This is a genomic window from Rothia mucilaginosa (assembly GCF_901875305.1).
In the GTDB taxonomy this organism is placed as follows: domain Bacteria; phylum Actinomycetota; class Actinomycetes; order Actinomycetales; family Micrococcaceae; genus Rothia.
Genome location: NZ_CABFLY010000003.1, coordinates 1 through 57,671, shown reverse-complemented (window position 1 = coordinate 57,671; position 57,671 = coordinate 1). Strand labels below are relative to the sequence as shown.

General features: G+C 59.0%; 46 protein-coding genes, 2 tRNA genes, 1 rRNA gene, 1 pseudogene and 1 riboswitch. Of the genes and pseudogenes, 22 read left to right on the top strand and 28 right to left on the bottom strand.

Translation table 11 applies throughout. The features are described from left to right. Positions 1–36: 36 nt before the first annotated feature. Complete coding sequence (locus tag JX292_RS04410) at positions 37–873, top strand: aldo/keto reductase (RefSeq protein WP_204861923.1); 837 nt, start codon at positions 37–39, stop codon at positions 871–873. 202 nt (positions 874–1,075) lie between these two features. On the opposite strand, the gene JX292_RS04405 is transcribed toward JX292_RS04410, so the two are convergent. Next, entirely contained in the window at positions 1,076–3,559 is a 2,484-nt protein-coding gene (locus JX292_RS04405; protein ID WP_204861921.1) for a helix-hairpin-helix domain-containing protein, read from the bottom strand. A gap of 350 nt (positions 3,560–3,909) precedes the next feature. On the opposite strand from JX292_RS04405, the gene JX292_RS04400 reads away from it, so the two are divergent. Then, a complete protein-coding gene (locus JX292_RS04400) occupies positions 3,910–5,430 on the top strand; it encodes a dehydrogenase (protein WP_204861920.1) in 1,521 nt (506 codons plus the stop codon). A 130-nt stretch (positions 5,431–5,560) separates the two neighbouring features. On the opposite strand, the gene JX292_RS04395 is transcribed toward JX292_RS04400, so the two are convergent. Beyond that, positions 5,561–7,075: an amino acid permease gene (locus tag JX292_RS04395; RefSeq protein ID WP_430538709.1), complete on the bottom strand. Its 1,515-nt coding sequence runs from the start codon at positions 7,073–7,075 to the stop codon at positions 5,561–5,563. A gap of 378 nt (positions 7,076–7,453) precedes the next feature. After that, positions 7,454–8,923, bottom strand: coding sequence for an amino acid permease (locus JX292_RS04390; protein ID WP_204861915.1), 1,470 nt, complete (start codon positions 8,921–8,923; stop codon positions 7,454–7,456). A gap of 478 nt (positions 8,924–9,401) precedes the next feature. Here JX292_RS04390 and JX292_RS04385 point away from each other — a divergent pair, with 478 nt between their 5' ends. Continuing rightward, on the top strand, positions 9,402–9,800 hold the full coding sequence (locus JX292_RS04385; RefSeq protein ID WP_204861913.1) for a hypothetical protein: 399 nt from the start codon (positions 9,402–9,404) through the stop codon (positions 9,798–9,800). A 170-nt stretch (positions 9,801–9,970) separates the two neighbouring features. Next, positions 9,971–10,777 (top strand): tRNA (guanosine(46)-N7)-methyltransferase TrmB, encoded by an 807-nt coding sequence (trmB, locus tag JX292_RS04380; RefSeq protein ID WP_204861911.1) that lies wholly within the window; start codon positions 9,971–9,973, stop codon positions 10,775–10,777. Positions 10,778–11,030: 253 nt separating this feature from the next. Here the strand turns inward: trmB and JX292_RS04375 are convergent, their stop codons facing one another. The 4 genes from JX292_RS04375 to dnaK form a co-directional block, all read right to left on the bottom strand. Then, the gene (locus tag JX292_RS04375; RefSeq protein WP_204861909.1) at positions 11,031–11,501 is read right to left on the bottom strand and encodes a heat shock protein transcriptional repressor HspR; all 471 of its coding nucleotides are present in this window, start codon (positions 11,499–11,501) and stop codon (positions 11,031–11,033) included. A 3-nt stretch (positions 11,502–11,504) separates the two neighbouring features. Next, positions 11,505–12,500, bottom strand: coding sequence for a DnaJ domain-containing protein (locus tag JX292_RS04370; RefSeq protein WP_204861907.1), 996 nt, complete (start codon positions 12,498–12,500; stop codon positions 11,505–11,507). Between the two features lie 324 nt (positions 12,501–12,824). Beyond that, positions 12,825–13,403 (bottom strand): nucleotide exchange factor GrpE, encoded by a 579-nt coding sequence (locus JX292_RS04365; RefSeq protein WP_204861902.1) that lies wholly within the window; start codon positions 13,401–13,403, stop codon positions 12,825–12,827. Between the two features lie 2 nt (positions 13,404–13,405). After that, a complete protein-coding gene (gene dnaK, locus JX292_RS04360) occupies positions 13,406–15,238 on the bottom strand; it encodes a molecular chaperone DnaK (RefSeq protein ID WP_204861901.1) in 1,833 nt (610 codons plus the stop codon). 757 nt (positions 15,239–15,995) lie between these two features. Between dnaK and JX292_RS04355 the strand changes: the two genes are divergently transcribed. The 7 genes from JX292_RS04355 to JX292_RS04325 all read left to right on the top strand — a co-directional run bounded on the left by JX292_RS04355 (position 15,996) and on the right by JX292_RS04325 (position 26,060). Next, positions 15,996–17,606, top strand: a complete 1,611-nt coding sequence (locus JX292_RS04355; RefSeq protein WP_204861886.1) for a hypothetical protein — start codon at positions 15,996–15,998, stop codon at positions 17,604–17,606. Positions 17,607–17,765: 159 nt separating this feature from the next. Beyond that, the gene (locus tag JX292_RS04350; RefSeq protein WP_204861884.1) at positions 17,766–19,415 is read left to right on the top strand and encodes a pentapeptide repeat-containing protein; all 1,650 of its coding nucleotides are present in this window, start codon (positions 17,766–17,768) and stop codon (positions 19,413–19,415) included. Positions 19,416–19,586: 171 nt separating this feature from the next. After that, on the top strand, positions 19,587–21,359 hold the full coding sequence (locus JX292_RS04345; protein ID WP_204861881.1) for a pentapeptide repeat-containing protein: 1,773 nt from the start codon (positions 19,587–19,589) through the stop codon (positions 21,357–21,359). Positions 21,360–21,520: 161 nt separating this feature from the next. After that, a complete protein-coding gene (locus JX292_RS04340; RefSeq protein WP_204861879.1) occupies positions 21,521–23,206 on the top strand; it encodes a pentapeptide repeat-containing protein in 1,686 nt (561 codons plus the stop codon). 193 nt (positions 23,207–23,399) lie between these two features. Continuing rightward, complete coding sequence (locus tag JX292_RS04335; RefSeq protein ID WP_239653634.1) at positions 23,400–23,879, top strand: low molecular weight protein-tyrosine-phosphatase; 480 nt, start codon at positions 23,400–23,402, stop codon at positions 23,877–23,879. Then, positions 23,876–24,544, top strand: a complete 669-nt coding sequence (locus JX292_RS04330) for a hypothetical protein (protein WP_204861875.1) — start codon at positions 23,876–23,878, stop codon at positions 24,542–24,544. Before JX292_RS04335 ends, JX292_RS04330 begins: the two co-directional genes overlap by 4 nt. Before the next feature lie 613 nt (positions 24,545–25,157). After that, positions 25,158–26,060, top strand: coding sequence for an aminotransferase class IV (locus JX292_RS04325; RefSeq protein ID WP_204861873.1), 903 nt, complete (start codon positions 25,158–25,160; stop codon positions 26,058–26,060). Positions 26,061–26,549: 489 nt separating this feature from the next. Here the strand turns inward: JX292_RS04325 and JX292_RS04320 are convergent, their stop codons facing one another. From JX292_RS04320 to JX292_RS04310, 3 genes are all read right to left on the bottom strand, one after another. Beyond that, positions 26,550–27,347: an energy-coupling factor transporter transmembrane component T family protein gene (locus tag JX292_RS04320; RefSeq protein ID WP_204861863.1), complete on the bottom strand. Its 798-nt coding sequence runs from the start codon at positions 27,345–27,347 to the stop codon at positions 26,550–26,552. Further along, positions 27,344–28,966 carry an ABC transporter ATP-binding protein gene (locus JX292_RS04315; RefSeq protein ID WP_204861860.1) on the bottom strand — a complete coding sequence of 541 codons (1,623 nt, stop codon included), beginning with the start codon at positions 28,964–28,966 and terminating at the stop codon, positions 27,344–27,346. The genes JX292_RS04320 and JX292_RS04315 overlap by 4 nt, the downstream gene beginning before the upstream one ends. A 75-nt stretch (positions 28,967–29,041) precedes the next feature. Next, positions 29,042–29,662, bottom strand: a complete 621-nt coding sequence (locus JX292_RS04310; protein WP_204861844.1) for an ECF transporter S component — start codon at positions 29,660–29,662, stop codon at positions 29,042–29,044. Between the two features lie 56 nt (positions 29,663–29,718). Then, positions 29,719–29,819: riboswitch (TPP riboswitch) on the bottom strand. 262 nt (positions 29,820–30,081) lie between these two features. Here JX292_RS04310 and JX292_RS04305 point away from each other — a divergent pair. Both JX292_RS04305 and JX292_RS04300 read left to right on the top strand, forming a co-directional pair. Then, entirely contained in the window at positions 30,082–30,315 is a 234-nt protein-coding gene (locus JX292_RS04305; protein WP_204861842.1) for a DUF4235 domain-containing protein, read from the top strand. A gap of 156 nt (positions 30,316–30,471) precedes the next feature. Next, on the top strand, positions 30,472–31,878 hold the full coding sequence (locus JX292_RS04300; RefSeq protein WP_204861832.1) for an MFS transporter: 1,407 nt from the start codon (positions 30,472–30,474) through the stop codon (positions 31,876–31,878). Positions 31,879–31,997: 119 nt separating this feature from the next. On the opposite strand, the gene JX292_RS04295 is transcribed toward JX292_RS04300, so the two are convergent. Beyond that, positions 31,998–33,338 (bottom strand): septin family protein, encoded by a 1,341-nt coding sequence (locus JX292_RS04295; RefSeq protein ID WP_204861830.1) that lies wholly within the window; start codon positions 33,336–33,338, stop codon positions 31,998–32,000. 137 nt (positions 33,339–33,475) lie between these two features. Further along, positions 33,476–34,063, bottom strand: coding sequence for a dCTP deaminase (dcd, locus tag JX292_RS04290; protein WP_204861828.1), 588 nt, complete (start codon positions 34,061–34,063; stop codon positions 33,476–33,478). A gap of 144 nt (positions 34,064–34,207) precedes the next feature. On the opposite strand from dcd, the gene JX292_RS04285 reads away from it, so the two are divergent. The 8 genes from JX292_RS04285 to JX292_RS04250 all read left to right on the top strand — a co-directional run bounded on the left by JX292_RS04285 (position 34,208) and on the right by JX292_RS04250 (position 41,092). Beyond that, positions 34,208–34,281: transfer RNA gene (locus tag JX292_RS04285), tRNA-Gly, on the top strand. 609 nt (positions 34,282–34,890) lie between these two features. Next, the gene (locus JX292_RS04280; protein WP_239653633.1) at positions 34,891–35,514 is read left to right on the top strand and encodes a thiamine phosphate synthase; all 624 of its coding nucleotides are present in this window, start codon (positions 34,891–34,893) and stop codon (positions 35,512–35,514) included. Between the two features lie 2 nt (positions 35,515–35,516). Beyond that, complete coding sequence (gene thiO / locus JX292_RS04275; protein WP_204861826.1) at positions 35,517–36,605, top strand: glycine oxidase ThiO; 1,089 nt, start codon at positions 35,517–35,519, stop codon at positions 36,603–36,605. A 50-nt stretch (positions 36,606–36,655) separates the two neighbouring features. Then, on the top strand, positions 36,656–36,853 hold the full coding sequence (gene thiS / locus JX292_RS04270; protein ID WP_204861823.1) for a sulfur carrier protein ThiS: 198 nt from the start codon (positions 36,656–36,658) through the stop codon (positions 36,851–36,853). A 97-nt stretch (positions 36,854–36,950) separates the two neighbouring features. Then, on the top strand, positions 36,951–37,721 hold the full coding sequence (locus JX292_RS04265) for a thiazole synthase (protein ID WP_204861821.1): 771 nt from the start codon (positions 36,951–36,953) through the stop codon (positions 37,719–37,721). Continuing rightward, complete coding sequence (locus JX292_RS04260) at positions 37,712–38,770, top strand: ThiF family adenylyltransferase (RefSeq protein WP_204861818.1); 1,059 nt, start codon at positions 37,712–37,714, stop codon at positions 38,768–38,770. Before JX292_RS04265 ends, JX292_RS04260 begins: the two co-directional genes overlap by 10 nt. A gap of 361 nt (positions 38,771–39,131) precedes the next feature. Beyond that, positions 39,132–40,244, top strand: coding sequence for a MauE/DoxX family redox-associated membrane protein (locus JX292_RS04255; protein ID WP_204861814.1), 1,113 nt, complete (start codon positions 39,132–39,134; stop codon positions 40,242–40,244). Between the two features lie 182 nt (positions 40,245–40,426). Beyond that, on the top strand, positions 40,427–41,092 hold the full coding sequence (locus JX292_RS04250; RefSeq protein WP_204861813.1) for a class I SAM-dependent methyltransferase: 666 nt from the start codon (positions 40,427–40,429) through the stop codon (positions 41,090–41,092). 102 nt (positions 41,093–41,194) lie between these two features. On the opposite strand, the gene JX292_RS04245 is transcribed toward JX292_RS04250, so the two are convergent. Beyond that, complete coding sequence (locus tag JX292_RS04245; protein ID WP_204861812.1) at positions 41,195–41,896, bottom strand: hypothetical protein; 702 nt, start codon at positions 41,894–41,896, stop codon at positions 41,195–41,197. 64 nt (positions 41,897–41,960) lie between these two features. Between JX292_RS04245 and JX292_RS04240 the strand changes: the two genes are divergently transcribed. Next, positions 41,961–42,938 (top strand): hypothetical protein, encoded by a 978-nt coding sequence (locus JX292_RS04240; RefSeq protein ID WP_204861811.1) that lies wholly within the window; start codon positions 41,961–41,963, stop codon positions 42,936–42,938. 231 nt (positions 42,939–43,169) lie between these two features. Here JX292_RS04240 and JX292_RS04235 read toward each other — a convergent pair whose 3' ends face one another. The 15 genes and pseudogenes from JX292_RS04235 to rrf all read right to left on the bottom strand — a co-directional run. Further along, complete coding sequence (locus JX292_RS04235; RefSeq protein WP_204861810.1) at positions 43,170–45,140, bottom strand: NHL domain-containing thioredoxin family protein; 1,971 nt, start codon at positions 45,138–45,140, stop codon at positions 43,170–43,172. A gap of 292 nt (positions 45,141–45,432) precedes the next feature. Next, complete coding sequence (locus JX292_RS04230; protein WP_204861809.1) at positions 45,433–46,149, bottom strand: hypothetical protein; 717 nt, start codon at positions 46,147–46,149, stop codon at positions 45,433–45,435. 347 nt (positions 46,150–46,496) lie between these two features. Further along, entirely contained in the window at positions 46,497–47,240 is a 744-nt protein-coding gene (locus JX292_RS04225) for a transcriptional regulator (RefSeq protein WP_204861807.1), read from the bottom strand. A 267-nt stretch (positions 47,241–47,507) separates the two neighbouring features. Next, a complete protein-coding gene (locus JX292_RS04220; protein ID WP_204861805.1) occupies positions 47,508–48,236 on the bottom strand; it encodes a transcriptional regulator in 729 nt (242 codons plus the stop codon). Positions 48,237–48,925: 689 nt separating this feature from the next. After that, positions 48,926–49,210, bottom strand: coding sequence for an HU family DNA-binding protein (locus tag JX292_RS04215; protein ID WP_049334027.1), 285 nt, complete (start codon positions 49,208–49,210; stop codon positions 48,926–48,928). A 94-nt stretch (positions 49,211–49,304) separates the two neighbouring features. After that, a complete protein-coding gene (gene rpsN, locus JX292_RS04210) occupies positions 49,305–49,610 on the bottom strand; it encodes a 30S ribosomal protein S14 (RefSeq protein ID WP_005506731.1) in 306 nt (101 codons plus the stop codon). A 2-nt stretch (positions 49,611–49,612) separates the two neighbouring features. Continuing rightward, complete coding sequence (gene rpmG / locus JX292_RS04205) at positions 49,613–49,783, bottom strand: 50S ribosomal protein L33 (protein ID WP_004005967.1); 171 nt, start codon at positions 49,781–49,783, stop codon at positions 49,613–49,615. A gap of 3 nt (positions 49,784–49,786) precedes the next feature. Beyond that, entirely contained in the window at positions 49,787–50,023 is a 237-nt protein-coding gene (gene rpmB, locus JX292_RS04200; protein WP_204861803.1) for a 50S ribosomal protein L28, read from the bottom strand. Positions 50,024–50,648: 625 nt separating this feature from the next. Further along, positions 50,649–51,455 (bottom strand): SGNH/GDSL hydrolase family protein, encoded by an 807-nt coding sequence (locus JX292_RS04195; protein ID WP_204861801.1) that lies wholly within the window; start codon positions 51,453–51,455, stop codon positions 50,649–50,651. A gap of 177 nt (positions 51,456–51,632) precedes the next feature. After that, a pseudogene (locus JX292_RS04190) lies at positions 51,633–52,446 on the bottom strand (ABC transporter ATP-binding protein). Between the two features lie 188 nt (positions 52,447–52,634). After that, on the bottom strand, positions 52,635–54,833 hold the full coding sequence (locus tag JX292_RS04185) for an acyltransferase family protein (RefSeq protein WP_204861799.1): 2,199 nt from the start codon (positions 54,831–54,833) through the stop codon (positions 52,635–52,637). A 126-nt stretch (positions 54,834–54,959) separates the two neighbouring features. Then, positions 54,960–55,033, bottom strand: a tRNA-Thr gene (locus JX292_RS04180). A 201-nt stretch (positions 55,034–55,234) separates the two neighbouring features. Then, positions 55,235–56,113, bottom strand: coding sequence for a DsbA family protein (locus JX292_RS04175; RefSeq protein WP_204861797.1), 879 nt, complete (start codon positions 56,111–56,113; stop codon positions 55,235–55,237). A 422-nt stretch (positions 56,114–56,535) separates the two neighbouring features. Beyond that, a complete protein-coding gene (locus JX292_RS04170) occupies positions 56,536–57,279 on the bottom strand; it encodes a DUF6891 domain-containing protein (RefSeq protein ID WP_204861795.1) in 744 nt (247 codons plus the stop codon). Between the two features lie 307 nt (positions 57,280–57,586). Continuing rightward, a 5S ribosomal RNA gene (rrf, locus tag JX292_RS09130) occupies positions 57,587–57,671 on the bottom strand; the annotation flags it as partial.

The window sequence follows — 57,671 nt, the reverse complement described above, 5'->3', positions numbered from 1 at the left end:
TCCCCGCAGAAATCAACGAGAAATCGAAGGAGCACCATGAGCTACAACGTACCGAACGTAACGTTCAATGACGGTCGAACTATCCCGCAGCTGGGCTACGGTGTGTGGCAGGTTGAGGATGAGGTCGCCGAGAAGGTTGTGGGCACCGCCCTGCAGATCGGCTACCGCCACGTTGACACCGCCGCCATCTACGGCAACGAGGCGGGTGTGGGCCGCGCCATCGCCACCTCCGATGTGGCTCGCGAGGATATCTTCCTCACCACCAAGCTGTGGAACTCTGACCAGGGCTACGAGAATGCCGTCGAGGCGTTCGACGCTTCCCTGAAGAAGCTGGGCACCGACTACGTTGACCTGTACCTGATTCACTGGGCTAAGCCGCAGCAGGGCCTGTACCTGGATTCTTGGCGCGCGCTGATTGAGCTGCAGAAGCAGGGTAAGGTCCGCTCCATTGGTGTTTCGAACTTCCCCGAGGAGCAGCTGCGCGAGATCATCGAGGAGACCGGCGTGGTTCCGGCTATCCACCAGATTGAGCTGCACCCCTACTTCTCACAGGAGGCGTTGCGCGCCGTGCACGCCGAGTACGGCATCGTGACCGAGGCGTGGAGCCCGCTGGGCAACGGCAGCGACCTGCTACAGAACCCCGTGCTGGCTGAGATTGCGGAGCGCCACGGCGCAACCCCCGCGCAGGTCGTGCTGGCGTGGCACCTGGCTAAGGGCACCGTGGCGATTCCGAAGTCCGTGACCCCCTCGCGCATTGAGGAGAACCTGGCCTCGGTGAACGTGACGCTGACCGCCGAGGACATTGCGGCTGTGGATGCTTTGTCCACCCCCGAGGGTCGCATTGGTCCTGACCCGGCGAATATTGACTTCTAAGGTGTAGCCGGGGCGTATAGCTCGAAACACACCTCAATAAAGCCCCGACAGGCACGGATGATGTTTGTCGGGGCTTTTGCGCGCCCTTACGACGCGGCTTTTCGGGCTTTGGGAGACCGGCTTTAGCGAACGCTCATTCTCGGATTGGCTGGCCTTCCGGCGAGCGCTCGGCAACTAGCTTTCACCCGTCAGTTTTTGCCGGCTAGCTCTCGTCCTCCACCAGCAGGGAGAGGGAGATGCGGCGGCGCGCCGAGTCAACCTCCACCACGCGCACCTGCACGATGTCGCCGCTGCGCACAATGTCATGCGGGTTTGCCACGTAGCCGCGGCTCATCTGCGAGATGTGCACGAGACCGTCCTGGTGCACGCCAATATCCACGAACGCGCCGAATGCCGCCACATTCGAGACGGTACCCTCGAGCACCATGCCGGGGCGCACGTCCTCAAAACGCGAGACGGATTCGGAGAAGCGTGCGGTGCGGAAGCTACCGCGCGGGTCCAGGCCGGGGCGGCACAGCTCGGTGAAGATGTCCTGCACCGTGTACACGCCGGCGGTTCCCTCCTCCGCGCCGTCCTGTCCGCCGTTCTGCACGTAGTCGGCGGGGTTTAACCCGGCGAGCGGGTCGCTACCGTCCGAGGTGCCCAGGGCGCCGGCAACCCAGTGGGCGCCGTTGCGGGCCTGCGCATCGGCAATAATGCGGCGCGCGAGCGGGTAGGCCTCCGGGTGCACCGCGGAGGCGTCCAGCGGCTCCTCGCCGCCGCGGATGCGGATGAACCCCGCCGCCTGGCGGAAGGTCTTCGCGCCCAGTCGCGGCACGTCCAGCAACTGCTGACGGTTCGTGAAGGGGCCGTGCTCGGTGCGGTAGTCGACGATGCGTTCGGCGGTCGCGGTCCCCACACCCGCCACGTGCGCGAGCAGCGGCACGGAGGCGCTGTTGAGGTTCACGCCCACGGCGTTCACACAGTCTTCGACGGTGTCGTTGAGGGCGCGGCGCAGGGCGGCCGGCGGCACGTCGTGCTGGTACTGGCCCACGCCGATGGACTGCGGGTCGATCTTGACGAGCTCGGCGAGCGGGTCCTGCAGGCGGCGCGCGATGGAGACGGCGCCGCGCACGGTCACGTCGTAGTCGGGCAGCTCGGCGGCGGCCAGGGCCGAGGCGGAGTAAACGGATGCGCCTGCCTCCGAAACGGTCACCTTCTGGGGTGCTTCTACGCCTTCCTCGCGCAGGGCGCGAATCAGTTCGCTGGCGAGCTTGTCGGTTTCGCGGCTTGCGGTGCCGTTACCGATGGCGATGAGCTCCACGCGCTCCTCGCGGCAGGCGGCGGCGAGTTCGCTCAGCGCCTCCGCCCACTGATTGCGCGGGGCGTGCGGGTAGACGGTGCCGGTGCGCAGGGGCTCACCCATTTCGTCGACGACGGCGTACTTCACGCCGTGGCGCAGGCCGGGGTCCAGGCTGAGGGTGCGGCGGTGCCCGGCGGGCGCGGCGAGCAGAATATCGCGCAGGTTGGAGGCGAACACCTCGGTGGCGTTCTGCGCGGCGGTATCGAGCAGGCGGTGGCGGATGCGTTCGGCAAGCCGTGGGCGCAGGTGGCTGCGCCAGGCGGTGCGCACGGTGGCGGCAAGCCAGCCAAGCACGCGGTCTTCGTTGTCGACGGTGTTGAGCACCTGCACGGGGATGCGTAGTGCGGCGGCGACTTCACGCTCGTATGCAGAACGTACGTTCTCGTAGTTTTCGGCGGCGGCTTCTGCCTCGGCGCGAGCGGCACCGCGCAGACGGCTAAGCGCCACGGGGGCGGGTGCCACATCCACCTTCAGGCGCACCACGCCGGCATCCTTGGCGCGGTGCAGGGCCAGCACGCGGTGCGCCGGGATAGAGCGAATACGGTCCGAGAAGGCGAAATAGTCGGAGAACTTCGCGCCGGGACTTTCCTGACCGGCAATCACGCGGGACTCAATCACACCGCCCTCACGCAGGCGGGTCAAGAGCTTCTCACCGAGCACCGGGTCGGTGAGGGCACGGTCGATCAGAATCGCGCGGGCACCCTCAAGGGCCTCCTCGGCCGTGCGGATGGGTAGTGTCTCCTCTCCGTCCGCGCGGGCCTCGGCAATCTCCTCGTCGGTGGTGATGTAGGCGGCGGCGATGGCGTACGCATCGGCGAGGGGCACCTCCAGCAAATCCTCGACGAGGGAGTCGAGCCCAGCGGCGCGCGCCAGCTGCGCGCGGGTTACGCGCTCGCTGCGGTACGGGGCGTAGAGGGCGTTCACGTCTGCCACGGTGGCGGCGTTCATGAGCGAGGAACGCAGTTGCAGCAGGGTGAGCGGGTCGATGAGTCCTTCGTCGGCGCGCGCGGTGAGCGCCTCAAGCACGCGGGTACGGCGCTCCTCGAGGGCGCGTAGCTGGCTCAGGCGGGTCTGGATGGCGCGCAGCTGGGTGTCGGTGAGCGCGCCCGTCGCTTCTTTGCGGTAGCGGGCGATGAAGGGTACGGAGTTGTCGGCGTCGAGCAGTGCCACGGCGGCGCGGATGCGGTGCGGGGCGATGCCGAGCTCTGCGGCAAGTACCGCGACGAGGTGCGAGGAAGGGGCCTGCCCGTCACGGTCCTGTCGGCTACGGTTCGGTTCGGGGTGCGACTCGTTGGCGGATGCGCCGCGCGGCGCGATACTGCTCGGGAGGGGGTGTTCGCTCATCCTTCCAGTTTCGCATATTTCGCCGACTCTCCGGGAGCCGAGTCAGCGGAGGTTGCTGCAGAGCCCACTCACATGCAGAGATGGGGCTGTTCTGCATCTTTTGGGGGCATCGTGCCGCTGTCCGTGTCATCTTTTGGTTAGTTGAGTGATTATTGGCCCCGCCGCTTGAACACGTACATACCGTTCACTTATTTTTGAAATAAAAGGATACATTTTTTAAAATTTTTCTCGCTTTTATGCAGATTGGGGGCGGTATCACCGCCCGCACGACCTATTCTGCCCGCAGAAATATAGGGTGCGACGGCACGGTACGACGATGCGCCGCCCGCCTGCAGAAGAAAGAGGGATTCATGCGCGAACATACCGCGCTAGCCGACGCCCCCGAGGGCTACTTAGATTTTCACAACGAGTACGCGGAGCTCATCGCCGAACTTGCCGCCCTGGGGCTAACCCCCACCCAGGTTTTCCGCCACCTCAGCTTTCTATACCCGCGCATCAACAAGACGCACCTCGACTACGCTCTGAACTCCGGAATCTGGCAGTTCGGCCCGGTCACCGCCGCCGCCCCGAATTACATGGTGCTCGCGTGCGGCCTCTGGTACGCCTTCGCGGAGGCCTACGACCTGGCTCCCGAGCCAGAGTACTCGGCCCTCTTTCTCGAATGTGACATAATCCATGACCTGCCCCCGGCGCTAGAGGCCCGCCGATTCACCGGCGAAGACATAGCTCTTATCCTGGCAAAAATTGGCGCGGCCCTGAAGTACCTCGCCGAACACCCCTATGCCCAGTTGGAAGAGGAAACCTACGCGCAGACCCTCGAAGAGTTGACGCAACGCGGCACCGAAGACAACAGGCTATACGCGTTACTGGCCACCAGCATGCAAGGCGACTCCGCCTGGCCTGCCCCCGCACAGACTCTAAGCGACCAGCTCGGTGACGGCGGCTGGTCCCTTGCCATGCTCCGCACCGGCATCTGCCCAACGGAAGCACTGGAACAGGGCTGGCATATTGATGCCGCCGCTGTCCCTAAGGATTTTGCTGCCAAGACCCTGAGCCTGTTCCTCAGCTATTGCGCCCGATACGACCGCGAGCCGACAGTTCTGAATTACGGTTACTGGTCGACCATCCCCACGCTCATGGGCGAGGTTCCGCTCCTGGGCTCGGTGCGCGCTAAGTACGGATCCTGGCAGGTGGCCTTGCACCGCGGCCGCGCTCAGATTGCCCGCGAACTACTCCTGTGGACGAGGGAGGAGGCTAAAGCTACCGCGGCCGAGCTAGACACCACTAGGGACGTAGAACTTCTCGACGCTGAACTAGACGCCACCGAAGAATCACCCACAAACGCTGTAGAAGACCCCTCGGAGGACACCCCCGCAGAGCCAACGCGACTCAGCGCCCGCGAACTCACCGAACACGGCATCGGCGTGGTACAAACCGCCCACACCGACCTGGCCGCATACCACCGCGCCCAGTGGGAGCAGGCGGTAGAGGTCTTCGGCGAGCGCCTAGCGCAGCTACCCTGGAGCCGCCGCCTAGGCACCTACTACTTCTTCGACGGCCCAACCCTCGAAGAGGCCGACCCAACCCCCGTGGTGACGGTCTTCCGCTCCCCCACCGGCTTCCTCTGCGAACTTGAAACCACCACCGAGGCGCTCCCCGCCTTCAACCCCGAGTTTCTGCAACAGCACGGCTGGAGGCGACCGGTACCGGCGCATCCTCGCTGGAACCTGCACGTGCTCGACCCGCTGGAGGCCGCCTCCGCCGTCGTTGAGGCGATGCGTTGCGGCTGCGGCTGCGAACGCTGGGATTTCTACCGCACCGATGACACCGAGGAGCCGCTGACGGAAGAGGCGGAAGCCGCCTCCCTCTAAAAGGCCGCCTTCTCTGCGCCCCGAGGATTCCCTAAATCAGGGATCCTACAGATGACAAAAGCCCGCGTCCTCCACCCCCCCAAGGAGTAGGAGACGCGGGCTTTACGCCTGCGCGGGTAGCCAGTAAGGCCTAGCGTGCCGAGAAGATTTCGGACGCCTCCACAATCGCAATCTGTGCGGTGCGGGTCGAAATCGCCTGTTCTCGGCGAGCATCAGCGCGGCGCTTGAAGAACCAGCCAATACCAAGAATCGCGAACCAGACCGGCATGGCGAGCAGACCCAAGAGGGTTTCTTCGTCCATGGTCAGAACACCAATGGTGAAGGCGAAGAATGCCAGCGTCAACCATGCCGAGAACAGACCACCGGGGAGGCGGAAGTGCGACTTCTCGTGGCGTGCCGGGAACTTCTTGCGGTACATCAGGTAGCTGACCATAATCATGGTCCACGCAAAAATCACCAGAACCGCCGCCACGGTGGTGACCAGGTTGAAGGCGCGGGAGATGGAGTCACCGGCGTAGAGCAGCACGAGGGATGACAATAGCATCACCGCGGAGAGGAACAGGGCGTTACGCGGCACACCAGCCTTGGAAACCTTGCCCAGGAACGCGGGGGCGCTACGTTCGCGGGCCAGGCCAAAGGCCATGCGCGAGGTCGAGAAAATACCGGAGTTCGCCGAGGAGGTTGCGCTGGTAATCACCACGAAGTTGATGATGTGCGCGGCGATACCCAAGCCCGCCAGGGTGAACATGGCCACGAAGGGGCTCTTATCGGGGCTGACGAGGCGCCAGGGGGTAACCATCAGGATGGTGACGAGCGCACCCACGTAGAAGACCATAATACGTACCGGCACGGCGTTGATTGCCCTGGGCAGGGTCTTTTCGGGGTCCTGGGTTTCTGCGGCGGTGGTACCGACCAGCTCGGAGCCCATGAACGCGAAGACGGCAATCTGGAATGCGCCGAGGAAGCCGATGAAGTGGTTCGGGAACATGCCGCCGTCATTCCAGAGGTTTGCGACGGATGCCTGCGCGCCGCTGGGTGAGGTGAAGCCGATAGCGACCATGGCGCCACCAACAATAATCAGGGCAACGATGGCGACGATCTTAATCATGGAGAACCAGAATTCGATTTCGCCGAAGTTCTTCACGGACACCAGGTTCAGGGTCAGCAGAACGCCGATGACGGCGAGGGCCGGTATCCAGGCTTGCAGGTCGGGCCACCACAGACGCAGGTAGCCGACGATTGCGATGATGTCCGCAACGGCGGTCACCACCCACATGAACCAGTACGACCATCCGAGGAAGAAACCGGCCATAGGGCCGCACAGGTCGGTGGTGAAGTCCGAGAAGGACTTGTAGTGCAGGTTCGACAGCAGGATTTCACCCATGGCACGCAGTACCAGGAAGATGACGGCGCCGATGAGCAGGTACACAAAAATGACGGAGGGACCAGCCACGGAGATGGCTCGGCCGGATCCCATGAAAAGGCCGGTGCCGATGGCACCGCCGATGGCGATGAGCTGAATATGTCGGTTGCTCAGACCGCGGTGCAGGCGCTCCGCCTGTTCGGGAACTTCGGGGGTGACGGCGGCTTGGTTGTGCTCGGTCACGACGTCCTCTTTTCTGCGGATAGGCCCCGTAGCGTACATGGTGCACGGCGAATGTGAAACTTTTGCGGTATCCGACAGTCTTCGCGTATAGATATGCAACCATTGTTCATGCGGGGTAGCCCCGGCTTTCGGGGCGAACGATGCGCTCAACCCTGATTTGCACCGCATTCGGGGTGAGTTCGAACATCACCCAATGCGACGACCTCTGGGAGCTTTCACATCTATTTGGATAGATATTCTACACGCTTTGAATGAAGAATGACATATTTTTCGCCTCTTGGTGTGTCGCAAATCTATCGCGCAAGTCACCATATCGCCTTTGTTGGGGGCCAATAAACGCAGAAAAACCTTGCCCCCGCATCCAGAATGAATACGGGGGCAAGGCGTAAAGACAGCGATGAGATGCGGCGACGCAGACTACTTCTGAGCGGCTCCTTCAGACGCCTCGGCGCGAGCGCGCTTCGCCGCATGGTGGCGAGTCAGAATCTCATAGCCAATACCCAAAGCGATGAACCAGACGGGGCTCAGCGCCAGACCAATACCGGTATCCGGGTACAGACTCAGGGCGTACAGCATGACAGCAAAGAAGACCAGGCCAAACCAGCTCATACCGATACCCCAGGGCATCTTGTACTGGGATGCTGCGTGGCGCTCGGGGAACTTCTTGCGGTACACCAGGTACGAAACAAGAATCATGCTCCAGGTGAAGATACCCATAATCGAGGCCACGGAGGTCACCACGGTGAACGCCTCCATAATGCCGTTGCCCGCATACAGCATGACCAGGCTGAACAGTAGCAGCACGGTGGTCAGGTACAGAGCGTTGGCGGGCACACCGTTCTTGGTGAGCTTACCCAAAGCGGAGGGGGCCGCACCGTCATGCGCCAGACCGTACACCATGCGAGAGGTCGAGAAAATACCAGAGTTCGCCGAGGACGCCGCAGAGGTCAGCACCACGAAGTTCACCAGCGACGCGGCAATACCAATACCCGCCAGGGAGAACATGCCAACGAAGGGGCTCATCGACTTATCCAGCTTATCCCAGGGGGTCACGGCCAGGATGGTCAGCAGCGGCACAGCATAGAAGAGCGCAATGCGGAAGGGCACAGCGTTAATAGCCTTGGGCAGGGTGCGCTCGGGGTGCTTGGTTTCAGCCACAGCCGTACCAACGAGCTCGGCGCCCACGAAGGCGAAGAGTGCAATCTGGAAGGAACCTAGGAAGCCGGTCACACCCTGGGTAAAGATACCGCTACCGGAGGGGCCGGGGTGATCCCACAGGTGCCGCAGAGATGCGGTGGTGCCATCGGGGCTGGTGAAGCTGAATGCCACCATGAGTGCACCAACAATAATGAGTGCGACAATGGCGACGATCTTAATGACGGCAAACCAGAATTCGATTTCGCCGAAGTTCTTCACCGAGGGCAGGTTCAGCAGTAGTAGTGCCACGATGACTACGAGTGCCGGGATGAATTTGGGCAAGCCCGGTAGCCAGTATTGCACGTAGCCGGTAATCGCGATGACGTCCGCAATGCCGGTGACCACCCAGAAGAACCAGTACGACCAGCCGACGAAGAATCCGGCACGCAGGCCGAGAATGTCGGTAATGAAGTCGGTAAAGGACTTGTACTTAGGGTTTGAAAGCAGAATCTCACCCATGGCACGCAAAACAAAGTAGATAACGCTGCCGATAATCGCATAGACAAAGACGATAGACGGGCCAGTCAGGGCGATAGTCTTCGCCGAGCCGAGGAAGAGGCCGGTACCAATGGCGCCGCCGATGGCAATCAGCTGGATGTGTCGGTAGCTGAGTCCGCGCTGGAGCTTGGAGTGCTCTGCTTCGGAGTCTAGGCCGGTGACGGAGTTATGCGGCGTTGGCTGCTGTGTCACGTATTCCTCTTTTCTGCGTCGGTTCGCCCTGGTGATATCTCGGGGCAATTCCGGGTGGCTGGTATTCACGCATATTCCTGAACGGGGCGCAAGGCGAACCACCTCGCATTGATGTGGTCTGCGTGGCGTGCTCGGGCAGGCGAACTCTGATGGCACAGGTCTGCCTGGGACTTGTATCACCAGTGAGGAATATGCAGAGAATGCATAATCTCAAATTTTACCCCCTCGTATCCACGCAAGCACACAGAACCCAACAGGAGCAGAATTTTGAGACGCAGCACGCCTCTGAAAAGCCACGAGGTTTCACCTAATGCAGGCTCTGCATCACCCTCGCCCTTTGACCTGCGAGCTATTTCCGGGGTTTCAAAAATTAAGAAACTTTACAAAGAAAACTTTACAATGCAATAGATTAGGGTTACAGTAGTAACCATTCAAACAAAAACCTAACCGACCAACCGAAGAACAGAAGGACACAACAATGAGCAAGTTCTCCAACGTAGCACTCCGTCTCACCGCCGGCGCACTCATCCTCGACGCAGGCGTCAAGAAGCTCACAGCAGACGAAGGCACCTACGCCTTCCTGCAGCAGATGGCGGCAACCGGTGTTCCCGCCGTCGCTAAGCTGGATGCAGCAACCTTCGGCAAGCTCATCTCCGGCGCAGAGACCGCCCTCGGCGCGACCCTGCTGACCCCCTTCATCCCCGCGCGCCTGGCGGGCGCAGGCCTGACCGCATTCGCGGCAAACCTGATGACCATGTACTTCCGCAACCCGGACATGCACGACAAGTACTTCCGCCCCACCCAGGACGGCCAGCAGCTCGCAAACAACATCGTGATGCTCGGCGCAGGCCTGGCCCTGCTGGGTTCCAAGAAGTAAGGCCCTCCTCTTCACTCACTCCTCAAGCAACCTCTCTTTAGCGCGGTGGGAATCATCCGGTTCCCGCCGCGCTTTTGCATGCGCGCCGGATTTCCACACGTCACAGACCGGCGCACACCCGACCGTCCTGAAACCGCACAGTACAGCGGCCCTGCGCTATTCTTTTAGGTATGTCTACTGAGAACACGCAGCCTAGCCAGGCACCCGAATCCACCGAAGAGAAGGCCAAGAAGCCGGTTCCCGAGGAATTCTTCCGCCAGCCCTACTCCTTCGTCCGCCGCGGCGACCGCCTCACCGCGCGCCGCCAGAAGGCGTGGGACACCTACTCCCCCACCCACGTACTGGACATTCCGCGCCTGCGCACCGACACCTCCGTCGCGCCCGAGGCGACCTTCGACCCGGTTAAGATTTACGGCCGTGAGGCGTACCAGGTCGTCGAGATTGGTTCCGGTCTGGGTGAGGCAATCGTGCACCGCGCCACCGAGATGCCCGAGGCGAACTTCCTCGCCGTTGAGGTGTACACCCCCGGCATCGCGGACCTGCTGCTGAAGATGGGCAACGCCGGCGTGGAAAATGTGCGTGTGGCTCAGGCGAACGCGCCCGAACTGCTCGACAACATGCTTGAGGAGAACTCCGTGGACGAGCTGTGGGTATTCTTCCCGGACCCCTGGCACAAGTCCCGCCACCACAAGCGCCGCCTGGTGTCCCCGGCATTCGCTGATAAGGTTGCGCGCGTGCTCAAGCCCGGCGGTATTTGGCGTCTGGCGACTGACTGGGAGGAGTACGCCCTGGTCATGCGTGAGGTTCTGGAGGCGCACCCCGACTTTGAGAACGTTTACCCCGGCGCCGGTGCGACCGAGGAGGATCCGCTGGGTGGTTGGGCTCCGCGTTGGGAGGGTCGTACCCTCACCAGCTTTGAGCGTAAGGCTCAGGAGGCGGGCCGCCGCGCGCACGACCTGACTTACCGCCGCAAGTAAGCAAGGCAGCGCCGGCATCAGTTGGCGCAGCTTAGCGCGGGTTAGCGCGAATATACGTAAAGCAGGTGAGGCTCCCCGATCATTCGGGGAGCCTCACCTGCTTGTATGTGGGCCTGAGTGCACGCGGACGGGGGTCTACCCAGCTCCGAGCCGCATGACGCTAAGACGCACAAGCCTCTATGGGCGGCTGACCAGCTCAAATGAACTAGAAGCGAGCTAGTACAGCCGTGCCGTTTATCCCAGTGTAACCGGCTTAGCGCTGTTCCCGGTACAGCACCACCGCCGAGGAACGCTGACGCGCCGCCGGGCGGGTACCGCGGGCAATATGCACCACGTCGCCACTGGTACCGGCGGCGAACACACGCTCCGCCATGCCCAGCTTCACCTTCGCGTCCTCAACCTGACGGTGCAACGCTGCAATCTGGCCCTTCTGCTCCTCCACAAGGGACTCCAGCTCAATAATGCGGCGAATACCCTCCAGAGAGACACCCTCCTGAGAGAGCTGCTGAATCTGCTGCAGACGGTTCACGTCACGCTGCGAGTAGCGGCGCGCCTTACCGGGCGCACGCGAGGGCTGAACCAGGCCGATGCGGTCGTACTGGCGCAGGGTCTGCGGGTGCATACCCGCCAGCTCAGCCGCCACCGAAATCACGAAGACCGGAAGGTCTACGCTGTGTAGCGGCTCGCTACGACGAGACTTCGATGATGATTCTCGAGCTGCCATGGTTTACTTCGCCTTCTTCAGCAAATCTTCGCGGGGGTTCTCCTGCGGCGCGAGCTTGACGAACTGGTCGAATGCTTCCTGTGCTTCTGCACTCAGCTTGGTGGGCAGAACAATCTCCGGGATGACCATCAGGTCGCCGTCGCCACCCTTAGCCTTGAAGCCGCGGCCCTTGGCGCGCAGTCGGCGGCCGACCTGGCCGGGTGCCAGGCGCAACTTCACGGTGGATGCGTCAGGCAGGGGCACCTCGATAACGGCGCCGTCAACGGCCTCGGCGAGGGTGACGGGGGCGCGCATGATCAGGTTGTTGCCCTCGCGGGAGTACACGGAATCCTCCGAGACTCGCACGGTGACCTTCAGGTCGGTGCCGTGCAGGCCCTTGCCGCGCAGACGCACCTTCTGGCCGTCCTTGATGCCGGCGGGGATGCGTGCCTCGGTGTGGGAGCCATCCGGTAGGAACACGGTTACGTTTGCGCCGGTGTAAGCCTGGGCCAGGGTAATGCGGGTGCTGGTGGTGCTCTCTTCGGGGGCCGCGTGCTGTGCGCCGCCGAAGCCGCCGCCTCCCATGCCGCCAAAGTCGGCGCTGGTGAAGCCTGCGGAGCGACGACGACGGCTACCGCCGGTGCTTCCACCGAACAGGCCGCCGAGCAGGTCGTCAATGTTGATGTTGGCGCTGGTGCCGCTGCGGAATCCGCCGAAGGCGTCCGCGCCGGGGTATCCGCCGCCAAAGCCGCCACCACCGAAGCCGCCCGCACCCATACCCGATGCGCCGTAGCGGCGAATCTGGTCGTATTCTTCGCGTTGCTTCTTGTCGGAGAGCACGTCGTAGGCTTCGGAGATTTCCTTGAACTTCTTCTCTGCCTGCTTGTCGTCGGGGTTTAGGTCGGGGTGGTACTTGCGGGAGAGCTTGCGATACGCCTTCTTGATGTCGCTTTCGCTTGCGTCTTCGCTCACGCCCAGGGTCTTATAAAAGTCGTCGGTTAGCCAGTTTTCGCTTGCCATGTGTTTGCTTCTCCTCTCGTGGTGATGCGCCGCCCTCCTCGGTTACGGGACGGCTAGCAGGGCACCACGTTCTTGTCTTAATGCTCTATATAAAAGTTTAGTCTACTTGACTCAATTTTGGAAGAGGGTGAGCTAAAAATAGTGCTATCACAAGCCCCTTCACCGCACCGCAACTCGCTACAGTCCCGACAGACAACCCGAGTAAATCAGCCCAGGCAAAACGGCCCAGGCAGAACAGCTTAGACAAACAACAGGGCGGGCGCTCCCCCGTCTGGGAGAGCGCCCGCCCGTCGTTAGTTATTCAGCTGATGCTGACCGGTCACCTTACGGTGCGACGGCCACAGCCACCTGAGCGGTACGAACCACGCGGTCGTTCACGCGGTAACCGTAACGCAGAACCATGGAGATGTGGTCCTCAGCCACCTCGTCGGTGGGTTGCTGGAGCACTGCTTCGTGGATGTTCGGGTCGAAGGCGTCGCCTACTTCACCGAAGCGCTCCACGCCCTGCTTGCCGAGCAGCTCTTCGAGCTTAGCGGCGATGGAGGCGAAGGGGCCTTCCTGCAGGTCGCCGTGCTTGCGTGCGGCGTCGATATCGTCGAGCACCGGCAGCAGCGCGGTCACCAGTTCACTGGTTACGAAGCCTCGCAACTGCTCCTTTTCGCGGGCGGTGCGGTTCTTGAAGTTAGTGAACTCGGCCTGCAGGCGAAGCAGGGAGTCCAGGCGCTCGGCGGCGAGTGCCGCATCAGCGGATTCTGCTTCTACAGCGTCCTGGAGCTCAGCCTCGACGGCTTCCGCAGCTTCCTCGGGGCTTTCGGCCGATTCAGCTTCGGGGTGGCCTTCCGCTGCGGGGGCGTTGAACGCCTCCTCCAGCGGGTCGGGGGTGGTGTTTTCCTGCTCAGCCATGATTACTTCTTCTCGTCTTCGTCGATGACCTCGGCGTCGACAACGTCCTCGTCAGCGGCGGGCTTGGACTCGGAAGCGTCAGCCTGTGCTGCTGCGTAGAGTGCCTCGCCCAGCTTGGACTGGGATGCCTGCAGCTTCTCGAATGCGGACTTCACTGCTGCGTCGTCGTCGCCCTCGAGTGCCTTCTTCAGCTCGTCGACGTCGCCCTGTACGGAGGTCTTGACGTCCTCGGGCAGCTTGTCGCCGTTCTCCTTCAGGAGCTTCTCGACGGAGTATGCGACGGACTCAGCTGCGTTGCGGGTGTCAGCAGCCTCGCGGCGTGCCTTATCCTGCTCTGCGTGTGCTTCTGCGTCCTTGACCATGCGGTCGATGTCGTCCTTGGAGAGGGAGGTACCGCCGGTGATGGTCATGGACTGCTCAGCGCCGGTGCCCTTGTCCTTTGCGGAGACGTGGACGATGCCGTTTGCGTCGATGTCGAAGGTGACCTCAATCTGGGGCACGCCGCGCGGTGCGGGGGCGATGCCGGTCAGTTCGAAGGTACCCAGGTTCTTGTTGTCGCGAGTGAACTCACGCTCGCCCTGGAAGACCTGAATGGTCACGGAGGGCTGGTTGTCCTCTGCGGTGGTGAAGGTCTCGGAACGCTTGGTCGGGATTGCGGTGTTGCGCTCGATCAGCTTGGTCATCACGCCGCCCTTGGTCTCGATACCGAGGGAGAGGGGGGTGACGTCGATCAGCAGAACGTCCTTACGGTCACCCTTCAGCACGCCTGCCTGCAGGGCTGCACCCATTGCCACGACCTCGTCGGGGTTCACGCCCTTGTTGGGCTCGCGGCCGGTGAGCTCCTTGACGAGCTCGGAGACGGCGGGCATACGGGTGGAGCCACCAACCAGGATGACCTCGGAAATCTCGGAGATGGTCACGCCTGCTTCCTTGATGACGTCGAGCACGGGCTTCTTGGTGCGCTCGAGCAGGTCGCGGGTCAGTTCCTCGAACTTTGCGCGGGTCAGCTTCTCATCCAGGTGGATGGGGCCTTCGGGGGTCACGGACAGGTACTGCAGGGAGATGTTGGTGCTAGAAGCGCTGGACAGCTCCTTCTTAGCCTGCTCAGCTGCTTCCTGCAGACGCTGCAGAGCAATCTTGTCCTTGGACAGGTCAGCGCCGGTGTTTGCCTTCACCTGTGCGAGCAGCCACTCGACAACGCGGTGGTCCCAGTCGTCACCACCGAGGCGGTTGTCACCGCTGGTTGCGCGAACCTGAATGGTGGAGAAGCCGTCGTCGTCCTTGCCGACTTCCAGCAGGGAGACGTCGAAGGTACCGCCACCGAGGTCGAAGACCAGGATGAGCTCGTCTTCCTTACCCTTGTCCAGGCCGTATGCGAGTGCTGCGGCGGTGGGCTCGTTGACGATACGCAGGACGTTCAGGCCTGCGATCTCGCCGGCTTCCTTGGTTGCCTGACGCTCAGCGTCGTTGAAGTATGCGGGGACGGTGATGACGGCGTCGGTGACAGTGTCGTTCAGGAATGCCTCTGCGTCGCCCTTCAGCTTCATGAGGATACGAGCGGAGATTTCCTGCGGGGTGTACTTCTTGCCGTCAATCTCGGTGGTCCAGTCGGTACCCATGTGGCGCTTGACGGAGGAGATGGTGCGGTCGACGTTGGTCACTGCCTGACGCTTTGCAACGCTACCGACCAGAACTTCGCCGTCCTTGGAGAATGCGACGACGGAGGGGGTGGTGCGGGTACCCTCTGCGTTAGCGATGACGACGGGGTCGCCACCTTCCAGTGCTGCTACGACCGAGTTGGTGGTACCGAGGTCAATACCTACTGCACGTGCCATATTTGATTCACTCCTTAGGTGTTAGTGCCCCGCTTCTTCTAATGCGAGGCGGGTTAGTTTGAAATTTTCGGAGGCGGTTGGTGCTGCGCGTGCCGTCCCGTGTGGGGTGGTCTGCGCGGCTCCTTGAGCCTCATGTACTCAAGTATGCACTCCCCCAGCTGGGGTGTCAATAGAGTTGAGCGAACTTTACTCAACTTTTTTATGTGGAGGGGCGTGAGGGTTGGGTTTTTCGGGGTTCCGAGGCGGTGTTTTGCGGGCGATTTTGGGGCTGCGACGAGGCGCGAATGGGCAGTTTTGCCGCGGAATTCCGGGGTTTTTGGGTGGCGCGAGGGTGCGGAGCGGCGATTCAGCGCACGGCGGACAGTGTTGAGCCGCCGGGGCGAAAAAATTTTTAAAAAAGGGGGGAAAAGGGGGCGAAAAACCCAAAAAATTGAGGTGCGAGAGGTGCCGGGAGGTGGTGCAGGGGCACCTTATATAGGGTGTGTGGGGTGATTTTTGGGTCTGGAAACTAGACCTCTAGCAGCGTTGCTAGGGGTGCACTTCGCGCAGGTGCCTCAGCTGCAGGCACCCACCCGAGATCCCGGGGGTTTGTTCCTCTTGTATATAGAGGATCTGTTCGCAAACTCCATTGCTCACTTTATGGGACATCTCTGCCTGTCCGGTCCGTAATTCCCTAACCTTCACCTATGGCTTGAGGCTACCCGCCTGCCGTATGCTGGTTAGGACCATATCCTCTCAAAGTAGACAGGAGAACCTCATGCCCACACAAAAAGCCTCACTACAGAAAACCTCGAATAAATTTCACAGACCCTTCATAAGTAGAATTCACAGACCCTCCCGTTCACCTCAGAAGACACATTTACTCTGCAGGCCAGAAAATAATATAGACTGGAGACTCTCATCAATCGCTACAGCATTAACTTTAGGGATTATATATATTAATATCTCTCGCTTTAGAATCCCTTTTGATATTTCAACACTTATTGTATTCATCTTAACCCCTTTTGCTCTATGCATAATTTTCCCAAAAACTATTTTTTTGATTTGGAAAGTTTTTAAAAAACATCTAGATAAAATCGATATAAATATTAATACTATTACACAGGCCGTGAATTCTTTCTTCGCCCCTCTATTTGCCTACTTATCAGCAATCACAGTCCTTGGTGAACCCGAAATCCCTAGCACCTATTATCTCCTTATAATATTATTTACCCTAATACCCCTTCTGCCTACATTAGCATATACTTTCTATCGAAAAATCCACAAACTAGAGAATCAATCAATCAACAAAGACTTTCTTAATAAAGAAAAAATACAATCTCAAACCCCATTCGAAAAGCTTAAATCCGCATCACAATCAGTACCAATAATTATTGCAATATCCTTCACGTTTATATTAATTCAAAATATAATGTTGATGGACCGCGACATCGGTCTTGCGTTTCATCTCACGGCAACTGAATTTGCGTACGCTAAATACGAGTGGATTTCTTTTGTGTTTATGCTAGCGCTTATATTCTATTCTGCTTTTCTTCCTCCTTTAGCCCTGTCCATCCTATATAGAGGCTTCAGACTAATCCAAAACAGCCACCCTTTTGAATCTCTAAGAAACTCCATTATTCGTCTTATGAAAAAACAGCCCCTCATACCCATAAGCGATTCATCAACCGATACACAGAAATTTATCCGCGTTCTTACAGTAATTCCATACCATCTTATTACAGTTCTATTAATTATAATCATTGAAGCCATATTTGTCATTATCCTGGGATTACAAAATTCGCCACCCGTATTCATGTGCATTCTAGCATTTTCAGCCATGGCATACTTAAATGCAAGCATATATATGCTCTCAAGAAAGTCAGCCAACCCTGCAAAAGTAAAAAAAATATTATACTCATCATGTCTCAAGGTCCTATTGTTTTTTGCCATAATATCCTCAGTCTTATTTAACAAGCATACGATTATTTCATCCATAGAAAACTCGTCCTTCCTAGGCAAAGCCATTTCATCCCCCTCTGTAATTCACAACACCTCTGAAAATGCACGGTTTTCATGCGCTTTTCTGGATAAGCCCAACTCATCTGAATCTATTGCGTTTGGCATTATTGTATCTTCAAAAGACTCATCGATACATATATTTTCACCTTCACGCGATGAATCTACAGGAAAATACACACACCCAGCGGAAGATGGAAATCGATATCTAAACAAACTCGTTGAAACTCATGTAAAAATATCAGAAGGATACCATGTTGAAAAATTTAATAAATCAAAACATTGGTATAACTCAAATAGTGGAAAATGTGTATATATAAATACGTCACCTTTCTATGTCTCTTCCTTTCCTTTGGGACAGAATGAGTGAAAGATAATCTCGAAACTGAGAATATTCTATAAATTAGTAAGCTCCGCCTGCACATCCCGTGCAGGCGGGGCTTTTTCTTTTACCCAGGGCGAGCGCCAGGGTGAGGCTCTCCCCTATGCTGGATATAAGCCAGCACCGGAGCAGGAAGGACACACCACCATGAACCTCAACAAACTCTTCACCGCGCTACGGCAATGCAAAAACACCCCGGAACGCATCCAGCAGAGGCAGGCCAAGCGGCACGAACGCTACACGCACGCCCTCGAACAATTCCTCGACGGACACCAGCCCGCCGTACGCCTCGGCGGGGCGTACACGCTCGTAAACCTCGCGGACGGATGGCTCACCGACACTTCCCTCCCCGAGCAGGTACGCCGTGAAGAAGCCCAGACCATTATCGACGCGCTGACCGGGTGCATCCGCGCGCCCTACCCCCTCGCGCAGAAACGGCAAGTCCTAGAAGCAGACGAGGCCCCCGAAGGGTACGAAGGTAACTTCGCGCGCGATCAGGTGGCACTACGCGAGGAGCAGTTAGTGCGCCGCACAGTCTTCATGGAGTTCAGCCGCCGCCTCGCCGCCGCCGAAAGCAGCAAGGCAGGCTATAAGAAGAGCCAGCGCACGCTACCGCCAATATCGCCGACGTGGTCTGATTTGCGCTTCGACTTTAGCGGTGCACCCATCTTCTACCCGCTACGGCAGCTGCACTTCCAGAACGCCGATTTCGCCTCCGCAACCTTCTACGGTCCGGCGGATTTCTTCGGCGCAACCTTCCGCGGTGACACCAGCTTTTCCGCGGCACAGTTCACGGCCGACGCATCCTTCCATGGCGCGAACTTCAACGACTGGGTGGGGTTCAGCGCCGCACACTTCGCGGGCGCGGCAGAATTCGGCGGGGCACGTTTTGCGGACGCGGCAAGCTTCGCAACCGTGACCTTCACCGGCGAGGTTGACTTCTCAGATGTGGTCTTCTCAGCTGCGGCCGACTTCGGGGTAGCTTCCTTCGAGTCCGACGCCGACTTCTCACGCTTAAACACCGCAGGCATAGCCAGCTTCGCGGCGGTCACCTTCGGCGGAGAGGCAGTATTTACCGCCTCCACGTTCCACGATGAGGCACACTTCGCCGCGTCGGTCTTCAACCGCCCGGCGGTGTTCTCCAAGTCGCTGTTCGGCGGGGCCGCACGCTTTGCTGGTATAGCCACCAAGCAGACCGCAGTGTTCAGCAACGTACGCTTTGCGAGCGCGGCGGACTTTAGCGGGGCGACCTTCACGCAGTACGCGGATTTTAGTGGGGCGCGGTTCGACGGCGACGCCATGTTCAGCCGGTCGAGTTTTTTTGCGGTTATAAGGACGAGCTATGACATGGACTTCCCGCAGTACGCGAACTTCGCTAACGCGGCATTCGCGCAGGGCGCCGACTTTAGTAAGGCGACATTCACGGCATTTGTCGGCTTCGGTAGGGCGACGTTCGCGGGGGTGGTGAGCTTTAACGGGGCGAACTTTGCGGGAGCCTACTTTGCGGATGCGAAGTTCAGTCAGAAGGCTGATTTTAGGCAGACTAGATTCGCGTACGCTGAGCCGTCTTTTTGGGACTCGGAGGGTCAACAGAAGAGTGCCCGGTTCTCGGTGCAAGCGGATCCGCAGGGTTACTTGTTCGAGGTGCGCCCGGAGAGCCCGCACGGTTTCAGCTGCGGCGAGGCGCAGCTTCTTAATAGAACGTTCGTTCTCCCTATTGGCGCTGTGCTATACGACCCGGATTCCTGGGACGAAGAGAAGCAGGACTACACCCGCATCAGTGAGCCTGCGCAGTAAAACCTAGCTCTCCCCCGCCGTCGGGGAAGCTCCCACAGACCCCGCCCGTGCATCCAGCTCTGGCGGGGTCTTCGTGTATGCCCGCAATATATACGCCAATAGGCTCCCGAAAAGCACCGTTGAACTATGCTGAATATGACTCGGTCCTTTCAACGATGACAGGAGAACCACATGCATCTCACACCCAGCACCGCGTGGGTTTGGCTGATAGCTTGCGCAGTCGTCATTCTGTTTTTCCCGCTCGCCGCGCAGTTCGGCAACCTCAAAGGGAAGCTGTCGAGCTTCCGCACCTGGGTTTGGGCTATCGCGCTCTTGGGCATTGTCACGGCGGGTTTTATGCCTTTCACCTTTGACACTGACATCGCCTACTTTGAGGTTCAGCCGTTCATTTTCTTCATCACCGGCACCCTGCTGGGTGTTCTCTTTCTTGGGGAGTTCCACCGATTGAGCGCTCTGGACAAGCAGGAACACACCCAGCGGGTGCACGCCGAGCGCCGTACCCGTTACAGCAAGGCAGTTGAGCATCTGGCGTATCCGAACCCGGCAGTCCGTGCGAGCGCCATCAGCACGCTTGCGGGTCTGGTGGATGAGTGGCTCGCTGACGAGCAGCTCAGCGTTGAGGCGCGGCAGGAGGAGGGGCAGGTCATCGTCAATGCCCTCTGCGCTTATATTCGTTCGCCGTTCTCGCGGGCGTTCAAGGCTGAAGCTTTTGAATCTGATACGCCGCCCGCTAACTATGCGGGTGATTTCGATACGGATCTGGCGGCTTTCCGTGGTGAGCAGGATGTTCGCCGCAGCATCTTCGTTGAGATGAGCAAGCGCAGCAGCACCCTGACCGAAAATGAGAAGGGTGAGGTGGCTGTTGTCCCCGGCGCGTGGAGCGGTTTTGAGTTCGATTTCAGCCGGGCTGTCGTCTTCTACCCTCTCGACGGTCTGACTATTGAGAACGCCGATTTCGCCTCCGCGACCTTCTACGGCCCGGCGGACTTCTCCGGCGCAACCTTCCGCGGTGACACCAGCTTCTCCGCGGCACAGTTCACCGCTGACGCATCCTTCCACGGCGCGAACTTCACCGGCGAGACTGACTTCTCAGACGCAGTCTTTTCAGCTGCGGCCGACTTTGGGGTAGCTTCCTTCGAGGCCGACGCCGACTTCTCACGCCTGAACACCGCGGGCATAGCCAGCTTCACGGCGATCACCTTCGGCGGAGAGGCAATATTCACCGCCTCCACGTTCCACGATGAAGCACACTTCGCCGCGTCGGTCTTCAACCGCCCGGCGGTATTCTCCGATTCGCTTTTCGGCGGGGCCGCGCGCTTTGCCGGTATAGCCACCAAGCAGTCCGCGATGTTCCTCGACACGAGCTTTGCGGGCGCGGCGGACTTTAGCGGGGCGTCCTTCATGCATCTCGCAGATTTTGGTGGGGCTCAGTTCGACGGCGACGCCACGTTTAGCCAGGCGTCGTTTATTGAGCAGCCGAGGACGAGCTATGATAGGGAACTCCCGCAGTACGCGGACTTCGGTCATGCGGCCTTCGCGCAGGATGCCGACTTTAGTAAGGCGACATTCACGGCGTGTGTCGGCTTTGGTGAGGTGACGTTTGCACGGGCGGTGAGCTTCAACGGGGTGAGCTTTGAGGGAGCCTACTTCGAGGGTGCGACGTTCGGTCAGCGGGCAGATTTCAGGCAGACTAGCTTCATGTTTGTTAAGCCGTCCTTTGAGGCTTTGGAGAGGCGACTGCCGAGGGCCAGGTTCTCGGCGCATGCGAATCCTCAGGATTACCTGTTTGAGGCGCGCCTGGAGAGCAGGCACGGCTTCAGCTGCGGTACAGCAACGCTTCTTAATAGAACGTTCGTTCTCCCTCTCGGTGCGGTGCTGTACGACCCGGATTCCTGGGACGAAGAGAAGCAGGACTACACCCGCTTCAGTGAGCCCGCACAGTAAAACCTAGTTCTCCCCCACCGCCGGGGAAGAACCCGAAGACCCCGCCCGCACATCCAGCGCTGGCGGGGTTCTTGCTTTTGACCCACAACCGCCCAAGCCCAGCAGCTTTTACGTTACTCTATAGGATAGATATTCCATATCAAAGATGACAGGAGATTCCATTGACAGACAAAGATAACCAGGTTGAAGAACAGCCCTTCTACATCAAAAATTTCTTCCACTTACTCCTCTGGTCAGGACTGGTGGGAGGTATTCTTGCGCTCTCAGTTCCTCTATGGAGAGCCCCCTTTCTGTGTCTCTTAAATCTGCTTATCCCACCTAGTGAAAATGATAAGTACCCTGAAGGCAAAGCAATTGCGGATCTTCGTCTACACATTCTCTACATAACTGGCGGTATCATCGCGATGCTGACTCTTCTGCAGACCGATTGGAAGAACCGGATTGACCGGCACAAGGTCGAGGACGACATTAAGAAGAACAGCAATGACCATACACGACAGGTACACGCAGAGCGTCGAACTCGCTACGCAAAAGCTATTGAGCAACTAGCAGATGACAAAGCTGTTATCCGCCTAGGCGGTATTTACACTCTTGTAGGCTTAGTCGATGAGTGGATTTCTGATAGTTCCAAAGAAAAAGATGGTGTTAATCCGCGGCATGAAGGACAAACTATTATCAATAATTTATGTGCCTACATACGTTCTCCATTTTCCCTCGCTGGATGTATCGACCAGCTTGAAGGAAAAACACAAAAAGATAACAATCCCAGAACGTCACCCATTAATCAGAAATATATTCAGGTTAATACCTTTATATCAAAATATTCCAACCATTCTTCTCTTATTTTCAAAAATGATTACAAAACCAGCAAAGATAATAAACAGGGAAAATATGCTACAGAAAATTTCAATGAAGATCACCTAGACAATATCTCAAAATATCAAGAAGAGCAAGATTTACGTCGGACCATTTTTATTGAAATGAGCAAACGCCTTGGTAGCATTGAAGAGCAGTCGTCATACGACGTGTTGCCAAAGAAAAAACTTGGTCCTTGGAGTAATTTTGAATTCGATTTTAAAAAGGCGCCAATATTTTACCCGTTAAATAATCTAATATTCGAAAACTCAGATTTTTCGGAGGCTATATTCTATGACCATGCAGACTTTTCAAAAGCAAAATTTAAAGAAACTGCAAAATTTAGTGGAGCAAATTTTAAGTGTGACGCAAAATTCTATAAAGTAACCTTTGCAAGCGATACAAAATTCGAAAAAGCAATCTTTGAAGGAGAAGCAGATTTTCGATTTTCAACCTTTAGATATACAGATTTCAGAGAGGTAGTCTTCAAGGGCCCTGCATATTTCAGCAGTCGGACAAAGATTAACGATTACCTAGATTACGACTACAGCACAACAAACTTTTGCGGATTGGTAACTTTTCATGGATGTACCTTTGAAAATATTGCAGATTTCAGCGAGACGCATTTCAGGGGAATATCTAGTTTCGTAGGGTCTACATTTATGCATTCCGCAAAATTCGACGGTGCGTCTTTCTATGAAGAATCACCTTCTTTTGCCAATAATGTAAAAACTTACGGGGCTCTATTTTCATACACAGCCAAGGAAGATAACTACAGTTTTGGTCATCTATCATCTGACAGTAAATTTGAGATCGATATCAACGACATTACTTGGAGGGGTAAGACATTCAAATTACCTGTTCATACTAGGCTTTTCAATCCTGCAATTTTTAATGAAGAAAGACAAGAATATCCGGACCGGAGTATTCCCGTAAAACCAGATAAAACTCATCGATATACATTCAATAAAATAAATATGCATTTCCCATAAAATTTTACAGCTCTTAGCGTTTAGCCCCGCCGGCCCTCTCGTCGGCGGGGTCTTTGCGCGCCCGGGTCCGGTAGCGACAGCCCGGTGGCGAGCGCATCCGCCCGTCACGGTGCCACCTAAAGCACCACCCCAATAACCCACCGCGCCCAACCGCCCGGCACCCCACCGATACACTAGAACCATGTACCGAATCATGACTGTCTGCACCGGCAACATCTGCCGCTCCCCCGTCGGCGAATACCTCATCCGCCAGCACGCCCAAGAAGCCGGCGTGCCCGTCACCGTCACCTCCAGCGGCATCAGCAACGAAGAAGAAGGCAACCGCATCGACCCGCGCGCCGCCGCGCAGCTCACCACCCGCGGTATCGACCCGTCCGCGCACCGCGCCAGCGTCTTCACCGTCGAGGACTTCGACCGTAACGACCTCATCCTCGCCATGGACGCACCCCACTACCTGCGCCTCAAAGCCCTCGCCCGCAACGACGACGACAAAGCAAAGATCCGCATGATGCGCAGCTTCGACCCGAAGATCACCACCACCCACCTGGACCAGCTCGGCATCTACGACCCCTGGTACGGTAGCGAACGCGACTTCGTGTACACCACCGAACTCATTGACGCCGCCGCACGCGGCCTCATCAACCACCTCAAGCAGGAAGGCGATGCGCAGTGAGTCAGCGTATCCCCCTGAACCAGAACCGCCGCGTCACCGGCACCGCCGAAATCCTGGAACTCTGCAAAGACATGCTGCGCCTGGAGCACGGCATCGGCAACGACTTCGACATGGACACCGCCGAATTCACCGAATTCCGTGAGCAGTTCCTCGCCGATTTCGCGCAGATCCCGCTGATTATCGGCATTGACGGCCGTAGCGGCACCGGCAAAACCAGCCTCGCCGCGCAGCTTGAGCAACAGCTCACCGCCGCCGGGCACAGCGTGCACGTGCTGCACCTGGACGACTTCTACCCCGGCTGGGACGGCCTCTTCGACGGCGTGGAGGCGTGGGACGCGCTATCCGTGCAGCTGACCGAGGGTATTGCCGGGACCTACACCCCGTGGGATTGGGAGGCGGGCGCCCCCGGTGAGGTGCGCACCGTCGACCCGGCGGCTACGCAGGTCATCATCTGTGAGGGTGTCGGCGCGATTGCTGGCGCCTGCGAGGTGCGTATCCTCGCAACCGCCCCGGACGAGGTGCGCCGCGAGCGCGCCATGGCTCGTGACGGTGACACGTTCCGCCCGCACTGGGAACGCTGGGCGGCGCAGGAGGAGGCGCTGCTCACCGAAATCCCGGAGGACTACGCGACCGTGGACTTCATCTACGACAGCGCGGCGCAGTAGCAGCCGTCTACAAGACAGTAGGGCCCAATGCTTGGTGTATCTCGAAGCATTGGGCCCTACGGCTATTGAAAGGCAGTTTTACTGAGGCATGGGAGCCGGGCTAGCGGATTCCATGCGGTCTTTATCCCAGTAGGTTGAGCTGTTCTCCGGCGCGTGCGTGGAGGCAGTGTCGTCTTTTTCGTTACCCGGGTTGTTGCTAGAAAGCACGGCAAAGACTACGAGCAAGACGCAAGCTATGAGTAGCAGGATGCATAGCAAATATTTGTAATAGTGATTGCGCATCTGAGGTGCTCCCTCCGGTCGTACCGCGTGGTATGACCAACGTAGATTATGCAGTTAAACCTAGCAATGCTTCTCAAGAATATTTCTCAAATATTTCTTCAGCACTGGGGGCTGAGCGGCCGGCTAAAGCAAACCGCGCGGTGACCGTCGAGAAGGGGCGGTGTTATCCGTAAGCGACATCAGGGTGTCCGAAGCGAAGCGAGGACGGGTGCCCCTGTAGGAGCGTGGATAACACCGTCCCTTCTGTGTGCCTCGCTCATCTGCTTCTGTAGAAACGAGGGCGAGCACCGTCATCCCGCGCTGGTTCTGGGTGCGAACGTACAATAAAACTATGTCTAGTACCGTAATTCTTCTGAACGAGCAGAACCCGCAGGGCATCTTTGTTGACCCGTCCGTGCCGCTCATCAGCGTTGATGATCAGGGCTTCACCCGCGGCGACGGAGTCTTCGAGACCATGCTCTCGGTCAACCGCCGCGTGCGTAAGCTCGGCATGCACCTGTCCCGCCTCGAATCCTCGGCGCGCATGCTGGATCTGCCCGACCCGGAACCCGAGATTCTGCGTTCGGCGGTGGAACGCCTCATGCTTAAGGCGGCCCCCGGCGCCGAGACGGCGCTGGGCGAAGAGCACATCGTGAAGATTATTATTTCGCGCGGCCCCACTCAGGCGGTGACCTCCATGCAGCCGGGCCCGTACACACTGATTATGGCGTCGCCGGTGCCTGCCTCTATCGTGAAGCGCCGCACCGAGGGTGTGAAGGCCATGCTGCTGCCGCGCGGCCACGAACCGATGGACAACAGCGCCTACCCGTGGCTTCTGGCGGGTGCGAAGACCCTCTCCTACGCGGTGAACATGGCGGTTCTGCGGTACGTGCAGGAGCGCGGCGCGGATGACGCTATCTTCATTACTGATGAGCGTCGCGTGCTGGAGGGCGCCACCTCCTCGGTGCTGGTCGCCAAGATTGAGGACGGCAAGAAGGTGCTATACACGCCCGAGCCGAGCCACGGCATTCTGCCCGGCACCACGCAGGGCGCGGTGTTCGAGGCGGCACGCCAGGCCGGTTGGGAGCTGGGCTTCGGCCCGCTCTACCCGCAGGATTTGTTTGAGTCGGACGGCGTGTGGTTGGCGTCGTCGGTGCGTCTGATTGCGCCGGTGACCCACCTGAACGGCACGGCGCTGGCGCATGACCCGGAGCTGACCGCCACGCTGTTGAACTACCTGGCGCAGCAGAGCTAAACGCGTACGAAAAGGGACGGTATTATCCGAGTGAGGATAATACCGTCCCTTTGTGCTGTCTATGGTCAAAGACAAGAGGTGCGTGTACCTTCCTGTTCGGTAGTAGCGGGTGTAGCCGCATTTTCCGCCAAGCGCCCTCAGGGTGTCAGCCCGGACGCTCTCCGCAGCGAAGCAAGGAGAGGGCGGAGCGTCCGGGTGACGGGTGCCCTGCGTAGGCGCGGAGGAAATATGCGGCACCCGCGACGTGTCCCAGCACGGGAGGACGGTATCGCCCGTAGTGACATCAGGGTGCCCGAAGCGAAGCGAGGGCGGGTCCCCTGTAGGAACGAGGGCGAATACCGTCTCCCTCTGCGTCATCTGATGGGGAGGGTTGGAGGTGCCTGTACCTTCCTGAAGCGACATCAGGGTGCCCGAAGCGAAGCGAGGGCGGGTGCCCCTGTAGGAGCGAAGGAAGGGTGTGGGCGCCTCCCTACTCATGTCCCGAGCGAACTAGCCCCAGAGGAACTGGATCGTGCCCGCCGCAATAGATGCACCGTACGCAACAGCGATAATGACGGCGGCAACAATACACACGTGCACGTCACGCGGCGAATAGCTAGGCACACGAGCCCATGTACGGTCGCCCGCGCCGAAGCCGCGTGCCTCCATGGTGATGGCGAGGCGGGAGCCGCGGCGGATAGCCTGCACGAGCAGGGCGAAGCTCTGCCCGCCGAAGGTTTGTGCGCGTCCGGCGAGGGGTTGGCCCGCGCCGAGTCCGCGGGCGCGTCGTGCCTGGCCGAGGGCGTTCCATTCGGCGAAGAGGATGCCAACGAGGCGTAGCGCGGCGATGGTGGCGAGCACGAATCGTGCCGGTAGTTTAAAGGTTTGTGCGAGGGAGTCGCCGAGGTCGGTCGGGTCGGTGGTGAGAACGAACGCGAGGGTGGGTAGGACCATGGCGAGGGAGCGGATCATCATGGCGACGCCGACGGCGGCGGAGTCGGTGGTGATGGTGTTGAAGCCGAGGTCGAGGATGGTGGTTCCGCTTTTGGCGCTGAGCATGGCGACGGACCAGCCGGTGGTGATCACGGCGATCAGGATGGGCCAGAATCGGGCGAGGATGTTGACGGGCCGGAATCCGACGAGGATAAACCCGAGCAGTTCGAGGGCGAAGAGGATTCCGGAGGTGAGGGGGTCGCGCACGATGAGTGCGGCGATGATGAGGGTGAAGGAGACGATGAGTTTTATGCCGGCGTTGAGGTTGCTGAAGTAGCTGGTTCGGTCGATGGTGCCGAAGAAGTCGGTGTTCATGCGTTCTCCTTTCCGGGGGTGGTGAGGGCGGGTAGGGTGATGGATTTGCCGCCGAGTGCGGCGGTGTAGTCTTCGTCGTGGGTGATGGAGATGACGGCGGTGCCGCCTGCGAGTAGTTCGCGGATGAGGTCGACGAGTTCCGCCCAGGTTCGTGCGTCTTGGCCGAAGGTGGGTTCGTCGAGGATGAGGATTCGTGGTGCGGTGGCGAGTGCGGAGGCGACGGAGAGCCTGCGTTTTTCGCCGCCGGAGAGGGTGAAGGGGTTGGCGTCGAGCAGGTGGTTGAGGCGCAGGCGGGCAGCTAGGTCATCGGTGCGGGCGGCGAGCTCGTCTTCGTCGATGGGAACGCGGTTGAGTGCGGCGAGTCGGCGGGGGCCGAGTTCGAGTTCTTCGCGTACGGTTCCACGGATGAATTGGTATTCGGGTTCTTGGAAGACGTAGCCGATGCGGCTGAGCATTTGGGCGGGGGTCCAGGTGGGTACGTCCCAGTGGGCGCGCTGGCTGTTTTGGTCGTCGTTGTTCTGGCCGGTGCCGTGGTCGCGGAGCGTGTCGGTGGCGGTGAGGGTGCCGTCGGGTGCGGTGAGGAGCCCTGCGAGGGTGAGCGCGAGGGTTGATTTGCCGGCCCCGTTAGGGCCGAGCACGCTGAGGTGTTCGCCGGCGCGCAGGGTGAGGTTGATGCTGCCGCGCAGCACGGGCAGGTCGACGGGTACGGGCACGGGGGTGTCGCCGAGGCGTTTGATGGTGCGTCGGCGGGCGCGTCGCTGCTTGGGGGTGGGTTGCGCGCGGGTAATGCTGAGGTTTTCGGCGCGGAGAAGCGCCTCGCCGCCCGCCACCTCACCGGTAGCGTTCTGCGGTGCACGCGGCACGTAGTCGGGCACCCACACGCCTGCGTCGATGAGGTCTTGGCGGGCTTCGGCGAGCACGGTGTCGGGTGCGCCGTCGTGGGTGATGGTGCCGCCTTCGCCGAGCACGATAATGCGGTCCATGTGCGGCGCCCAGATGCTCACGCGGTGTTCTACGACGAGCAGGGTCGCACCGGTCACCTGCGCGGCGGTAAGAATACTGTCGCGTACTTCCTGCACGCCGGCGGGGTCGAGGTTAGCGGTGGGTTCGTCGAGGATCATGGCGCCGGGGTGCATCGCGAGGATGCCCGCTAGGCCGAGGCGCTGCTTCTGTCCGCCGGATAGGGCGCTGCTGGGGTGGTCGAGGGGCAGGTGGTTGAGGCCGACCGCGGTGAGCGCTTCGGTGACGCGGCCCCAGATCTCTTCGCGGGGTACACGCAGGTTTTCGGGGCCGAAGGCGGTGTCATTGCCGACGGTTGCCATGACGATGGAGGATTCGGGGTCCTGCTGCATCATGCCGGCGGTGCCGCGTGCTTCGGCGGGGTCTTGGCCGTTGAGGGTGATGGTGCCGTCTGCGGATTGGCCGTCGTCGTCGTGGAGCACACCGGCGATGGCGTGCAGGAGCGTTGATTTGCCGGCGCCGGAGGTTCCCAGTAGCAGTACTTTTTCACCGGGGTTGATGGTGAGGTTGAGTCCGCTGATGACAGGTTCTGGGCGGCCGGGGTGGTGCCAGCTGAAGTTGTTGAGCTCGATGCGCGCCCCGCGCGGTGTTGCTTCCATGGTGTGTCCTTAGCCTGTTTGTATGGCTGCTGTAGTGTGCCGAATAGTGGCTAGTGTGTGACTAGTAGCGGGCGGCTAGCGGCGGGTGTTGCCGGATGCCAGCGAGGAGAGCACGCCGGTCTTAGCGAGGTTCTTCACAAGAATCCAGGCTAGGAAACCTGCGATGACTGCACCGGAGATGACGGAGCTTGCCACGTAGATGATGGCCTTAACCGGTTCCATGTCGGGGTAGTAGATGAAGATTTCGTTACCGCCCATGAACAGGCCGCAGAGCGCGCCGGCGAAGATGGCGATGGTTGCGTTCCAGCGGCGGTAGCCGAAGATTGCGAATGCGACTTCAGCGCCGATACCCTGGATGAGGCCTGCGAGCAGGATTTCGCCGCTCCATGCGCCACCGTCGAAGAGCACGGAGATGAAGGCTGCGACGATTTCGCAGAAGAGTGCGGCACCGGGCTTGCGGATGAGCAGGCCACCGAGGGTACCGCCAAGTAGCCATGCGCCGCCGATGAGGGGGCGCAGTTCGGGCGCTGCAACGAGGGCGGTTTTGGTGGCGGGGCTGACTGCGATGTCCCAGATCCAGAAGATGACGGCGCAGGCGACGGAAATAACTGCGGCAATAACGATTTCGCTGACTCGCCAGCGTAGGTTCGGCTTCTTCGGTGCGTCCTGCGTGGTGGAGGTAAGGTTCTGTGACATTGGTGGTCCTTCCTTCGTTGGAAGGGGAATGCCCTTGCCCTCCGTATGGGCGAGGGCACCGAGAAGATCCGACTCCCTACACCGGTACTAACCGGATCAGGTTCGAGGGTCTGCATAGCACTCTCAGCGCCGCGGTGGCGCTCCCCTGTCGTTGGGGGTCGCCCACCTTGGTTTGAGTGTGGTGGAAACCCCTCATACTGATTTTAGACATGTATCACCTTTTTGTTCTACTTTATGTTTTTTATGTCGTATCCTGACGTCATCTTTTTTGATATGACATTTTTTATAGTGCAGTAAGGATGCTGAGGCGGCATGAACGGCTTAAACCCTATACGCTAGGAGGTGGCTCTATTTTTGTCCTCAAACCTGCACGGTTTTAGAGCCGAGATGCCGCATCGTATACAGCTAAGGAGATACACATGAATCCCGTCGCAAAGCTTGCTATTGCGGGCCTAAACATGGGTGCTAGTGCCCTTGTCGGCAAGGGCCTGGGTGCCGCTTGGACGAAGGCAACCGGCAACCAGCCTCCCGCCATTTCTGCAGATTCTGAAGACAGCCTGCGCCAGGTCATCCTCTGGACCGTCCTCACTTCCGTTGTTGGCGCCGTCGTCAGCTTCGGTATCGCCCGCGCGCAGCGTCGTTTCTTCAAGTAAACTTCAGGTATGGGCGGGCGTCTCTGAGCATTTCGTTCAGTGATGTGGGGCGGTGCGCACCCTCGCTGGTGCGTGCCGCCCGCGCATTTCCCAAGCGTTTAGCCCTTCCGTAGCCTCGGCCGATGCGACGCCGCTCAGCCATCCGAAAGCCTCTTCATGATGATTCCTTCTTCCCGCCAGCAGAAGCCTGTCCGTCCTGCCGTGGACCACGCCACGAGTCGCCGTTCGGTGACCGCGTGGGTCCTGTGGGATGTTGGTTCGTCGAGTTTCGACTCGATTATGATGACCTTCATCTTCACGGTCTATCTCACCAGCGGCTACTTTGGTACGCCTGAGCATACCTCTTCGGTGTTGTCGCTGGGTTTGACGGTTGCAGGTTTCCTCATTGCATTTCTCGCGCCGGTCACGGGTCAGCGTAATGACAGGTCGGGCCGCGGTATCTTCTGGCTGGGAGTGAATACGGTCCTGCTCGTGGCGCTTATGGCGGCTTGTTTCTTTATTGCTCCTGACCCGGGTTATCTGTGGCTGGGTGTTTTGCTGGTGTCTGCCGCGAGTGTGTTCAGCGAGTTCGCGTACGTGAACTATAACGCGGTGTTGCCGCGTATTTCGCATCCGGAAAATATTGGCAAAATTTCGGGTGCCGGTTGGGCGGCCGGTTATATTGGCGGCATTATTGCCTTGGGCGTGGTGTTGTGGGGTTTTGTGCTGACCCCTCAGGTGCTTGGTTTAACCACTGATGACGCTTTGAATATCCGTGCGGTGACCCTGTTCGCTGCGGCTTGGTGCCTTGTCTTTTGTGTGCCTCTGCTGGTTCGGATGCGCACCCGTGAACGTCTCCTGCCGGAGGTGCTACCCACCCGCGAGTTGCGTTTCCTGGAGTTGGGGATGGGGCGTCTCTCCCCCGCCCGTCAGGGTAGCCTACTCGCCTCGTACAGGGCCCTGTGGCGTACGATTGTGCGTCTGAAGGTGACCTCCCCGCAGACCTTGTGGTTCCTGATTGCTTCGGCGGTGTTCCGCGACGGCCTTTCGGGTATTTTTACGTTTGGCGGTATTCTGGCGGCCGGTACTTTCGGTTTCGGCACCTCCGATGTGATTCTGTTTGGCATTGCGGGCAGCGCGATTGCCGCGGTTGGCGCTATTCTGGGCGGTTACATGGATGACCACCTCGGCCCCAAGAGCATCATTGTGATTTCGCTGGTGGGCATCACGGTGGTAGCGCTTCCTCTGCTCTTCTTCCCCGAGCCGCCCGTGTTCTGGGTATGCGGCCTGTTGCTCTGCCTGTTTGTGGGCCCGGCGCAGTCGGCTTCCCGCACGTTCTTGGCTCGTCTGGCTGAGCCCGGCACCGAGGGCGAGCTGTTTGGCCTGTATTCGACGACCGGTCGTGCCACGAGCTTCCTGGCACCGATGCTTTTTGGCCTGTTTGTGAGCATTCTGGGCGCCCAGATTTGGGGTGTTGTTGGTATCCTCGTGGTGGTGGTTGCGGGCCTGTTGATGGTTCTTCCGTTGAAGGCACCTGGTCCCCTGCAGTTGCGGGGTGGCCGCCGCGAGAAGATGAATTCTTAGCCGCGGGCGGGACCAGCCGCGGGTTGTTCCTGAGGCCTCTCACCGCGCATAGTGAAGGGGCGGGCAATATGCCCGCCCCCTTCACTATGCGCAACCGGCGCTAAGGTACGCTCATCGATCTACTCGGTGACCACGTCATCATCTGTTTCAGCGGCCGTTTCAGCGGCTTCTTCTGAGGTCGCCTCGCGACGCTCCTCGGCTTCGTCCAGGACCTCTTCGCTACCGGTCATCTGGGCCCAGGTTACGTCGTCAATCAGCGGGTCATCAATCACGCGGACCCACAGCATCGAGCCTTGCGCCAGAGCGCTGATGTTCTCGTCATACGCTTCAACCGGCAGGCCTTCAAACAGTTCAGACATGCGTTCGTAGTGGTCATCGTACGAGATGCCGCCTTCCGCCTGTAGCCAGCACTCCGCCGCGAACTCTGATAGCTCGTTCAGCTCGGTGTCCTTCAGCAACAGGAACGGGCCGTCTTCGCCCACGCGCACTGCGGAGGTCCCCGGCGCACGGTCAATCACGATTGTGCCGTTCAGGTACACGTCCGGCAGACGCTCCGGGTTCGTGTAAGTCAGCAGCGGCTCCACCTCTGACGCATCCGGCAGTTCGCCGCCGGCCAGCAGCTCACGTACCAGCGGCAGGGTGTCTTTAACCTCGGAGTACACCAGGCGCCACACGCCACCGCAACGCTCCACCAGCTTCGCCAGTGATACGACGCCCTCGGGGTGCTTCGCCAGGCCGGAGCTCTGCTCGCTCAGGAACACCAGCGCCTCATGCAGCGGTACACGTTCCAGGCGCGGCTCAGCCGCAGATTCATCACGAGAGATGAAGACAATACGGGAGAGCTCGTAGCTACGGTCGTCACGATCAACAACGTTCAGGCCCTGCTCCACCGGGTTCTGCTGTTCCTTCGGAGCATCCGGGTCAACAATCACCGACAGCGGCTTCGGGTAGGGGGTCACGAGCCCCTCATCCGTGATGATGGCGGTCTCGTCCGTCAGATACGCCAGCTTCGAACCCAAGAAACGCGAGGCCGTGGTCTTGCCGCTACCCGACACACCCACCAGGGCCAGAGCACGCTTCGACTGCGGGTCACCAATAACCGCCGAGTGAAGCATCACGCCGCTACCCACCAGCTGCTCAATCATTGCGAGCGTGATGCGGCTCGTCAGGTCCTGCAGGCCCTGCTCCACGCTATCCACGCGTAGCGTACCGACCTTCGCGAACGGGCCCATCAGAGGCTGAGCCAAATCCAGGATAGGGGTGTCAGACACAGGATGCACCAGCAGCACCTGGTCGTGGTTCGACACCGCCTCATACGCCTTGTCCGGAGTCTCAAAAAACTCGGGGTTCAGCGGCTCCCATGCACGCTTAAAACCCTCAACAAAAGCCTCAGACTGGTCAATCAGGTAGACGGAAACCTCCGCGCCCGCAAGGCGCAGAACAACAGGAAGCAGATTCATAACAATCCTTCAAATGAGTGAGAGAATAGCCCCGCACGCGAGTGAACGCACGAGACGCCGGGCATACGCCCATACGAGGAGGTGCGGGCGGCCCAGCCAAGCAGGCCACCCGCACCCCAACCCCAAATGGGAATAGACTACGATTCCGTTGGAATCATCGTCTGGTGAAAGTTCAAATAACTACGCGATGCCGTCGGGCCGCGCTGGCCCTGGTAACGGTTACCGTACGCGCCCGAACCATACGGGTGCTCGGTCGGGCTGCTCAGGCGGAAGAAGCACAGCTGCCCCACCTTCGAACCCGGCCACAGCATAATCGGCAAAGTCGCCATATTCGACAGCTCCAGCGTCACGTGGCCCGAAAAACCGGGATCGATAAAACCGGCCGTCGAGTGGGTCAGCAGACCCAGACGACCCAGCGAGGATTTGCCCTCCAGGCGGGCGGCCACGTCGTCAGGCAGGGTCACCTTCTCATACGTCGAACCCAGCACGAACTCACCCGGGTGCAGGATGAACGGCTCGGTAGGAGCCACCTCCACCAGGCGCGTCAGGTCTTCCTGCGGCTGCGCGGGATCGATATGCGGGTACTTGTGGTTATCGAACAGACGGAAGAAACGATCAATCCTCACGTCCACACTTGCAGGCTGAATCATCGACTCATCGTACGGTTCAAGAACGATGCGCCCATCAGCAATCTCTTGACGAATATCGCGATCTGAAATAAGCACGTTTAAAGAATACCTGGCAGAGCCGGCCAACCGCAGGCTCAGCCCCGGTACGGGCAGGGTAGTGCGTCACATCGGGGGGGGTGAAAATCGGGCGGGGTGAAACATTTCACGAACTGGCACGGCACACGTTAGACTGGAGGGGATGCGGCTGTAGCTCAATGGTAGAGCGCACGCTTCCCAAGCCTGATACGCGGGTTCGATTCCCGTCAGCCGCTCCACAAGCCTTCTACCCTACAGTAGGAGGCTTTTTATTTTGAGTTAGGTTAAGCGGGTCGAGGCGGTATGTTCCTAGCTCCTACAGGGAACCCGTCCTCGCTTCGCGTCGGACACCCTGATGTCGCGACGGAACATACCAGCCTCTCCCCTACTAACTCTCTCCCCTTCCCTGTGTGCGAGGTAGGGTGCGGCTGTGCGGCAGGGATACGAACCGCGGGCTGCTCGGCTTGGGAAGAGTGTACGCGGAAGCGGGGGGGGAATACTGGAGTGAGGTACCGCAGACAGCTCGCCGGAATATGCGGGTTAATAGCCGGGTGCGGTGGAGGTTCCGTAGGGGCGTCTGGGTGCCTACCCGCGGGCTTGCAATAAAAGGATTCTTTGTAGCGCATGCGAGCGCGGTGCCGCTATACCTTCCTGAAGCGACATCAGGGTACCCGAGCCCTGCGAGGGCGGGTCCCCTGCAGGAGCGAAGGAAGCGTATAGCGAGCCAGCCGCACACACATCAAAAGCTTAAAAATCATTCAAATCATCACGTAGCTGTGCTACTCTGGCCACAGAAATTGATGAGCGGTCAGCTCACACAGTTTTCAAGAATGAATCGTAGGTTTCGCATGAACAGCAACACCATGCACCCGTACACCACCCCCTCAGGCCCCCTCGACTTGAGCCTCTACCTTGTCACCGGAGACAACCCCCTCGAAACCGTCAGGCAGGCCCGACATGCCACCTGCATTCAAGTTCGTTCCAAGCCCATCAGCACCCGCGACCTTTACCAGCTCACCGAAGCCATCGCTGGCGTCATCCAACCTCACCAGCACCTGCTCATCGACGACCGTGTAGACGTCGCCCTCGCCCTGCGTGCCCGCGGCGTACGCGTCGACGGGGTACACATCGGTCAAGACGACCTGCCCGTAGCAGACGCCCGCGCGCTCCTCGGCCCCGACGCCATAATTGGGCTCACCACCGGCACCCGGCAGCTCGTCGAAGAATCCAATAAGATTGCACACCTGATCGACTACATCGGCACCGGACCGTTCCGGCCCAGCCCCACCAAGCAGTCCAACCGCCCGCCTCTCGGCCTCGACGGGCTCCGCGAACTCGCTGAGCTTTCCACCGTACCCACCGTAGCCATCGGCGATATCACCCCCGAAGACTGCCCCGCTATCCGCACCACCGGAGTCGCCGGCATCGCTATGGTTCGTGCTTTCGTCACCAACCCCTCACTTAAGGCATAACAATGAGCCAAGAAATCACCATTATCGGTGCAGGAATCATAGGACTCGTCACCGCATTCGAACTCACCGAACGCGGCAAAACCGTGCGCCTCATCGACGCAGGCACCAGCGACTACAGCACCGCCCCCGACGGCACCCCCCTCTACCCCGCCGCCAGCCACTACGCCGGCGGAATGCTAGCGCCCATCGCAGAAGTGCAATTCCAACAGGATGCGCTCTTCCCCCTGATGACCGCCAGCGCCGATGCATACCCCTCCCTCATGGAGCGACTTAGCCGAGCAACCGACCTACCCACCGGGTACGATACAACCGGCACACTTATCGTTGCTGCTGACCGGGCCGACGCTGAACATCTAGAACGTACCCGCACCTACTACCAGGATTTGAACCGCCCGACCAGCCCCATTACCCCCAGCCAGGCGCGTGCCCTTGAACCGCTCCTCGCGCCGCGTATTGCGGGAGCTGTTAGCATCCCCAGCGACCATCAGCTATACCCACGGCTCATGGTTCGTGCTCTTAAAGATGCTCTGGTGCGTCGCGGTGTCACGTTCAGCACCGAACGCGTGGCCGGCCCGGACGCAGGAGACATTATCTGCACTGGACTAGGCGCAACGCTACTTGGAGAGTATCCGCTACGCCCCGTCTACGGCGATATTCTGCGCCTGCGCACCCCACGTCCGTTACTGAAGCACGTGGTCCGCGGGTACGTGAACTCCCGCCCCGTGTACCTCATCCCCCGCCCCGATGGGGAGCTGTGCATCGGCGCGACCAGCCGTGAAGACCAGCGTACACTACCCGCCATTGACGGCGTGCACCAGCTATTGCGTGACGCAATCCGCCTCGTTCCCGCTATTGAAGAATGCGAGCTGCTGGAGGCGAATGTCGGCGCTCGCCCCGGCACCCCGGATGACCTACCCATCTTCGGGCACCGCACACGCGCTGATGGCACCCGTCAGCTCGTGTCTACCGGTTATTTCCGCCACGGTATTCTGCTGGCCGCGCTCGCCGGCAAGATCGGCGCGGAGGTCGCCTGCGGGGCAGATATTCCGCCCGCAATGAAGGCGTGCGACCCCGCCCGATTCGAAGCATAAGCACACACGCAGCCGGGCATGGCCCAGCACTTCTTGCGAAAGGATGACGCATGACCATCACGTATAACGGTGAGCCGCTCACCACCGACGCCACAACGGTATTTGACCTTGTCATGGAGCAGTTTGGAACCGATGCTGGTGTGGCTGTCGCGCTCAACCGCAGCATCGTGCCTCGTTCCACCTGGAAGGATTCAGCACTGAACGATGGCGACCGGGTGGATGCTCTCACCGCCGTTCAGGGCGGCTAACTCTCCCCCCCCCCCGAAAAAGAATATACGTTCTACATATGAGGTGGGTGCGTAAACCTTACGCACCCACCACACCGTTCCCACAGAGGAGAACACCATGAGCTTACAACCACTCACCATTGGCGACCGCACTTTCACCTCCCGCCTCATCATGGGCTCCGGAGGCGCCACCAGCATGGATTTGCTGGAACAGGCATTGATTGCCTCCGGCACCGAAATGACGACCGTTGCCATGCGCCGCCACGCGGCAGGAACCCCCATCTTTCCGCTCCTGCAAAAACTCAATATTGCACCGCTACCAAACACCGCCGGTTGCCGCACCGCAGCCGACGCGGTGATGACCGCGATGCTCGCCCGCGAGGCGCTGGGCACCTCCTGGGTGAAGGTTGAGATTATCCACGACGAAGACACCCTGCTGCCGGACACCATGGAACTGCTGTCTGCCTGTGAGCAGCTCGTGGCTGAAGACTTCACGGTGCTCGCCTACACCTCTGACGACCCGGTAGCTGCCGCCCGTCTTGAGGATGCGGGCGTTGCCGCGGTCATGCCGTTGGGCGCGCCGATTGGTACCGGTCTGGGTATTTTGAACCCGCACAATATTGAGCTGATTGCTTCCCGCACCCAGGTTCCGGTGGTGCTAGATGCTGGCGTGGGTACCGCCTCGGATGCCGCCCTGGCCATGGAACTGGGTTGTGATGCTGTGCTGTTGGCTTCGGCTGTAAACCGTGCCGAGAACCCGGTAGCGATGGCTCAGGCTATGAAGCACGCTGTGGAGGCTGGCGCCCTGGCACGCGAGGCGGGTCGTATTCCGGTGCGTGAACATGCGAAAGCATCGTCGCCGTCGGAGGGTCTGGTCTCATGGATGTAAGCAGTATCGTCCCGACCCCTATCCGCCGAGATCACGCGCAGTTGGACCGCGAGCGCACGGATCGTCAGCGTCGTCTGCCGGGCTTTGACCAGGATGCGGTCGCGGCGGCGCGTGTGCTGGTGATTGGTGCTGGTGGTTTGGGCTGTCCGGTGGTTCAGGCGTTAGCTGCTGCCGGTGTGGGGTATCTGCATATTGTGGATTCTGATTCGGTGGAGCTGTCGAATATTCAGCGTCAGCCGCTTTTTGGGGTGTCTGATGTGGGTCAGTTGAAGGCGGAGGTTGCGGCACGCCGTGCTCTGCAGTTGTGTCCGTCGATGACTGTTGAAACCACGAACCGGCATGTGGATGCGTCCTGGATTTTGGATCTTTTTGCCGCTTCTGCCCCGGATTGTGTGGTGGATTGTACGGATACGTTTGCCTCGAAGTATCTGATTGCGGATGCCGCGCAGCTTGCGGGCCTGCCGCTGGTGTGGGGTACAGTTCTGCGTTTTGGCGGTTCGGTCAGTCTTTTTGAGCCGGATGGTGCGCATTTGCGTGATATTTTTCCGACGACTCCGCAGACGCTGGAGTCGTGTGCGCTTGCCGGCGTCTTGGGCGCGACGACGGCGGTGGTGGGTTCGCTGATGGCGACGGAGGTGCTCAAGTATGTGAGTGGCTTGCCGACGGCGGCGGGTAGCTTGCTGACCTATGATGCCTTGTCGGGTACGTGTACTGCTTTTAGTACGGTGCCTGATCCGGCGCGTGTGGTGCCGGTAGATTTGTCGGCGCATGAGGTTCCGCAGGTTCTGCTGGATGTGCGTGAGGCACCCGAGCGTGAGGAGTCGGTGAAGCATGAGGGCTCACTGCATTTCCCGCTATCGCAGCTGTCTGATGCTGATGGGTCGCTACTTCCGGCAACCGATGTGCCCGCGGAGTTGCTGAGCCTGTTTGAGTCGGTGCGTGATCAGCGTGTGGGCGTCTATTGTGCGTCGGGTGCGCGTGCACGCCGGTTTGTGCAGGCGTATGAGCAGCTGGCGAGCGAGTACGGGGTGCGCCTCACAGCGATTTAGGAACCCGCGGGCGTAGCTATCCCTTCCGGAAGCGACATCAGGGTGCCCGAGCTGAAGCGAGGGCGGGTTCCCTGCAGGAGCGGAGGAAGGGCATGGCGCGCCCAGGCCATGACCCAGTGTAAGGAAAGCGGTATCGCCCGTAGTGACATCAGGGTGCCCGAGCTCTGCGAGGGCGGGTGCCCCTGTAGGAACGAGGGCGTATACCGCTTTCCGCTTAACTGGTAGGTGCTTAACTCGTACGGACGATTCCCCATGTGCAGGGCGTAAAATCGTGTATGACACGGCGGCCCGACGGCAGTTTATTCCACTCGAAGTTGCCCGTAGCCGCCTCCTGATTTTGCACACTCACTCTAGGAGTTTCATGCTCGCCGTCCCTACTGTGCCGCTTGTTTTGTGTACGGCTCTGATCGCCCTAACCCTGCTCGTTAGCGGTATTGCTAAGGCTAAGGACCCGCAGAGTACCGTGACTGGTATCCAGAATCTTGGTTTGGAGAAAATCGCGCCGACCCGCGCGGTGTCACTCATCCTGCCGTGGTTCGAGATTGCGTTGGCCGCAGTTCTGGTGCTTTCGCCTGTGCGCCTACCCGCCGTAATTGCCTCGGGTTTGGCGCTGGTGTTGATGTTGTTTTACACGGTGGTGATTGCGCGTGCTTTGGCAACGGGCCGTACGGGAAGCTGCAATTGTTTCGGTTCCGAGTCGACAGCGCCAGTAAGCCGATACACTCTCTTCCGCAACCTGGCGTTGTTGGCGGCTGCGGCGGGTGCTCATGCGGCGGCGCTGGCTGGCGGCGCAGGCGTACTCTTCACCTTGCTTTCGTTGGATGCATCCGGCTGGGTCTGGGTGTTTGGGGCCGCCCTTATCGCGGCGACTCTGGATGCGGTGCGCCGCGGCGACGCCCTGGGCGCGAAGGATGAACGTCCGGAGGTTATTCTGCCTGAGCCAGTGTATGACGAGAACGGTGAAGAGCAGTATGTTCGTATGCCGATTCCTTATGCGGCGCTATACCTGGAGAACGGCCGCCACACGAACCTGCGTGCGTTGGCGAAGAATCAGGCGCGCATGCTGGTGTTTGTGTCGGCGACTTGTGCTGGTTGTGTGAAGTTTTTGAAGACGATGGCTTCGTGGCAGGAGCGTCTGCCGCAGGTGGCGTTGCATCCGGTGTATTCGAGTTTGGATTCGTTGCAGACGTCGCGGAATGCGGGTACGTTACCGGAGGGTTTGACTCCGCTGATTGATCGTGATGCTGGTGCGCGCGCGAATTTTGGTAATGGTGTCCCGTTGGCTGTGGTTTTGGGTGCTGACGGTCTGATTGCTGGCGGCCCGGTGGCTGGTGTTGAGGCGGTTGAAGCGCTACTGACCGATATTGAGGAACAGTTCGCGGAGGCGGCTCGTCTGGCTGAGGAGGAGCGTCAGGAGCAGATACGTCAGGCGTTTGCTGCGGGTCCGTCGAATACTGAGGGTGACCACCTCTAACCGCTCCCCTGTAGTTTCTTTGTCTTTCCCAGTACCCTGATAGCCCCGTCCGGCTCTTACTGCCCTTACCGGCAGGTGCCGGGTGGGGCTATGCTAGAACGTAGCGCACACACCGCTTATACGCCGCGGTCACCTCGCCGGGTGGCGGCTGGCGCATCCTCAACCCTGTCGAAGGAGTTTTTATGGCAATGATGAGTTTCAACGCTCCGGGCGAGCGTGAGAAGTCCTTGTGGCTGGTCCGTAAGGAGAGCAACCCGAATCATTCGCAGTGGTACATTGACCGTTTCAAGGCGATGGAGGCTGAGGGTAATGATATGGCCGGCGAGTCCCGCCTGGTGAATGCTCTGGCGTCGCGTGGTGCGAAGATTCTGGATGCTGGCTCGGGTCCGGGCCGTGTGGGTAAGCAGTTGCACGCCCTGGGTCACCGCGTGACCGGCGTTGATATTGACCCTGAGCTCATCGAAGAGGCGCGGCGCGTCTGCCCGGACGCCACCTGGATTACGGCTGATCTGGTGGATTTGCCGGAGGTGTTGGGTATCGAGGGTGACGCCACCGCGGAGAACGGTTTTGAGCTTCTGGTGTGTGCCGGTAATGTGATGGGCTTCCTGGCTCGTTCGACTCGCAAGCCGGTGGTGGAGAACTTCCGCCGTGTGCTGGCTCCTGGTGGCCGTGCCGTTGTGGGTTATGGTTCCGGCCCGGGCCGCGATTACGCGTTCGAGCAGTTTTTGGCGGATGCCCGCGAGGTTGGCCTGAACGTCGATAACACGTACTCCTCGTGGCAGATGCACCCCTATCAGGAGGGCTCCTCAGAGTTTCTGGTGGCGGTGCTCTCCCGCCCCGAGAACTAGGCTCAACCTTCAGAGCTAGGCAAAGCTTAGAAAAGGCCCGGCACCTCCCCCTGTGTGGGGTGGGTGCCGGGCCTTTGCGCGTCTGCCGAGGGACGCGTCCGTCTAGTGAATCATGTAGATGTTGCGGGCAATTTCTTCGGGGAGGAAGGAGGCCGCGAAGAGGATGACCACGACAATGACCGCGAAGATGGTCAGCAGGCTGGACCGCCAGCCGGGGTGTAGCTCGTTGAAGGTGATGAGGCCCTTGTGTTCCTTATCCATGCTGATGACGTTAATCTGCTTGTAGATAGTGGTTTGGGCTGAGAGCTTCGACGAAACTTCACGCATGGTTTTGCCGTCCCAGACTCGCCCGTCGAGGCGCATGAGCTGTTTGCCGTCTTTATCGACGGCCCACATGGCGGGGAAGCTCCGGTAGCGGATGCGTCCGGCCATGGTTTTTAGGTTTTGGCCGTAGGCCTTCTTGGGGTAGAGCTTCTCTGCGAAGATGGTGTGGCTGATGTCGGCACGGGGTACGGCGAACCAGCCGAAGGTGCGGGCGCGCAACACGTGGGTCTTGGTGATGACGATAATGGTGGGTTTGAGCACTGAGTAGAGGTTGATTCCGGCGATAGTGCCGATGAGTAGCACGAGGATGGTGTACGGCAGCGCGGGTCGTTTGTAGAAGATGAAGGCAAGCGCGGCGACGAGCACAATGGTGCCGGGGATGGACGCCTCGATGCGCCTGCCGTAGGAGCGCATGCGGGGGTGGAATAGTTCGTGGACTTCGCCGTATTTGGCGGGTACTTCGTGAGCGCGTTCTGCCATATACTCCACTTTAGTGTGTGCTCGTCGTGAATCCTAGCTGGACTACCTGCGTTACTCTGGTTCTATGCGTAATTTTTCTCCTGTGGAACGGGTTTTGGCCCTGTGGATGGTCGGTGTCGTGGTGGCGGCGTCGATTGCGGCGGCGGCACTGATTATGACGAATAAGCTGGTGTACGGTCCGACTGGCCAGGTGCGGGAGTATTTTCATGCCCTGCGTGTGGGGAATGGTTCGCATGCGCGGGGTCTGTTGAATGCGCAGATTCCGGATGGGGATGCGGCCCTGCTGGATGGTGAGGCGCTGAAGCGTTCGGTGGCTTCGATGTCGCAGGTGGAGTACGAGGTCACTGAGATGAGCGAGGACGGCCGGCAGGCGACGGTGCGCGCGTCCTACACGCTGGACGGGCAACCTCAGTCTACGGATTTTCACCTGCACCATTCAGGTACGCACTGGGGCTTTTTCGATAAGTGGGCTATCGACGGCGATACCCTGCCGACGGTGAAGGTGAATATTCAGGGTGTGGAGGCCGCGACGATTAACAACCGTAAGGTCGCGGTGGATAAAGGCGAGGCGACGTTCCCGGTATTTTACCCGGGCACGTACGCTGTCTCGTACGATTCGACGGTGTATACAGCTCAGAAGGTGACGGAGACGGTTACGAACAATCAGGGTGAGCATCTGGCGCGTGTTGATTTGAAGCCGAGCGATAACGCGTTGGCTTCGGTCAAGGAGCAGATCACCGATCATCTGCAGAAGTGTGCGGCCCAGAACGCACTGTATCCGGCGGGGTGCCCGTTTGAGTACGGCTTTGGCGGTCGTGTGGATTCGACGGTTCGGTGGACTGTTGAGAGGGTTGCGGATCCGCAGGTGAGCGTGAACGCTGCGGGTACGTGGTTGGTGCAGCCGATGAAGGGCACGGTGAGGGTGTCGTTTACGCAGCTGGATTTGTATACGGGTGCGCGCTCACAGGTGCAGAAGGAGATTCCGTTTACGTTGAAGGCCTCGGTGGAGGCGGATGCGAAGGCGGTCCGAGTCTCTTTCTAAGGACGCTGAATGCGAGAGCCAGTATGCTCTGAACGCGACATCAGGGTGTCCGAGCGAAGCGAGGACGGGTGCCCCTGTAGGAGCGAAGAGCATACTGGCTCGTGGTTTATATGACTTGAGAAAGGGCCGGTGTTATCCGTAGCGACATCAGGGTGTCCGAGCGAAGCGAGGACGGGTGCCCCTGTAGGAGCGAGGATAATACTGACCCTTTATTTAGCGTTTTAGCAGTCCCTAGTTGATACCGCGAAGGTCCAGGACGAGTTCGCTTTCGTCGGCCTCATCACCGGTCACGACCACGGGAATACCCCAGTCCTGTTGGTAGAGGTGGCACGCTGCGTGCTCGGGGATGTCACCGTCGGGGGTGCCATCGCAGGCGGCGGCGCGAGCAGTAATATGCAGGACCGCCTCGGTAATCTCGGGGTTGAGCACGAGGGTGCGGGTCAGCCCGGTGGAGGTGCCGGCGCCTTCCAGGATGAAGTTCTCGGGGGTGGAGGAGATCTTCAGCTGCGTGGGGTCGCCCCAGCGGGTGTCGAGCTTCTGGCCGGTGGGCACGGTGAATCGTGAGGCAAATTCGAGGGTGCCGCCGGTGAGCTTGGTGGAGGGGCGCGCGGTGGTGATGGCGCCTTCGTCGACGTGCTGTGCCTTCGCGGGGATGGAGGCGCGCACGAGCTGGTGCGCGTTGGTTTCGACGATGATGAGGCGCGGTTCTTCGCCGGGTACTTCTTCAACGAGCAGGTCGGAGGGTTCGTCAAGGCCGCGTTCGAGGGTGCCGAGGGTGCCGGTAACCGGGTCCCAGCGGCGGATAGCGCCGTTGTAGGTGTCGGCTACGGCGATGGACCCGTCGGGCAGCTCGGTCAGGCCGAGGGGGTGCTGCATGCGGGCGGTGTCGGAGTCGCCGTCGACGAAGCCGAAGTCGAAGAGGCCCTTACCTACGGCGGAGGTGACCTGTACGCCGTCATCGGTGAAGGTGATATGGCGCAGGCCGCTGGTTTCGGAGCAGGCGACCCAGAGGCTGCCGTCGCGTGCTTCGATGATGCCGGAGGGCTGGGCGAACCATGCGTCGGCGGCGGGGCCGTCGGCGAGGCCCTCCACGCCGGAGCCGGCGAAGATGCTGAGGGCACCGGTGACGGGCTCGTAGCCGAAGAGCTGGTGGGTACCTGCCATGGCGATGATGAACTGGCCGGCCTCGCGGGAGTAGACGGCGTCCCAGGGCGAGGAGAGCGCAATCTCGGTGGCAGGCACGCCGGCAGGAATGTGGTTAGGGTCGCCAGTGATGGCGTTGTCACCGTCAATGACGCGCTGCACGCCGTTACCTGCGAGGGTGCGTACTTCGCCGGTGCGCAGGTTGAGGGAGCGCAGGCGGTGGTTGACGGTGTCGGCTACCAGCACATCGTAGCCGAGCTTCTCACGCAGGTTTTCGGGTACGAGGGCGAGTCCGGCGGGCTCGTTGAAGCGTGCTTCGGTACCGGTGCCGTCGACGTGGCCCTTGACGGGGTGGTTGACGGGGTCGTCGCCGCCACCGTAGGTGTTGATGACGGTGTTGAGGTCGGCTGCTACCTGCAGGATGCGGTGGCGCGCACTGTCGGCGACGAGGTAGGTGCGTTCACGGTTGCCGAAGAGGTTTGCGGGGCCGAATTCGGCGGGCAGTTCGATGGCTTTACCGGGGAAGGCGTAGGTGCCGGCTGCCTTGGGGCGGGGCACATAGGGGCCGTCGCCACGGTGCAGGGTGCCCTTCGCTTCGTGTTCGGCGACGAGCTCACGCACGAGGGAGGTGAGGCCCTGCACGTGGCCTTCACCGGAGAGGTGGGCGACGATGTAACCTTCGGGGTCGACGACGACGAGGGTGGGCCATGCGCGGGCGGTGTATGCCTGCCAGGTGGTCAGTTCGGGGTCGTCGAGTACGGGGTGGGTGATGTGGTAGCGGTCGATGGCTGCGGCGAGCGCTACGGGGTCGGCTTCGTGCTCAAATTTGGGGCTGTGCACACCGACGGTGACGAGTACGTCGGAGAATTCTTCTTCGAGGGGGCGTAGCTCGTCGAGCACGTGCAGGCAGTTGATGCAGCAGAGGGTCCAGAAGTCGAGGATGACGATTTTGCCGCGTAGGTCAGCCAGGGTGAGGTTTTTGTCGCCGGTGTTGAGCCAGGCTCGGCCTTCGAGTTCGCTGGCGCGCACGCGTACGGTGCGGGTGGTGTTCTCACTCATGGGTTCTCTCTCCTGTTGGGTGCGCCGTGTGTGGGCGCGATGGTTTGCTGTCCCCATTATGCCAGCGTGGTTGGGGTGGTTCGCCGGGAGTTGAGCTTTGTGACTTGGAGGCTTAACGGCCCGTCATATTCCGTCACATTCCACCTTGGTGAGAGCTATTGGGAGCTACCGGATTTTTTTCCCCCCCCCCGAGCTGAGAAGACGCCGGCAGATAGTAAAAATCGGTCCGTGCACATCCATAACGGATGCACACGGACCGAGGTGCCAAGATATGTGAGGCTTCTTATGGATTTTAGTTCGTGACCGAGCTGATCTTCGTCGGCTTCACAGGTTCCTTGGGGACGCCCACGCTGCCTTCCACGGGGGCGGGAAGCTTGGGGGTTTCCAGGGTGTTAATGAGGTCCTTGGGCACATCGCCCTGGTGGTAGGAAATATAGACGGTACCGCTCCCCTTGACCGCGATGCGTTCGCCGTCAGGCTTAATCCTGATCCAGGAACCGTCGGGGTTCACCAGCTCCGCCTCGCCGTTGGCCATTGCACGGCTCCAGCTACCGTCATTCTTGATGCGGATGACGTACTCTTTGTCCTTCCCCGCAACCAAAGTGACCTTGTTACTTTCTGAGGTGTAGGTCTTACCATCGGCGTTTTCGCCTCTCACGATGCCGGCGGGGACCTTCTCAACGGCATCGACTGAACGGGCGTACGCTTTGTAGAGCTCCATGGCGGTCTTCCGCGACTCGGCAGCCCCATCCTGTTCCGTTGAGTTGCTACTAGCGGTCTCCCGGGCGGAGGCGCTCGAAGAGGGTTTAGAAGAGCTCTCGCTACTTGCGGAGGGGGATTCGCTGGCAGATTGTGAGTCCTCTGCGGAGGGCGAGGCAGAGGGTGAAGCGGAGGCGCTTGCCGATGCGGACCTGCCGGAGGCAACGGGTGCCTTCACCGCGGGGGCGCAGGCGGCCAAGCCGAGCAAGCTTGCCAGGCTCAGGGATAGTACAGCAATAGACTTCTTCACGGCGGCTTTCTCTTTCCGTCAAGCGTCGTAACCCGGTCACGACGCCGTGTATGGGTGTAGCTGACGTGCCCGGTCTGGGGCACGGCACCATCCTAACACCGTTCCCTGGGAAAAGTCTGAGCTCTGGCGGCGCCTCACTGAACCTGAAAATACCGGGGCAAATACCCTCGGACGAGCGGCTAGATTCCTTCCGCCGATCTGCACTGGTATGTACAAAAACGTCCCGCGCGCATCACATTCAGATACGCACGAGACGTCAAGATATTCAGCCAGTCTGAGCGAATCAGCCCAGTTAAACGCACTCTGAATACAACAGAATGTACAGATTCCTCACCCTTATCGGGAGTCTACTCCGTACCCCAGCTGTGAGCCATTTTTGTTGGTTTTGCAGGCTCCTTCGGAGTTACTTTGAGAGCCGCCACGGGGGCGGGGGTTTGCGGGATGTCCAGGGACGCGTAGGAATCCTCATTAACCTCATGGTCAAAGTCGATAATCTTGGTCAAACCATCTGCATCGACGTTAATAAGACGTCCGTTAGCCGTGATTACGTGCCACGATCCATCTGCTTCTACGGCAATAAATGATTTTTCAGGAGTGAGGCGGCTCCAGCTACCGTCCTTCTTGATGATGATGTCGTCACCGTTGTTCGCCTCACCAATAGCGATTTCATCGCCGAGGGATGAAGTGTACACGGTGCCGTCAGCGTTCGTAGATTTCCGTGCTGCGGGGCTCTTCTTGGCCTCTTCAATGGTTTCCTTGAAGGATTTCTGGTTGCCGCGGTCAAAGGTAGAATCTGCGGGCTGAGAATCTTCTTCTGCTGCGGCCTGTTTTTCGGCGGAAGTATCCTGCGTTGAGTTTGCTTCAGTCGGTTCTTCCTCAGCCTTAGCCGGTGCTTCGCTCGAGGTCGGCTGTGACTCAGAGGATGCGCTTGTGGCCAGCGGGCTGGAGGAAACGCTGGCAGTGGCGCTAGGAGTGGCGCGGGTAGACGCGCTCTCATTGGATATGGTGGTGGTCTGCGTAGTCTCACCGCAAGCGGCTAGGCCCAGCGTAGCGGCAAGCCCCAGGGACAAGACAGCAATAGATTTCTTCACTAATTTTCCTTTTCTGACACGCTATATGGATGAATGCACCACATGAGGCGTGCGTTGAGTAAGCGCTAGATTCTGAGCGCTTCCCTATCCTAGCAATAGCCGCCTGACGCTTCCTATTTTCTGCGTAACGGGCGTACAGCTTCCCACATACAAACGTCCCGCACGCATCACATTCGGATGCACGCGGGACGTTCATATTTCAACGAATCTACGAGTGGCTACCGGACTACAGGGTTAGCTACTCGTCGGCTTCGTCGGCTTTCCCTACTAGTGGGTCTTAACGCTGGTCGGCTTCACGCCTTCCTTCGGAGCGGTAGTAAAACCATCCACGGAAGCGGGAGGCTTAGGCACTTCGAGAGACTTGTAATCATCGGAGTACTGCCCGGTGGCGCTGTTCATGATAGTTGCTTCGCCGTTCTCTTCAACAACGATAGTCTCGCCGCTACTCTTGATAACGCTCCAGTCACCGGATCCGCTGACGGTGCTCACAGAGCCATCGGGGGTAACGCGAAGCCACCCACCGTCATTGTTAATCATGATGTAGTCACCGTTCTTAGCTTCAACGAGAGAGACGCCGTTCTTCTCGTCGATGTACACGGTACCATCAGCGTTGGTGCTCTTCTTAATGCTGGGGTCCTTCTTTGCTTGCTCGACGCTTTCCTTATAGGTGTCATACCTCTTCTTGCCCATAGCGGCTGCGGGGTTATTGCTGGAGCCGCTGTCAGCCGCGTTGGATGCAGAGGAGCTCTTCGCAGATGCGCTCGCCGAGCTATCTGCCTTAGATGCCGAGGACGCGCTCGCCGAGCTGGATGCCGAAGAACTGGACTTCGTCGCAGAGGATGCACTGGCCGAAGCAGATACCGAGGGGCTTGCAGAAGCAGATGCGCTAGAGGATGCGCTCGGGCTATTGCTCGGAGCCTTCGGAGAGGACCCACACGCGGCCAGGCCGAGCAGGCCTGCCAGGCTCAGAGACAGTACAGCAATAGACTTCTTCACGACAGATTTCTCTTTCCGTCATGCGTCGCGACATCATCACGACGCTGTGTATAGATGTGGTTGGTGACACCCGGTTCCAGGCGCACCCACATCGTAGCATCGCGACCTGAAAGCTCCCTGAGATGCTAGCCGTTTGAAGACGTCACCCTAAGCTTTCTTGTGTTCACTCTATCCGGCCTGCGCAGGCTAAGACCCGGAGCGCAACCGACAATACAAAAACGTCCCGCACGCATCACGTTTGGATGCACGCGGGACGTCGTAATGAGTCAGACGGGCTGTTCGCGCAGTGAGCGTTAGTCGCCGTTGTCAGCTCTTGACAGCTTACTTGGGCTGCGCGGGGTGCGGGGTGTAGGGGGGGGGCATGGTCGGTGGCGGTTTGGAGGCCCTTCATTCTTCATCGATGAGGTGTTCTCCGTTCCGTTGATATAAGCCTAAAGTGTGAGTCTAAGACTGAGCTTTAGTTAGCTGTGTTTAAGCTGTGTCACCCACCCGCTGCATAAGTATTTTTCTCAGAGTTCCCTAAAATTCGCGAATTTTCGCTCAGCTTATGCATAGGTTATACGTCTTATAAATAAATTTTCTTATATTTTTCCGTGTACCCCGCAAGTATTCCCCAAAAGTACCGCTCGTACGCAAAGAAGGCCCCCACCGTGAGGTGGAGGCCTTCTGCAGATTCAAAGTCTCAAGAATTACTTCTTAGCGACTGCTGCCTTCAGCTTGGAGCCTGCGGTCAGCTTCACGCCGTGACCGGCGGGAATCTGAATGGTTTCGCCGGTCTGCGGGTTACGGCCGGTGCGAGCGGCACGGTCGGTGCGCTCGATTGCCAGCCAACCGGGGATGGTAATCTTCTCGCCCTTGGAGACGGAAGACTCGAAAACCTGGAACACTGCGTCGAGGACTGCGTTCACAGTTGCCTGGCTCTTACCAGACTTCTCTGCAACCTCTGCAACGAGTTCGGTACGGTTCTTAGCCATGAGGGTGCCCTTTCCAGAGACTTAAAAGGTTTGAGTCTAAAGCGAGTGACCGTCGGTAACGACGGAAAACCGTTTAGGAACTAAAATACCAGATTTACCAGCTGGACTTGGTGATACCGGGCAGCTCGCCACGGTGTGCCATCTCGCGGAAGCGCACGCGGGAAATGCCGAACTTCTGGAAGGTACCGCGGGGACGACCGTCAATCTGGTCGCGATTACGCACGCGCACGGGGGAAGCGTTGCGGGGCAGCTTCTGCAGTGCCACGCGTGCTGCCTCGCGCTCCTCGGGGGTAGCGTTCTCGTCAATCAGGGTCTTCTTCAGTGCGATACGCTTCTCGTTGTAGCGAGCGACGATGACCTTGCGCTGCTCGTTGCGAGCGATCTTGGACTTCTTAGCCATTCTTAGCGCTCCTCTCGGAAGTCAACGTGCTTGCGGACGACGGGGTCGTACTTCTTCAGCACCATGCGGTCGGGGTTGTTGCGGCGGTTCTTACGGGTCACGTAGGTGTAACCGGTGCCAGCAGTGGACTTGAGCTTGATAATAGGACGGAGGTCCTTAGCCTTGGATGCCATTTACTAGATCTTCTCCCCGCGTGCGATGATTTCTGCAACAACGGCGTCGATGCCACGAGCATCGATCACCTTGATGCCCTTAGCGGACACGTTCAGGGTTACCTTACGGCGCAGCGAAGGAACCCAGTAGGTCTTCTTCTGAACGTTCGGGTCGAATCGACGCTTGTTGCGGCGATGCGAGTGCGAAATGCTGTGTCCAAAGCCGGGAACAGCTCCGGTCACCTGGCAGATTGCTGCCATGTTTCACTCCTTTATTGATTGACTTTTATGACGGTACGCAGTCGATGTTACTCGTGAGCGTCCCGCCACCAATGTAGAAGCACCGGGTTATTCGCCGGGCTAGAGTGTTTGAGACCGTCGCATGGGTGAGAGGCCATACATCGATCCCCGCCGCGGGAAAAACGGTGAAGCTTATTAGTGTCGAGAGGCGTTTCCACCACTACGAACAGCGTTAAATTCTAGGTAAATACGGGGGTTCTCGCAAGCTTGCACGCCAGCATTTACCCTTAAATCCCGCGGAATCTCGGTGTTCTAGGCCGGATGCGCCACCCACTTAAGGCAATGCACGTTCCGAGGGAGTATGCGTGACACTGCACGCCAAACATACCCATCTATTTTAGCAAAATTAGGTGTTTTTGCAAGTCAAGGTGGTTTTAAAGGCCTTTAAATTCAAGGATTTACACCCCTACTCACCCGGTTTAAGAACGAACGTTCTGCATGTGACCTGCGATAAATTACACCGTTGAAATTCATGCTGTGAGATTAACAGCTTAAGCCGGTTTTTAAGCGAAAAACGGCCCGTCCACACCGCGTGGTACGGTGCAGACGGGCCACCTAAAAAGCTTAGAGACGAGTTAAACCGCGGCTAAACCCCCGCAGCAGGCACCCATGTTGGGTACTTCGGCGACAGGTTATCGCCGGAACTCGTACCCTTCAGGCGACGCCCAACCCACGGCAGGGCAAACTCACGAACCCAGCGCGCCTCCTGCTCAACCCTTTCGCGGGCAGATAGCTGAACCTCAGGAGGGAGAGCACGCTCGGGAACGATGCCGGGCAAGCCCAACTGCGCGAGAGTACGCGAAGCAAAACGCTCATGGCCATACTCATTCATGTGCAGACGATCATCAGCCCACAAGCGCCAATCGATAAAGTCATTCCAACGCCAATAGTCGATGATGTGAGCACCATGGTCTTCGGCAATTCCGCGTAGCAATTCGTTGTAGATGGCGGTGCGGCCGCGGGTGCCCGCGAACGGACCCTGCCCCTGCACGTTAAGACCGGTGATGGTCAGAATCGTGACATCCTGGGACCGCAAAGCAGCGAAGGCCTCGTCAACACGAGTCATGAGCTGGTCAACATTGACATTGGGGCGCATGATATCGTTGCCGCCGCCGTAGAAGGTAACAACATTCGGGCAAAGGTCAAGTGCGACGGGTAGCTGCTCATCAAGAATGGGGGTCAGCAGGCGGCCACGAATAGCCAGGTTGGCGTAGACCGCTTCAGGATCAACAGAGCCAATAGCGGCAGCCACACGGTCGGCCCACCCACGTACACCGTTGGGGCGGCGGGGGTCTACGTCACCCACGCCCTCAGTGAACGAGTCGCCGATTGCTACGTAGCGTATCGATTCGCCATTGAGTTTGCCGTTAGAGTCAAGGAGCGGGGTCGTCATGATGTTCTTCTTTCCGGGCCTTATGAAGAATGACCCTTCTATATATGAGGCCGGTACACTCGTACGGTGTACCGGCCTCATCGCTTAGCTTTCGGTGCGTCCTGTCTTTCCAGTATCCCACGATGGAAGCGAGAATCCCATGTAAAGCCTTTATCCTGTTCCCCCTATCACCACCAACTATTCAGGTACGAATGCCCCTCGCGAATGCAGGACAACCACGACACTACCGTCATTGAAAGGATCGGCAACCTCAGCTTTTAGCCGGAAAATCTCATCAAGATTGGGGCGGGTCAACACTGTACTGGCCTCACCCAGAGCAATGCTGACCCCCTCCTTCATAGCGACCAGATAGTCGGCCACACGGGCGGCAAGGTTCAGTTCGCGGAGGACCATAATCATGGTCGTTCCACGCTCCTCGTCGAGTGCAGCGAGCAGATCGAGTAACTCAACCTGGTGGGCCAGGTCGAGGTAGGTAGTGGGCTCATCGAGCAGCAGGATGTCGGTTTTCTAGGCGAGCGCCATGGCAATCCAGACGCGCTGACGCTGACCGCCGGAGAGCTCGGTGACCTGGCGTTCCGCTAGGGACATGGTATCGGTGGCTTCCAACGCTCAAGCAACAGCCTCGTCTTCTTCGGCGCTATTGCGCTTGAAGAGGCCCTGGTATGGGTAACGGCCCCGCAAGACAAGGTCCGCAACGGTAATACCCTCGGGGGCTATGGGATGCTGCGGCATGAGGCCCACCATACGAGCAAATCCCTTCATGGAGTACTCATGGATGGGTCGACCATCCAGGGTAAAGATGCCGTTGAGGGGTTTGAGCAGACGGGAGACACCGCGTAGCAGAGTAGATTTGCCGCAACCGTCAGGGCCGATAATCGCCGTAATCTTGCCCTTCGGGAACTCGAGAGTTAGGTTCTTTGACGATGGTCTTCTCGCCGTATCCGAGGCTCACGTTCTCCACGTTGAGTGTGCGTTCGGTGACTTCCTTCATCCAGCTCTTTCTGTCATGTCCACGGCCTGCATACTTAGATTAACCTAAGCAAGTTCCAGTTAGTCTATCCTGACCCTTGGTTCAAGCGTATACGGTTTTCACGTGGTTTATGACGTAAAAACGCGGAATCCCCCGAACCTGGTTCGAGGGATTCCGCGAAACGCAAGATAGCGTCTTAGACCGATGCGCTAGAGGTTGACCTTACCTCCTACAAGCCAACCATTCTCGGCGGCACGTTGGAAAACGGTCTGAGCCATAGTGCGGCCGTAGGTCTTAGTCACGTGGTTATCGTCCAGGTACACATAGATATTGCCAATCACGGGGCTACAGGTTCCGTCCGGGCAGTAGACATCCTTCAGGTCCACCATGACGGCGCCCTGGTTATGGTACTTATCGAAAACTTCCTTTGCGGGGTTCTCGGCAGCATATTTCTCGCTAGCAGAACGGGCGCAGGAGCTCTTGTCACTTCCAGCTTTCTGCCCGCATTCGTAGATGTTGTACTCAAAACGCGGGTTGTCACGCAGACCAATCACCTGAATACCCGCCTCGGTGAGGCGACGGACCGTATCATCCAAGATGGGGTCAATCTTCTCCTCATTGGAGCGTGCCTGAGCCACAGTAGCAACCAAAACAACGGTCTGCGGCTTACGTTTAAGAATTTCCTCGGTCAGCTTCGAGTTGAACTCCGAGCATTCGTGAGAAGCAGTCACGGCGCTCGTCGGGTACTGACAACCGCCGAGCAGGTAGGCCTGCAGATTGGTCTTGGTCTGCTCCGCAATGGGTTTAAACACACTGAGAGCCTGCTCCGCATGGGAGTTACCCACCACCATGGTCAACGGTGCATCGTCTGCCCCGCCCTTCTGCAGACTGCAGTAACTGGCGAGCGCAGCGTCGGAGGGTGCGAAGGCACCGGTGCAGGTATCACTAAGCGATTCGTACTGTGCTTTCACATCGCCACCGGTGGGAATCGGGTTATCGATGAGGCCCTGCTGTGCCCCGCCGATAGCGCGCGCACCCGGGTAGTTGTCGTTGATGGTCTGAACCTGCAACTCGGCATTGCGGGTGGACTGAGTGTTCTGCGAGGTCAGCCAGGCCTGCGCGATGAGCAGAGGGCCACCAGCCATGAGGAAAATAGCCAGCAGGAAGGCCATCTGGTCAGCCCAGGTCTTAACAGAGAAGACGGTCTTAAAACGCATCTTCATCATGAGCCAAGGAACGAAGGGATCCTTACGGTAGCGCAACGGCTTCTCCACGTAGCGAATGAGGAGCCAGGCCAAACCAATGGACACAAAAATAATGACCGCACCCTCAATAAAGTTCACACGGGAGGTACCCACGGCCGTGCTATAGAGAATCAGGATGGGCCAGTGAACCAGGTACAGGGCATAGGAGATGTTGCCGAGGCTCTGCAGGAGTGCTGAGGAGAGCAGGCGGTCCACGCCCCAGCGACTATTGGTGCTTCCGGCCATGATGACGAGCGCGCCCGAGAGCACAGGCCACAGGGCCAGGTAGCCGGGGAATGCACGCTCAACCGGTAGGATGGCACCGCAGGTCACCAGACCGACGATGCCGACCCATCCCATCACAACGCGTGCGCGTTCGGGGGCCTTCCATTTGAGGGTAAGCATGGCGAGCAGGGTGCCGATAGCAAATTCCCAGAGGCGGGTACGGGTATCGAAGTAGGCAAAACCCTGGTTGCTGTTGGTTTCGACGATAGAGAACGTCAGGGAGGCGACAAAGACCGTGTTGAAGACGAAGACCGCGGTGGTGAAGAGGTTCCCTCGGTATCGGTGCACAAAGTAGGCAACGGCGGTAAAAAGCAGGGGCCAAATAATGAAGATTTGCCCCTGGATGGAAAGCGACCAGAAGTGCTGGAAGGGTGACTTCGCGGCGGCGTTCTGGGCGTAGTAATCCACGGAGCTAAACGCCAGGTTCCAGTTCTGGTAGTAGAAGAGGGAGCTCGTGGCGTCCTGCATCATCTGTGACCAGCGGCTGGGCGCGAGCACAAAGAATGAGGCGATTGTGGTGGTGGCGATGACGACCGTCGCCACGGGTAGCAGGCGCTGGAAGACGTGTAACCAGTATTTGAAGAGGTTGAGGGGCTTGCCTTCGTTGATCTTACGCATGAACGAGAGGGAGAGCAGGAAGGCGGAGATGAAGAGGAAGACGTCCACACCGCCGGAGACCTTACCGAACCAAACGTGGTACAGCACGACAAGTAGCACGGCAAAGGCTCGCAGGCCCTGAATTTCGGGGCGGAATCCTCGGGATTCGATGAATTCTTCGAGGGGGTAGTCGTTGGCTTCGCGTGCTTTGACGGTGCGTAGAGCCGCGGTACGGGTGCCTTGCGAGGCGGTGGCCTGCGGGGTTCCGGAGGTGTCAGACATACTTAGTTCCTCAGGGCGGGTAGACGACGTGCTGGTGCGGGTCCCTAGACACTCGAGGACACTCGCTACAATAAAATCCTGATCCGCACCTCTACTATGAGGCTGGTGCGAACCAGGATTTTTCTGAGCCCCCTACCGGATTCGAACCGGTGACCCTCTGTTTACAAGACAGATGCTCTGGCCGACTGAGCTAAGGAGGCAACCTGTCCAGTGTACCTTATTCCCCGGTCTCGGTTCCGCTTAGTCTTCCTTATCTCAGGTTGGTTTTGTGGGCCGATGGGGTTGATCTGCACCGATGCTTCGGTATATGGCTAGATGTCATACGGAGTTCTCGGGACCGGTTAAACACCGGGGGACCGGACCAACCGTTACCGATTGCCGGGCCCGCCAGGGGGGGGTATTTACTTCTTCTTGGCCTCAATCTTGCTCTTGAGGAAAGCGCTGAAGTCGTTGCTGGTGTACTGGTCACCGTCAACAAAGACCGTGGGAGTACCTTGGATGCCGTTGCTTGCGGACTCAGCATTGACCACGTCTACGAGGGGGCGCCACTTACCGTCGTTCATGTCGGAGCCGATATTTGCGCCGTATTTGGAGGCGATATCGGCAATCTGCTGGTTGTTCATGTCGCCGGTGCCCTGGTGGCTGAAGATTTCGCGTTGGTAGTTCAGGAAGTTGCTGGTGCTCACCTGGTTAGCTACGGAGTATGCTGCCGCTGCGTTACGTGCGGAGTAGGCGGTGGGCGAGGAGCGGTCCAGGAAGGTCAGGTTGCGGATTTCCAGGGTGATGGTGCCGTTTTCGACGAGTTTCTGAATTTCTTCGCCGTACTTGGTCTCAAACTCTGCACAGTGCACGCAGTTGTAGTCCTGGAAGATAGTCACGCGTACCGGCTGGCCGTTCTTGGCGGCTTCTTCAGCGGTCTGTACGCCCGGGGGGAGAGTGTTGACCGCTGCAGCGGTTCCGTTGACCATGGGGGTCACGGAGGCGGTCGAGGTTGCGAGTTGCTTGAAGTCGCGGGTCTGCTGGGTGGAGGAGTTCTGGACGATGCCGTCCTTGGTCAGTACGATGCCGCCGTACTGGTTGGCGCTGGCGGGCACGGGGCCGCTTTCTGCGACCTTGTTATTCTTGTTTCCGTTGACTACAACGAAGCCGATGATACCTACGATGATGAGGACCACGGCGAGTACGCCAAGCTGGAGCCAGCGGCGGTTTGCCTTGCTGGGGCTCTTTTTTGCCTGCTGGGCCGCAATCTGGCGGGCTTTTTCGCGGGCGTCGGTCGACATGCCTGCTCCTTTGGTTGGGAATATGGGTGGCGGTTCATCCACTTCTTTGAACCTATCTCTGATGGGAGGGTTCTCCTGTTCAGGTAGAGTTTAGGATGCATCTGCTCTGTCGAGCCGGGCATCTTCTGCTCTATTCCGACCGTTCCAGAGCTTAGCTTCTCTGTTGCGAACAACGGTTAAAAGCTAAGTCGGGTGGGCAGGCTCTGCTCGCACTCCGTCATAGGTTCTGTCTCGTGGATGTACCGCGCTACCCGTCTAGCCTACCGAATGGGTGCCTTATCGGCTAGTTAATACTCTGGCTGAGATGCTGTGACGTGTGTTCTCACGCTCTCAGCTTATTTTCTTTGTAAACTTTCGTAGCGTTTGGAGAGTGCGCCCCCCCAAGCTACACTGAGGCGCCCATTCGGTTTAGCCCACTACCGCTAGGGAATGTTGTAGACTTCCACTCCCCCGATGAACGGGCGAGTATCGAAATTCCCCTTCCACTTCACGCTCAGACCGTGCTTCTCCAGTACGGGGATAATAGTGTCCTTCATGAGCTCCACGGAGAGCGTCTCGTGAAGGGTGCGGATTTCTTCCTTCTGCGCCTCATTCAGCGCTTCCCATTCATTCTCGTCCTTGGGATAGGCAAGAAAGGAGCCAAAGCCAACGTAGGTCCCACCGCTCTCTGCGAGGCTTTCGGTGTCCTGCTGATGGAAGTAAACGTATCCCTTCCACTCACAGCTATCGTCAATCTCATCCCAAATCTCTGAGGAGGCGCAAGTACCGCAGCAAGTGAAGTTCTGTCGTGCGATAACCCCTTCTTCTTCTAGAGCGGCGAAGGCACGGTTGAGGTTGGAGTTCTTCTGCATCTCGGGGGTAATGCCCAGCTCAGCAGCAAACGCACGACGACGCTTGAGGAGCTCATCCACGTAGTCTTCTACGCGCTTTTCCCAGAGCTTGCTGTCTTCGTTCTCCCCATCGTATTCCAGACCGAGTACGTCCATCACATTATCGGTGATGGTTTCTACGTACCGTTCGGTATCCGATTCACCCATGAACAGCAGGGGCCAGATAGGCCAGAGCAGCTCGGCTTCGTCTTCTTCGTCCAGTCCCCATTCTTTGGGCAGGGGCGGGTCGAGGCGCTCTTTGCTCCAGCGTTCGTAGATGCTCTTCTCATCGGCCATGATGATGCTCCTTTACTTGCTCTCTACTTGTTGAGGTAGAGATGTGGGCTGCTCTTGTTGTTAAGGTATCAAGAGTTTCCGTAGCGTGTACTCTATTTCGTCATGGGGGACGACCAGGTCGCCGGTCTCCCATTGTCTAGCAACCCCAGAGCTTTCCTCGTAGCCTCTTCATATCGGTTGGCCTGAACGGTTAATCCTTGAGCCTCTTTACTTACTTGGGTCTTACTTACTTGAGTCTTCCGGTTCAGGAGTTTTGGGCATACAAAAAGAGGGAAAGACCTCTAAGGTCTTCCCCTCTTGAATAAAAAACCCGCGGCGACCTACTCTCCCACACCCACAAAAGTGCAGTACCATCGGCGCAAAGAGTCTTAGCTACTGGGTTCGGAATGGAA

Coding starts and splice junctions, on each gene's coding strand:
- JX292_RS04370 (WP_204861907.1), bottom strand. CDS start 12,500: ATGGCAAGCGAAAACTGGCTAACCGACGACTTTTATAAGACCCTGGGC.
- JX292_RS04400 (WP_204861920.1), top strand. CDS start 3,910: ATGCGCGAACATACCGCGCTAGCCGACGCCCCCGAGGGCTACTTAGAT.
- dnaK (WP_204861901.1), bottom strand. CDS start 15,238: ATGGCACGTGCAGTAGGTATTGACCTCGGTACCACCAACTCGGTCGTA.
- JX292_RS04170 (WP_204861795.1), bottom strand. CDS start 57,279: ATGGCCGATGAGAAGAGCATCTACGAACGCTGGAGCAAAGAGCGCCTC.
- trmB (WP_204861911.1), top strand. CDS start 9,971: ATGTCTACTGAGAACACGCAGCCTAGCCAGGCACCCGAATCCACCGAA.
- rpmG (WP_004005967.1), bottom strand. CDS start 49,783: ATGGCATCCAAGGCTAAGGACCTCCGTCCTATTATCAAGCTCAAGTCC.
- JX292_RS04405 (WP_204861921.1), bottom strand. CDS start 3,559: ATGAGCGAACACCCCCTCCCGAGCAGTATCGCGCCGCGCGGCGCATCC.
- JX292_RS04175 (WP_204861797.1), bottom strand. CDS start 56,113: ATGTCGACCGACGCCCGCGAAAAAGCCCGCCAGATTGCGGCCCAGCAG.
- JX292_RS04280 (WP_239653633.1), top strand. CDS start 34,891: ATGAACAGCAACACCATGCACCCGTACACCACCCCCTCAGGCCCCCTC.
- JX292_RS04235 (WP_204861810.1), bottom strand. CDS start 45,140: ATGAGTGAGAACACCACCCGCACCGTACGCGTGCGCGCCAGCGAACTC.
- JX292_RS04355 (WP_204861886.1), top strand. CDS start 15,996: ATGCCCACACAAAAAGCCTCACTACAGAAAACCTCGAATAAATTTCAC.
- rpsN (WP_005506731.1), bottom strand. CDS start 49,610: ATGGCTAAGAAGTCCAAGATCGCTCGCAACGAGCAGCGCAAGGTCATC.
- JX292_RS04395 (WP_430538709.1), bottom strand. CDS start 7,075: ATGTACGCTACGGGGCCTATCCGCAGAAAAGAGGACGTCGTGACCGAG.
- JX292_RS04195 (WP_204861801.1), bottom strand. CDS start 51,455: ATGACGACCCCGCTCCTTGACTCTAACGGCAAACTCAATGGCGAATCG.
- JX292_RS04410 (WP_204861923.1), top strand. CDS start 37: ATGAGCTACAACGTACCGAACGTAACGTTCAATGACGGTCGAACTATC.
- JX292_RS04215 (WP_049334027.1), bottom strand. CDS start 49,210: ATGGCTAAGAACCGTACCGAACTCGTTGCAGAGGTTGCAGAGAAGTCT.
- thiS (WP_204861823.1), top strand. CDS start 36,656: ATGACCATCACGTATAACGGTGAGCCGCTCACCACCGACGCCACAACG.
- rpmB (WP_204861803.1), bottom strand. CDS start 50,023: ATGGCAGCAATCTGCCAGGTGACCGGAGCTGTTCCCGGCTTTGGACAC.
- JX292_RS04345 (WP_204861881.1), top strand. CDS start 19,587: ATGCATCTCACACCCAGCACCGCGTGGGTTTGGCTGATAGCTTGCGCA.
- JX292_RS04305 (WP_204861842.1), top strand. CDS start 30,082: ATGAATCCCGTCGCAAAGCTTGCTATTGCGGGCCTAAACATGGGTGCT.
- JX292_RS04260 (WP_204861818.1), top strand. CDS start 37,712: ATGGATGTAAGCAGTATCGTCCCGACCCCTATCCGCCGAGATCACGCG.
- JX292_RS04300 (WP_204861832.1), top strand. CDS start 30,472: ATGATGATTCCTTCTTCCCGCCAGCAGAAGCCTGTCCGTCCTGCCGTG.
- JX292_RS04385 (WP_204861913.1), top strand. CDS start 9,402: ATGAGCAAGTTCTCCAACGTAGCACTCCGTCTCACCGCCGGCGCACTC.
- JX292_RS04325 (WP_204861873.1), top strand. CDS start 25,158: ATGTCTAGTACCGTAATTCTTCTGAACGAGCAGAACCCGCAGGGCATC.
- JX292_RS04255 (WP_204861814.1), top strand. CDS start 39,132: ATGCTCGCCGTCCCTACTGTGCCGCTTGTTTTGTGTACGGCTCTGATC.
- JX292_RS04185 (WP_204861799.1), bottom strand. CDS start 54,833: ATGTCTGACACCTCCGGAACCCCGCAGGCCACCGCCTCGCAAGGCACC.
- JX292_RS04315 (WP_204861860.1), bottom strand. CDS start 28,966: ATGGAAGCAACACCGCGCGGGGCGCGCATCGAGCTCAACAACTTCAGC.
- JX292_RS04310 (WP_204861844.1), bottom strand. CDS start 29,662: ATGTCACAGAACCTTACCTCCACCACGCAGGACGCACCGAAGAAGCCG.
- thiO (WP_204861826.1), top strand. CDS start 35,517: ATGAGCCAAGAAATCACCATTATCGGTGCAGGAATCATAGGACTCGTC.
- JX292_RS04335 (WP_239653634.1), top strand. CDS start 23,400: ATGACTGTCTGCACCGGCAACATCTGCCGCTCCCCCGTCGGCGAATAC.
- JX292_RS04365 (WP_204861902.1), bottom strand. CDS start 13,403: ATGGCTGAGCAGGAAAACACCACCCCCGACCCGCTGGAGGAGGCGTTC.
- JX292_RS04240 (WP_204861811.1), top strand. CDS start 41,961: ATGCGTAATTTTTCTCCTGTGGAACGGGTTTTGGCCCTGTGGATGGTC.
- JX292_RS04245 (WP_204861812.1), bottom strand. CDS start 41,896: ATGGCAGAACGCGCTCACGAAGTACCCGCCAAATACGGCGAAGTCCAC.
- JX292_RS04350 (WP_204861884.1), top strand. CDS start 17,766: ATGAACCTCAACAAACTCTTCACCGCGCTACGGCAATGCAAAAACACC.
- JX292_RS04250 (WP_204861813.1), top strand. CDS start 40,427: ATGGCAATGATGAGTTTCAACGCTCCGGGCGAGCGTGAGAAGTCCTTG.
- JX292_RS04265 (WP_204861821.1), top strand. CDS start 36,951: ATGAGCTTACAACCACTCACCATTGGCGACCGCACTTTCACCTCCCGC.
- JX292_RS04320 (WP_204861863.1), bottom strand. CDS start 27,347: ATGAACACCGACTTCTTCGGCACCATCGACCGAACCAGCTACTTCAGC.
- JX292_RS04375 (WP_204861909.1), bottom strand. CDS start 11,501: ATGGCAGCTCGAGAATCATCATCGAAGTCTCGTCGTAGCGAGCCGCTA.
- JX292_RS04295 (WP_204861830.1), bottom strand. CDS start 33,338: ATGAATCTGCTTCCTGTTGTTCTGCGCCTTGCGGGCGCGGAGGTTTCC.